This is a genomic window from Bacillus infantis, assembly GCF_008180445.1.
Classification (GTDB): Bacteria; Bacillota; Bacilli; order Bacillales; family Cytobacillaceae; genus Bacillus_AB; species Bacillus_AB infantis_B.
In genome coordinates, this window is sequence record NZ_VTER01000006.1 from 171,277 (window position 1) to 227,955 (window position 56,679).

The 56,679-nt window shown below is 46.2% G+C and carries 62 protein-coding genes and 1 pseudogene (2 of these 63 cut by a window edge); 28 read left to right on the forward strand and 35 right to left on the reverse strand.

Annotated features, from left to right (window positions below):
• The 4 genes from FZD51_RS12145 to FZD51_RS12160 form a co-directional block, all read right to left on the reverse strand.
• Positions 1-600: the 5' portion of an alpha/beta fold hydrolase gene (locus FZD51_RS12145; RefSeq protein ID WP_148975017.1), read on the reverse strand. The gene continues 132 nt to the left of window position 1, outside the view; only the first 600 of its 732 coding nucleotides appear in the window; it begins with the start codon at positions 598-600; the stop codon falls past the left edge of the window.
• On the reverse strand, positions 597-1,043 hold the full coding sequence (locus FZD51_RS12150) for a GNAT family N-acetyltransferase (RefSeq protein WP_148975018.1): 447 nt from the start codon (positions 1,041-1,043) through the stop codon (positions 597-599). Before FZD51_RS12150 ends, FZD51_RS12145 begins: the two co-directional genes overlap by 4 nt.
• Positions 1,040-1,594: a helicase gene (locus FZD51_RS12155; RefSeq protein ID WP_148975019.1), complete on the reverse strand. Its 555-nt coding sequence runs from the start codon at positions 1,592-1,594 to the stop codon at positions 1,040-1,042. The genes FZD51_RS12150 and FZD51_RS12155 overlap by 4 nt, the downstream gene beginning before the upstream one ends.
• Before the next feature lie 118 nt (positions 1,595-1,712).
• Positions 1,713-2,261 carry a TVP38/TMEM64 family protein gene (locus tag FZD51_RS12160; RefSeq protein WP_148975020.1) on the reverse strand — a complete coding sequence of 183 codons (549 nt, stop codon included), beginning with the start codon at positions 2,259-2,261 and terminating at the stop codon, positions 1,713-1,715.
• Between the two features lie 109 nt (positions 2,262-2,370).
• On the opposite strand from FZD51_RS12160, the gene FZD51_RS12165 reads away from it, so the two are divergent.
• A complete protein-coding gene (locus FZD51_RS12165) occupies positions 2,371-2,652 on the forward strand; it encodes a YesK family protein (protein ID WP_187445728.1) in 282 nt (93 codons plus the stop codon).
• A gap of 116 nt (positions 2,653-2,768) precedes the next feature.
• On the opposite strand, the gene FZD51_RS12170 is transcribed toward FZD51_RS12165, so the two are convergent.
• Positions 2,769-3,821: an LLM class flavin-dependent oxidoreductase gene (locus tag FZD51_RS12170; protein WP_148975022.1), complete on the reverse strand. Its 1,053-nt coding sequence runs from the start codon at positions 3,819-3,821 to the stop codon at positions 2,769-2,771.
• A gap of 20 nt (positions 3,822-3,841) precedes the next feature.
• The gene (gene aspA / locus FZD51_RS12175; RefSeq protein ID WP_148975023.1) at positions 3,842-5,272 is read right to left on the reverse strand and encodes an aspartate ammonia-lyase; all 1,431 of its coding nucleotides are present in this window, start codon (positions 5,270-5,272) and stop codon (positions 3,842-3,844) included.
• Positions 5,273-5,773: 501 nt separating this feature from the next.
• Between aspA and FZD51_RS12180 the strand changes: the two genes are divergently transcribed.
• The 3 genes from FZD51_RS12180 (at position 5,774) to FZD51_RS12190 (ending at position 8,226) form a co-directional block, all read left to right on the forward strand.
• On the forward strand, positions 5,774-6,976 hold the full coding sequence (locus FZD51_RS12180; protein WP_148975024.1) for a CynX/NimT family MFS transporter: 1,203 nt from the start codon (positions 5,774-5,776) through the stop codon (positions 6,974-6,976).
• A gap of 106 nt (positions 6,977-7,082) precedes the next feature.
• Entirely contained in the window at positions 7,083-7,637 is a 555-nt protein-coding gene (locus FZD51_RS12185; RefSeq protein ID WP_187445729.1) for an MEDS domain-containing protein, read from the forward strand.
• Between the two features lie 157 nt (positions 7,638-7,794).
• Entirely contained in the window at positions 7,795-8,226 is a 432-nt protein-coding gene (locus tag FZD51_RS12190; protein WP_148975026.1) for an NUDIX hydrolase, read from the forward strand.
• Between the two features lie 59 nt (positions 8,227-8,285).
• Here the strand turns inward: FZD51_RS12190 and FZD51_RS12195 are convergent, their stop codons facing one another.
• A complete protein-coding gene (locus FZD51_RS12195) occupies positions 8,286-8,855 on the reverse strand; it encodes an MEDS domain-containing protein (RefSeq protein WP_148975027.1) in 570 nt (189 codons plus the stop codon).
• A 598-nt stretch (positions 8,856-9,453) separates the two neighbouring features.
• On the opposite strand from FZD51_RS12195, the gene FZD51_RS12200 reads away from it, so the two are divergent.
• Positions 9,454-10,209, forward strand: coding sequence for an SDR family oxidoreductase (locus FZD51_RS12200; protein ID WP_148975028.1), 756 nt, complete (start codon positions 9,454-9,456; stop codon positions 10,207-10,209).
• Positions 10,210-10,267: 58 nt separating this feature from the next.
• Here FZD51_RS12200 and FZD51_RS12205 read toward each other — a convergent pair whose 3' ends face one another.
• The 11 genes from FZD51_RS12205 to FZD51_RS12250 form a co-directional block, all read right to left on the reverse strand.
• Positions 10,268-11,275: a DUF3231 family protein gene (locus FZD51_RS12205; protein WP_262380896.1), complete on the reverse strand. Its 1,008-nt coding sequence runs from the start codon at positions 11,273-11,275 to the stop codon at positions 10,268-10,270.
• 179 nt (positions 11,276-11,454) lie between these two features.
• Positions 11,455-11,619 (reverse strand): hypothetical protein, encoded by a 165-nt coding sequence (locus FZD51_RS26165; protein ID WP_187445730.1) that lies wholly within the window; start codon positions 11,617-11,619, stop codon positions 11,455-11,457.
• Between the two features lie 77 nt (positions 11,620-11,696).
• Positions 11,697-13,109: an MFS transporter gene (locus FZD51_RS12210; RefSeq protein ID WP_187445760.1), complete on the reverse strand. Its 1,413-nt coding sequence runs from the start codon at positions 13,107-13,109 to the stop codon at positions 11,697-11,699.
• Between the two features lie 316 nt (positions 13,110-13,425).
• Entirely contained in the window at positions 13,426-14,142 is a 717-nt protein-coding gene (locus FZD51_RS12215; protein ID WP_148975030.1) for a hypothetical protein, read from the reverse strand.
• Positions 14,143-14,418: 276 nt separating this feature from the next.
• Positions 14,419-15,168: an ABC transporter permease gene (locus FZD51_RS12220; RefSeq protein WP_148975031.1), complete on the reverse strand. Its 750-nt coding sequence runs from the start codon at positions 15,166-15,168 to the stop codon at positions 14,419-14,421.
• Positions 15,158-15,931: an ABC transporter ATP-binding protein gene (locus FZD51_RS12225; protein WP_148975032.1), complete on the reverse strand. Its 774-nt coding sequence runs from the start codon at positions 15,929-15,931 to the stop codon at positions 15,158-15,160. Before FZD51_RS12225 ends, FZD51_RS12220 begins: the two co-directional genes overlap by 11 nt.
• A 156-nt stretch (positions 15,932-16,087) precedes the next feature.
• Positions 16,088-16,429, reverse strand: coding sequence for a DUF1048 domain-containing protein (locus FZD51_RS12230; protein WP_009794560.1), 342 nt, complete (start codon positions 16,427-16,429; stop codon positions 16,088-16,090).
• Entirely contained in the window at positions 16,426-16,770 is a 345-nt protein-coding gene (locus FZD51_RS12235) for a PadR family transcriptional regulator (protein ID WP_148975033.1), read from the reverse strand. The genes FZD51_RS12230 and FZD51_RS12235 overlap by 4 nt, the downstream gene beginning before the upstream one ends.
• Before the next feature lie 229 nt (positions 16,771-16,999).
• Positions 17,000-17,668 carry a Type 1 glutamine amidotransferase-like domain-containing protein gene (locus tag FZD51_RS12240; RefSeq protein WP_148975034.1) on the reverse strand — a complete coding sequence of 223 codons (669 nt, stop codon included), beginning with the start codon at positions 17,666-17,668 and terminating at the stop codon, positions 17,000-17,002.
• Positions 17,669-17,710: 42 nt separating this feature from the next.
• Complete coding sequence (locus FZD51_RS12245) at positions 17,711-18,139, reverse strand: VOC family protein (RefSeq protein WP_148975352.1); 429 nt, start codon at positions 18,137-18,139, stop codon at positions 17,711-17,713.
• A gap of 85 nt (positions 18,140-18,224) precedes the next feature.
• Positions 18,225-18,623 (reverse strand): hypothetical protein, encoded by a 399-nt coding sequence (locus FZD51_RS12250; protein WP_148975035.1) that lies wholly within the window; start codon positions 18,621-18,623, stop codon positions 18,225-18,227.
• A gap of 85 nt (positions 18,624-18,708) precedes the next feature.
• On the opposite strand from FZD51_RS12250, the gene FZD51_RS12255 reads away from it, so the two are divergent.
• Positions 18,709-19,260, forward strand: coding sequence for a hypothetical protein (locus FZD51_RS12255; RefSeq protein WP_148975036.1), 552 nt, complete (start codon positions 18,709-18,711; stop codon positions 19,258-19,260).
• Positions 19,261-19,521: 261 nt separating this feature from the next.
• Here the strand turns inward: FZD51_RS12255 and FZD51_RS12260 are convergent, their stop codons facing one another.
• Both FZD51_RS12260 and FZD51_RS12265 read right to left on the reverse strand, forming a co-directional pair.
• A complete protein-coding gene (locus FZD51_RS12260) occupies positions 19,522-19,704 on the reverse strand; it encodes a hypothetical protein (protein ID WP_148975037.1) in 183 nt (60 codons plus the stop codon).
• Positions 19,705-19,955: 251 nt separating this feature from the next.
• Complete coding sequence (locus FZD51_RS12265) at positions 19,956-21,212, reverse strand: aminoglycoside phosphotransferase family protein (protein ID WP_148975038.1); 1,257 nt, start codon at positions 21,210-21,212, stop codon at positions 19,956-19,958.
• A 208-nt stretch (positions 21,213-21,420) separates the two neighbouring features.
• Here FZD51_RS12265 and FZD51_RS12270 point away from each other — a divergent pair, with 208 nt between their 5' ends.
• Entirely contained in the window at positions 21,421-21,984 is a 564-nt protein-coding gene (locus FZD51_RS12270) for a hypothetical protein (RefSeq protein ID WP_148975039.1), read from the forward strand.
• 72 nt (positions 21,985-22,056) lie between these two features.
• On the opposite strand, the gene FZD51_RS12275 is transcribed toward FZD51_RS12270, so the two are convergent.
• The 6 genes and pseudogenes from FZD51_RS12275 to FZD51_RS12295 all read right to left on the reverse strand — a co-directional run.
• Positions 22,057-22,602 (reverse strand): general stress protein, encoded by a 546-nt coding sequence (locus FZD51_RS12275; RefSeq protein WP_148975040.1) that lies wholly within the window; start codon positions 22,600-22,602, stop codon positions 22,057-22,059.
• A 160-nt stretch (positions 22,603-22,762) separates the two neighbouring features.
• Positions 22,763-23,377: a class D sortase gene (locus FZD51_RS12280; RefSeq protein WP_148975041.1), complete on the reverse strand. Its 615-nt coding sequence runs from the start codon at positions 23,375-23,377 to the stop codon at positions 22,763-22,765.
• Positions 23,377-24,354, reverse strand: a complete 978-nt coding sequence (locus FZD51_RS12285) for a processed acidic surface protein (RefSeq protein WP_148975042.1) — start codon at positions 24,352-24,354, stop codon at positions 23,377-23,379. The genes FZD51_RS12280 and FZD51_RS12285 overlap by 1 nt, the downstream gene beginning before the upstream one ends.
• 400 nt (positions 24,355-24,754) lie before the next feature.
• The gene (locus FZD51_RS26170) at positions 24,755-24,928 is read right to left on the reverse strand and encodes a hypothetical protein (protein WP_187445731.1); all 174 of its coding nucleotides are present in this window, start codon (positions 24,926-24,928) and stop codon (positions 24,755-24,757) included.
• A 388-nt stretch (positions 24,929-25,316) separates the two neighbouring features.
• Positions 25,317-26,594: an IS110 family RNA-guided transposase gene (locus FZD51_RS12290; protein WP_148975043.1), complete on the reverse strand. Its 1,278-nt coding sequence runs from the start codon at positions 26,592-26,594 to the stop codon at positions 25,317-25,319.
• Positions 26,595-26,822: 228 nt separating this feature from the next.
• Positions 26,823-27,200: pseudogene (locus tag FZD51_RS12295) on the reverse strand (NUDIX domain-containing protein); the annotation flags it as partial.
• 434 nt (positions 27,201-27,634) lie between these two features.
• Here FZD51_RS12295 and FZD51_RS12300 point away from each other — a divergent pair.
• Positions 27,635-29,071 carry a DDE-type integrase/transposase/recombinase gene (locus FZD51_RS12300; protein WP_148975045.1) on the forward strand — a complete coding sequence of 479 codons (1,437 nt, stop codon included), beginning with the start codon at positions 27,635-27,637 and terminating at the stop codon, positions 29,069-29,071.
• Between the two features lie 271 nt (positions 29,072-29,342).
• Here the strand turns inward: FZD51_RS12300 and FZD51_RS12305 are convergent, their stop codons facing one another.
• Both FZD51_RS12305 and FZD51_RS12310 read right to left on the reverse strand, forming a co-directional pair.
• Positions 29,343-29,894 carry a hypothetical protein gene (locus tag FZD51_RS12305; RefSeq protein WP_262380898.1) on the reverse strand — a complete coding sequence of 184 codons (552 nt, stop codon included), beginning with the start codon at positions 29,892-29,894 and terminating at the stop codon, positions 29,343-29,345.
• A 15-nt stretch (positions 29,895-29,909) separates the two neighbouring features.
• Positions 29,910-31,346: a PQQ-dependent sugar dehydrogenase gene (locus FZD51_RS12310; protein ID WP_148975047.1), complete on the reverse strand. Its 1,437-nt coding sequence runs from the start codon at positions 31,344-31,346 to the stop codon at positions 29,910-29,912.
• 163 nt (positions 31,347-31,509) lie between these two features.
• Between FZD51_RS12310 and FZD51_RS12315 the strand changes: the two genes are divergently transcribed.
• The gene (locus FZD51_RS12315) at positions 31,510-32,286 is read left to right on the forward strand and encodes a YqcI/YcgG family protein (protein WP_187445732.1); all 777 of its coding nucleotides are present in this window, start codon (positions 31,510-31,512) and stop codon (positions 32,284-32,286) included.
• A gap of 21 nt (positions 32,287-32,307) precedes the next feature.
• On the opposite strand, the gene FZD51_RS12320 is transcribed toward FZD51_RS12315, so the two are convergent.
• Complete coding sequence (locus FZD51_RS12320; RefSeq protein ID WP_148975049.1) at positions 32,308-33,279, reverse strand: DMT family transporter; 972 nt, start codon at positions 33,277-33,279, stop codon at positions 32,308-32,310.
• A 197-nt stretch (positions 33,280-33,476) separates the two neighbouring features.
• Here FZD51_RS12320 and FZD51_RS12325 point away from each other — a divergent pair, with 197 nt between their 5' ends.
• The gene (locus FZD51_RS12325) at positions 33,477-34,118 is read left to right on the forward strand and encodes a DUF6944 family repetitive protein (RefSeq protein WP_262380899.1); all 642 of its coding nucleotides are present in this window, start codon (positions 33,477-33,479) and stop codon (positions 34,116-34,118) included.
• Positions 34,119-34,173: 55 nt separating this feature from the next.
• On the opposite strand, the gene trhA is transcribed toward FZD51_RS12325, so the two are convergent.
• The gene (trhA, locus tag FZD51_RS12330; RefSeq protein ID WP_148975050.1) at positions 34,174-34,821 is read right to left on the reverse strand and encodes a PAQR family membrane homeostasis protein TrhA; all 648 of its coding nucleotides are present in this window, start codon (positions 34,819-34,821) and stop codon (positions 34,174-34,176) included.
• A 143-nt stretch (positions 34,822-34,964) separates the two neighbouring features.
• On the opposite strand from trhA, the gene FZD51_RS12335 reads away from it, so the two are divergent.
• Genes FZD51_RS12335 through FZD51_RS12350 form a run of 4 tightly spaced genes read left to right on the forward strand, consistent with a single transcriptional unit; the run spans position 34,965 to position 37,546 of the window.
• Entirely contained in the window at positions 34,965-35,555 is a 591-nt protein-coding gene (locus FZD51_RS12335; protein WP_187445733.1) for a DUF1836 domain-containing protein, read from the forward strand.
• Positions 35,556-35,601: 46 nt separating this feature from the next.
• Positions 35,602-36,570, forward strand: coding sequence for a bile acid:sodium symporter family protein (locus FZD51_RS12340; protein WP_148975051.1), 969 nt, complete (start codon positions 35,602-35,604; stop codon positions 36,568-36,570).
• A 20-nt stretch (positions 36,571-36,590) separates the two neighbouring features.
• On the forward strand, positions 36,591-36,785 hold the full coding sequence (locus FZD51_RS12345) for a hypothetical protein (protein WP_148975052.1): 195 nt from the start codon (positions 36,591-36,593) through the stop codon (positions 36,783-36,785).
• A 17-nt stretch (positions 36,786-36,802) separates the two neighbouring features.
• A complete protein-coding gene (locus FZD51_RS12350; RefSeq protein ID WP_148975053.1) occupies positions 36,803-37,546 on the forward strand; it encodes a DUF2161 domain-containing phosphodiesterase in 744 nt (247 codons plus the stop codon).
• Between the two features lie 522 nt (positions 37,547-38,068).
• On the opposite strand, the gene FZD51_RS26175 is transcribed toward FZD51_RS12350, so the two are convergent.
• Positions 38,069-38,218 (reverse strand): hypothetical protein, encoded by a 150-nt coding sequence (locus tag FZD51_RS26175; RefSeq protein ID WP_187445734.1) that lies wholly within the window; start codon positions 38,216-38,218, stop codon positions 38,069-38,071.
• 127 nt (positions 38,219-38,345) lie between these two features.
• On the opposite strand from FZD51_RS26175, the gene FZD51_RS12355 reads away from it, so the two are divergent.
• From FZD51_RS12355 to FZD51_RS12400, 11 genes are all read left to right on the forward strand, one after another.
• Positions 38,346-39,725, forward strand: a complete 1,380-nt coding sequence (locus tag FZD51_RS12355) for an amino acid permease (protein ID WP_148975054.1) — start codon at positions 38,346-38,348, stop codon at positions 39,723-39,725.
• Positions 39,726-39,799: 74 nt separating this feature from the next.
• Positions 39,800-40,237, forward strand: a complete 438-nt coding sequence (locus FZD51_RS12360) for a GNAT family N-acetyltransferase (protein WP_148975055.1) — start codon at positions 39,800-39,802, stop codon at positions 40,235-40,237.
• Between the two features lie 351 nt (positions 40,238-40,588).
• On the forward strand, positions 40,589-41,404 hold the full coding sequence (locus FZD51_RS12365) for a lipid II flippase Amj family protein (RefSeq protein ID WP_148975056.1): 816 nt from the start codon (positions 40,589-40,591) through the stop codon (positions 41,402-41,404).
• Between the two features lie 44 nt (positions 41,405-41,448).
• Positions 41,449-41,922, forward strand: coding sequence for an NUDIX hydrolase (locus tag FZD51_RS12370; protein ID WP_148975057.1), 474 nt, complete (start codon positions 41,449-41,451; stop codon positions 41,920-41,922).
• Between the two features lie 105 nt (positions 41,923-42,027).
• The gene (locus FZD51_RS12375) at positions 42,028-43,596 is read left to right on the forward strand and encodes a DEAD/DEAH box helicase (protein WP_426877703.1); all 1,569 of its coding nucleotides are present in this window, start codon (positions 42,028-42,030) and stop codon (positions 43,594-43,596) included.
• 286 nt (positions 43,597-43,882) lie between these two features.
• On the forward strand, positions 43,883-44,407 hold the full coding sequence (locus FZD51_RS12380) for a sigma-70 family RNA polymerase sigma factor (RefSeq protein ID WP_022543903.1): 525 nt from the start codon (positions 43,883-43,885) through the stop codon (positions 44,405-44,407).
• On the forward strand, positions 44,400-44,720 hold the full coding sequence (locus tag FZD51_RS12385; protein WP_148975059.1) for a hypothetical protein: 321 nt from the start codon (positions 44,400-44,402) through the stop codon (positions 44,718-44,720). The genes FZD51_RS12380 and FZD51_RS12385 overlap by 8 nt, the downstream gene beginning before the upstream one ends.
• Positions 44,721-44,757: 37 nt before the next feature.
• Complete coding sequence (locus FZD51_RS12390; RefSeq protein WP_148975060.1) at positions 44,758-45,018, forward strand: hypothetical protein; 261 nt, start codon at positions 44,758-44,760, stop codon at positions 45,016-45,018.
• Positions 45,019-45,057: 39 nt separating this feature from the next.
• A complete protein-coding gene (locus tag FZD51_RS26180; RefSeq protein WP_009793635.1) occupies positions 45,058-45,225 on the forward strand; it encodes a hypothetical protein in 168 nt (55 codons plus the stop codon).
• Between the two features lie 66 nt (positions 45,226-45,291).
• Entirely contained in the window at positions 45,292-45,852 is a 561-nt protein-coding gene (locus FZD51_RS12395) for a nucleotidyltransferase domain-containing protein (RefSeq protein ID WP_148975061.1), read from the forward strand.
• A gap of 59 nt (positions 45,853-45,911) precedes the next feature.
• Complete coding sequence (locus FZD51_RS12400; protein ID WP_148975062.1) at positions 45,912-46,454, forward strand: isochorismatase family protein; 543 nt, start codon at positions 45,912-45,914, stop codon at positions 46,452-46,454.
• 40 nt (positions 46,455-46,494) lie between these two features.
• Here the strand turns inward: FZD51_RS12400 and FZD51_RS12405 are convergent, their stop codons facing one another.
• Together FZD51_RS12405 and FZD51_RS12410 are read right to left on the reverse strand one after the other, a co-directional pair.
• Positions 46,495-47,703 (reverse strand): cytochrome P450 family protein, encoded by a 1,209-nt coding sequence (locus tag FZD51_RS12405; RefSeq protein WP_148975063.1) that lies wholly within the window; start codon positions 47,701-47,703, stop codon positions 46,495-46,497.
• Positions 47,704-47,838: 135 nt separating this feature from the next.
• Entirely contained in the window at positions 47,839-48,762 is a 924-nt protein-coding gene (locus FZD51_RS12410) for a MerR family transcriptional regulator (protein WP_187445735.1), read from the reverse strand.
• 367 nt (positions 48,763-49,129) lie between these two features.
• Between FZD51_RS12410 and FZD51_RS12415 the strand changes: the two genes are divergently transcribed.
• Positions 49,130-49,876, forward strand: a complete 747-nt coding sequence (locus FZD51_RS12415; protein WP_262380900.1) for a C39 family peptidase — start codon at positions 49,130-49,132, stop codon at positions 49,874-49,876.
• 625 nt (positions 49,877-50,501) lie between these two features.
• On the opposite strand, the gene FZD51_RS12420 is transcribed toward FZD51_RS12415, so the two are convergent.
• The gene (locus tag FZD51_RS12420) at positions 50,502-51,590 is read right to left on the reverse strand and encodes an AbrB family transcriptional regulator (RefSeq protein ID WP_148975066.1); all 1,089 of its coding nucleotides are present in this window, start codon (positions 51,588-51,590) and stop codon (positions 50,502-50,504) included.
• Positions 51,591-52,062: 472 nt separating this feature from the next.
• On the opposite strand from FZD51_RS12420, the gene FZD51_RS12425 reads away from it, so the two are divergent.
• Complete coding sequence (locus FZD51_RS12425) at positions 52,063-52,764, forward strand: response regulator transcription factor (RefSeq protein ID WP_148975067.1); 702 nt, start codon at positions 52,063-52,065, stop codon at positions 52,762-52,764.
• Here FZD51_RS12425 and FZD51_RS12430 read toward each other — a convergent pair.
• Positions 52,751-52,894: an anti-repressor SinI family protein gene (locus FZD51_RS12430; protein WP_148975068.1), complete on the reverse strand. Its 144-nt coding sequence runs from the start codon at positions 52,892-52,894 to the stop codon at positions 52,751-52,753. The genes FZD51_RS12425 and FZD51_RS12430 overlap by 14 nt on opposite strands.
• A 105-nt stretch (positions 52,895-52,999) precedes the next feature.
• Between FZD51_RS12430 and FZD51_RS12435 the strand changes: the two genes are divergently transcribed.
• A protein-coding gene (locus tag FZD51_RS12435) for an ATP-binding sensor histidine kinase (RefSeq protein WP_148975069.1) crosses the window boundary here: on the forward strand, positions 53,000-56,679 show its 5' portion. The gene runs 1,489 nt beyond the window's last position; the window shows 3,680 of its 5,169 coding nt (coding positions 1-3,680); its start codon is at positions 53,000-53,002; the stop codon falls past the right edge of the window.

The window sequence follows — 56,679 nt, forward strand, 5'->3', positions numbered from 1 at the left end:
CCGCTGCATATCATTCCACAATGCCTGTGATTCAGCAGAATAGTGAGCCTTCTTTCCGGCTGATAAGACAATGAGCGGCACGTCTAACCGGCGCCTCGTATCTTTCAGCTGCTGAAGGCTCTCCATAAACTCATCATAATTGCCTTCCCGGACGAATTGCTTATGGTAGGCTTCCTGAAAATCCTCCGGCATTGCCGGGAGAAATCTTTCCCTGTAATCTTCAGGTGTCGAGTCGACCAGTACCAGCCCGCGCACCTCATCAGGGTGTGCTGTTGCATACATCCGCATATTCCCGCCGCCAAATGAGTGGCCGACTAATATGTAAGGAGGGGCAATATTAGCTTCGGTAAGAAGCTCCTTTAATTCTTTTACCATCTCGCGGCTGGTTCTCGGGCTGGTGCTCCTTTCGCTTTTTCCAAGCCCTGCCCGGTCGAAGGTGAAGACTCTCGACAATGTTGAAAGTTCTTCAATTACCGGGTCCCAGGCCTTTGAATGGTCGCCATAGCCTGCGTCCATGATGATGGTTGGATTTCCGTTCTTTTCGCCCATGATTTTTGTAAATAGTGTGCAGCTTTTTATAGTTACAAACTTTTCATTCATAAATTTAAGTCCTCTCGTTCCCATTCGTAAAGAATATCCGGCAGATACTCTTCGTTTTCATATCCGCGGCCAATAATGTTGAATCCATGCTTCTCATAAAACCGCTGCGCATTCTTATTGATTTCAAATGTATATAGAGTCAGCCTTCCGCTCGACTGTTCTTTTGCCCTGCTGAGCAGTGCTGTTCCTATTCCCATTCCCTGATAATCAGTATGAATATAAAGCTGGCTGATTTCAATGTCATTATAGGCGATGATTCCGGCTACTTTTCCTTCCACCAGCGCCAGTTCGACCCGGAATTGTTCAGCTAGTATATTATTTAAAAAATACACATGGTCCTCAAAGCTGTGGATTTCTTTCTGCCCAATCGCCTTCTCCTTGCTGTCCCTCCACATCTTCACGGTCTCTGAGGCATAGCGCGGGTGATACGGGATCATTTTCATTTCTTTTCTCCCGAGGATGGTTCTGCAAAAATAAAATGATCATTGGGATCCCAAATATGCAGGTAATCCGCAATGTACCCGCGCAGCCATAAGGCGCCGTCCATGCTTCTTAGATAAAAGCCCTTCGGGAAATCATGGTCATCTGTCAGTACGGCTGATGCAATGGTGATGGAGCCGGAAGGTGCCTGATGCCGCTGAAATTCTGCGGATAACCCTTCAGGCTGATCCAAATACTGCAGCCTCATGTAAGGACCCAGCTCCAGCGGACACAAACCCAGCCCCAGTTCACCCGCTCTTTGAAAAATCCGGTGCAGAGGAGCTCCCTGCTGAAAACCAAGCCCAGACACCGTCAGTTCAACTGTTTCAATCATGTATGTTTCAGCAGAAGCTGTGAACAGGTCATCAGCAAACAATCTTTCTCCATACTCGTTCATCAGGATAGAGGCTTGCTGCAATCTCTGGAGAAGCTGTTGTTTCGTCATGCCGCCCGCTTCTATTGTTCTTTTTACAACAGGGCAATCCGGGTATATTTTCAGGCTGTTAATAGCCATTGTGATCACTCCTATTCCGTGCTTTTATATATTCATATTCAATGCAGAAGGCCTATTTCCTTTTTCCATTCCCCTGACAAAAAAATAGACAAGCACTCAAATGGCGCTTGTCTTGTTTTTACCTGGTACGAAACTTCCTTGAGACATAAATGAGCAGAATGGCGGCTATCACGATTGCAGCTATTCTCCACTCCCATTCCATATTGATTATCTGGTAAACGGAAAAGCCTTCAATCAGGATGGCCGGTATTTTTCCAAGAGTGCTGGCGAGGAAAAATGTAAGGAAACTGGTCTTTCCGATCGATGCAATAAAGGTGACAAGGCCTGACGGCACAAAAGGAAGAATCCTCAGTGCGAGTATCAGGGAGAATGCTTCCTTGCCGTCGGCTTCCAATAGTTTCTGTACTTTGGGGTGGGACAGGCCGCGCATATCCTTTAACCTTTGAAATCCTTTTCTGTAGAGGCTGAAGGCAACGGCTGCCCCAACGGCCTCACCTGCAAAAGATACGGCGATTCCTCCCCATAAACCAAATACCGCCAGATTCGCGGCAGTCAGAAAAACACTGGGTACCACTCCAAGCAGGCTGATGATAATGTTGATTATAAGGCTTAGCACCAGGGCTATATGCATATATGACTCAAATAAATCAATGATCATTTCCTTCATACTATAGGCTTTCCTTCCTTAAAAGGCTGTGAACTTTGTGGCTTTTTTGATGGAAATTACTATAATAGTACAACCGAATGTAAAATATGTTAGTTCCGGAGGAGAAAGTATGGCAGGCTTTAGAGTTTTTATCTTTATTTTATTGATAATCAGCATTTTGTTTGCAGCAGCATCCAAAATTCTAAAAGGTTCTGTACAGAAAGACAAGTACCTCAGAGCAGGCTTTTCAGCTTTAATAATAATCAGTATAGCCATTATCATTATCAGTCTGTTTATCGGCGGCTGGAGCGGTATGGGATATGGATTTATTGGAGTTTGTATTTTGATTGGAACTATTTTAACCGGCATTATAAATTGGCTTATGAATTCTATTCACAATCGAAAAAAATAGCCGTATACGTAAGATAGCTTGTTATTTCCCCACTCTATTGCAATGGCTAAAAAAATCTAATACGTACAACAGCTAATAAGATGAAAAAGAGGGACAAAAAATGCCCCTCTGTCCTTTTATTTCTGTTCTGCTTCCCACTTGGCAATTTCCTCACGCACCATCGGCGCAACTTCCCGGCCGAGCAGTTCAATGCTTTTCATGACATCCTCATGCGGCATGCTGCCGACCGGCACATGGTGCATGAAGCGGGTAATGCCGACGTTCTTTCGAAGGTAGATGATCTTTTTAGCAACCGTTTCCGGATCTCCTACATACAGGGCACCTTCAAAGCTGCTTGCCGCATCAAAGGCTCCGCGGTCATAATGGCCCCAGCCCCGTTCCCTGCCAAGGACGTTCATGGCCTGCTGGGTCGGGGGGAAGAATTTATCCGCGGCCTCTTCATTGCTTTCTGCCACAAATCCGTGAGAATGGGAGGCTACCTGGAGCTTGGAAATGTCATGGCCGGCTTGTGCTGCAGCCCTGTAGTACAGCTGTACGAGCGGGGCAAACTGCACCGGACGGCCTCCAATGATTGCGAGGACAAGCGGCAGTCCCAGAAGTCCGGCGCGGATGACAGAATCACTGCTCCCTCCGCTCCCGATCCAGATCGGCAATGGATCCTGGACCGGGCGCGGATACACACCGAGATTTTCAATTGCCGGACGGTGATTTCCAGCCCAAGTCACTTTTTCAGATTTCTGCAGTGCCAGGAGCAGGCCCAGCTTCTCATCGAAAAGCTCATTATAGTCCTGGAGATCATAACCGAAGAGCGGGAACGATTCAATGAACGACCCGCGACCCGCCATGATCTCAGCCCGGCCGTTCGAAATGCCGTCGAGTGTGGCAAAGTCCTGGAAGACCCGGACTGGATCGGCCGATGACAGGACGGTGACAGCACTCGTCAGGCGGATTTTTTTGGTCTGCGGCGCGGCAGCAGCCAGGACGACTGCGGGCGAAGAAGCAGCATAATCCTTCCTGTGGTGCTCACCGACACCAAAAACGTCCAGCCCAACTTCATCAGCCAGGATAATTTCCTCAACCACCTCGCGCAGCCGCTGTGCATGGCTTGCAATTTCTCCTGTTTTTACGTCAGGGGTCGTTTCCACAAATGTGCTGATTCCGATTTCCATTTTCATCTCTCCCTGATCGTTTAGTCTCTATCTAATAGTGCAGCACCGGCGATGCCTGGATGTGTCATTTCGTACGGATCCAGAATCAGGTCCAGTTCTTCTTCTGTCAGAACATCATACTGCAGGCAGAGTTCCCTGACAGGGGCGCCGTTCAGGATGGCTTCCCTGGCAATCCGGGCAGCCACTTCATAGCCAATATGAGGATTGACGGCTGTGATGATGCCAACGCTTTTTTCTACATATTGCTTCATCCGGTCCTCATTTGCTTCAATTCCTTTGACACAATGCTCGGTAAACGAATTGAAAGCATTCGTCATAATGGTGATCGACTGCAGCAGGTTGAAGATCAGCACTGGCTCCATGACATTCAGCTCCAGCTGTCCGGCTTCAGAGGCCAGTGAAATGGTTTGGTCGTTGCCGATGACCTGAAACGCAGTCTGGTTGATCAGCTCCGGCATGACCGGATTAACCTTGCCCGGCATGATGGAAGAGCCCGGCTGCCTGGCAGGCAGGGAGATTTCCCCGAGTCCTGCCCTGGGACCTGAAGCCATCAGACGCAGGTCGTTTGCGATTTTAGACATATTGATCATGCAGATCTTCAATGCACTGGAGACTTCTGTATAAGAATCTGTATTTTGAGTGGCATCAACCAGATGCTCCGCCCCCTTGAATGGAAGGCCGCTGATATCTGCCAGATATTCAACTACTAATTCAATGTAGCGGGGCTGTGCGTTCAAGCCTGTGCCGACAGCCGTCGCTCCCATATTCAATTCATACAAATGCTGCCTTGATTGCTTGATGCGCTTAATATCGCGTTCAATCACGCGGCTGTAAGCTTCAAACTCCTGTCCAAGCCTGATTGGCACAGCATCCTGAAGATGTGTCCGGCCCATCTTGATCACATGGTTAAACTGATCAGCTTTGTCCATAAATGCCTTATGCATATTCTCCATAGAATCAACCAGCTGCTCGAGAACCTTGAGAATGGATATGTGCATCGCTGTCGGGAAAGAATCGTTCGTAGACTGTGACATATTCACATGAGTGTTCGGGCTGCAGTATGGATAGTCCCCTTTTTCCCTGCCCATGATTTCAAGCGCCCGGTTTGCCAGCACTTCATTCATGTTCATATTAAAAGAAGTCCCTGCTCCCCCCTGGATCGGATCGACTATTACTTGATCATGCCAGTTGCCGGCAAGCATTTCATCTGCCGCCTGGACAACCGCGTCTCCAATGCCTGAGTAAAGAGCCTTGACCTCCACATTCGCCATTGCAGCTGCCTTCTTTACCATCGCCATCGCTTTGATCAGCTCAGGATGGATCCGGTAGCCGGTAATCGGGAAATTTTCTACCGCACGCAGTGTTTGAATCCCGTAGTACGCATGTGCCGGGACCTCTTTTGACCCCAGAAAGTCCTTCTCTATTCGAAAACCGTTTGTCTTGACTGACATCGTTGCCTCATTCCTCTTCTTTTCGCTATTTGGTTTGATGTTATATCTTATTGCTAATCCCACTCTATTGTAAATGACTTCGGTCCAATATTCATCTTTAATATCTGTTTTAGGATGGCCTTTTTTGACGGTGTTCAGCAGGTTATTTCCTTCCAGTGCGGAGGGGTAATGGCGGGTGGAATGGCGCATGCTATGATGGATGGATTAGTTCATTGGTGCGGGGCAGAAAAAATAGCGGATTGCTTCCATGGGCGGGAGAAAGCATAATCATTACATCCATCCCTCCTCCCCTTCACAATACCTGCGTTAAAATTTTTGAATTCCCATTAATATCACAACCCTTACCCTCCCCGCTTTCCCTGTATTTTGAAAATCCGTAAAAAATTTGTTCCACGTGAAACATTGTCAGAAATTTAGAACAATACCCCTTTCCACCCGGTCAATCCCCTTCCTGCTATGCTATACTTGAGAATAATATAGGTATGAGAGAAGGAATGTTTTATGGAAAAGCTGAATCCTAAAGCCAATATGGATCCAGCCAAACAGTATTTATTTATCGCAGGAATCATTTTGGTCGCATTTAACCTAAGACCTGCCATCACTTCTCTAGGGCCTCTTGTTGGAATCATACAGGATGATGTCGGCCTGGCGCACTGGAGTGCAGGTCTTCTGATGAGTCTGCCGCTCCTGGTATTTGCGTTCATGTCTCCCCTGGTGCCAAAAATTGCTTTGCGCCTGACAAACGAGCGGACACTGCTGATCGGCCTGCTTTCCCTATTCACCGGCATTGCTATCCGCTCGATTCCAATGGCCTTTTTTCTTTTTGCCGGGACCTTTCTGGCCGGATTAGGCATCGCTATCGGCAATGTCCTTCTGCCGGCAGTTGTAAAGGAGAAGTTTCCGAATAAATTTGGTCTGATGACAAGCGTGTATTCAACATCCATGGGATTGATCGCTTCGCTTGCTTCAGGAATCAGCGTCCCCCTGGCAGTCGACGCGGATCTTGGCTGGCAGGGTGCCCAGGCGGTATGGGCCATTCCGGTAATTGCTGCGTTCACTGTGTGGCTTTTCCTTTTCAGATATCACCAAAGCAATCCTGGCACCGTCATGCCAAATCCCGGAACAGCTTCCGGGAAAATGTGGAAAACACCTCTAGCCTGGCAGCTTGCGCTTTTCATGGGATTTCAGTCATCCTTGTTTTATATTACGATTTCCTGGCTGCCGGAAATTCTGCAAAGCCACGGAATCAGCATTACAACGGCAGGGTGGCTGCTGTCTTTTACCCAGCTGGTAGGTCTGCCGGCAAGCTTTTTCATCCCTGTCCTTGCAGGCAGATATCAATCACAGGTGTGGATTGCCTTCGCACTCAGCCTTTGTGCGGCAGCGGGCTACTGCGGGCTGCTGATCGGTTCCACCTACCCGCTCCTGATCATCAGCATCATCCTGATTGGAATCGCACTTGGCGGCAGCTTTCCGCTCGCCCTCAGCTACATAGGACTGCGGGCCAGAAATGGCAGGCAGGCTGCTGAGTTGTCTGGCATGGCCCAATCGACCGGCTATATCCTTGCCTCCATCGGACCGCTTTTCATCGGGTACTTGTTTGACCTGACACATTCATGGACAATGCCGCTGATTACATTAATCGGCATCTCCGCTATAGTAATGGTATTTGGGATGCTGTCAGGAAGGAATCGTTTTGTATAATTGGATTTAGTGAAAAAGATATTATATAATCTGTAATATTGTTTAGCTGTGTATGGGGTTGCTCACTTTTACTTATGTTAAAACATCCATAGATGAGGAGATATGCATGGACAGTTTAATTGTGGATTTGTATCACGAGTATAAGAAGAATAATGGCGGACATATCTGCTATCTTTATAACCAGGAAGAAAATTATATCAATAATGCCGTTTCTTTTATCATGGCGGGCATCAAGAATGGCGATTTCATCTTTCTCCTTGAAAACGATCGAAACCTTCTCCTGATTCAGGAAAAGCTCCAAAAAGAATTAAATACAGATCAATTATCCAACCTGCTAGTCATGAACAACTATGATTTCTATTATGCCCAAGGAAATTTCCATCCCCATATTGTGGTCAGTGAATTTTTAAAAACATTGGAACCACATCTGGACAAAAAGACTCCTATTAGTACCTGGGGACTCGTAGAATGGAGAGAAGACAAGGAGATCTATGAAAAATTGACAGAGTATGAACAGCAGGTCGATAAGAGCATCAAAGAAAAAGGATTCATATCTGTATGTGTTTATCCCGCAGGAAAGACCCCTGATTCATTCAGGAAGGCTTTGCACAATTGCCATAATATAGTTATAAATGATGAGGAAGTTATGCACCTTTCTTAATTTTTATTTAACTCGGTTCCAAACATACTGGAACCGGGTTTTTTGCATACTTTATCTGCTTTTTTCTTCTTTAATGTATAGAGTTCTCATCACAATCACCCTATGATACAATTAATTAACTGAATTTTCACAATGATTTTAGAAAAGGGGAGAAGATTTGGCAGCCAGTATACAAAATATTTATTCACCGCCAAAGCATATTGTGTCAGCAGCAGCAATCGTCATCAATGAACAAAAGCAAATCCTTTTGATTAAAGGACCCAGAAGAGGCTGGGAAATGCCTGGAGGGCAAGTCGAAGAAGGCGAATCTTTGAAAGATGCAGCCATCAGGGAGACGAAAGAGGAAACAGGGATCGACGTGGAGGTCCTGAAATTCTGCGGCCTGTTCCAAAACGTCAGCCGCTCCATATGCAATACGCTGTTCCTGGCACGTCCTGTCGGAGGACAATTGACTACTTCACCTGAAAGTCTGGAAGTCGGCTTTTTTCCGCTTGAACAGGCATTGGAAATGGTGACCTTCCTGAACTTCAGGCAGCGGATTGAATATTGTCTTGATGACAAGATTCAGCCGTTTTATATTGAATTTTAAAAAAGGGCTCCACCCGTTTGGTGGAGCCCTGCCTCTCTGCAGAGAAGAAGTGAATTAGTTTATGCTGATTCCGTTTTAGCATAGAGATCCGAAGGAATGATGCTGTCTTCTGTCATCACAAATTCATGGCATTTCATCAGCGCAGTATGAAGGGTATCCGGGACCCTCTCCGCGTCATAGGCACAGACCAGCAACAGTGAATTTTCATTCACAAGCCTGTCAGCTTCATTTTCAAACTCCTCAAGGATCTCCAGGATTCCTTCCTGCTCCCGCCATTCGACATGGGCCCAGGTCCTGAAGGAAATGTTGTGCTCATTATAAGGCTTTAGTATGTTATCAAGATAGTCAAATATATACGGCGGATTAAAGCTGCCGCTTGAAAAATAGTAGTCAAAATTATTGATATGAAGGATTTGGCCCAATTGTTCTTTATGTAAAAGCGGCTTCAGCTTCTCTTCCAGCAGAGAAAAAATCCGATCATTTTCTATCAGGATAATATGATCTCCCTCTTCAATGCCGGCGACTATATAATCCGCTGCAGCGCTCAGGTAATGATCTAATTGATGGGAAGAATAAAATATATGAGCATCTTTTCTGGCCAGCGTCAGTTCAGTAATTTTCTCTTTCATCTCTTACACCTCTCTTCCTGTCGTATTCCTAGTAAAAGGATAACACCCAGAATTTTTCTACGCAAAAATATTCAATTATTTTAATGAGGTGAACGCTATAAAAAGAGACAGCCTTAAAGCAGTCACACAAATATCTTATATAATCGCCTGGGCAGTATTGATTGGGTTTCCACTATCAATCTATGTCTCTGACTCCACCTTCACAGCCCTAAAATCATTCATTCCATGGCTCCTTTGCATCCCATTCCTTCTTTCTGTATTCGCTATACCCATAAGCATCCTTTCCCTGTTCAGCAAAGAATCATTATGGAAGCGTATTTTTTCTATAACGGTTAATGCTTTGCCAGCCGGAATATTCATTTATTCTTTCATAGTGGAATTTTTGGATGAGTTTTTGAGGGAGGCTCCTTAATCAATTCCTTTTTCGTGGGGAGTATGTCCGTTTATTCTTATGATCATCATTTCAGGGAGCTTGGTGTGGGGTCATGAAATTCCCATCAGCCAGGCAGACACCGTCAAAGGGGTCTGCTTTTATTTTCGGGGAAAAAGCATTTCTATGCCCGCAGCCAAACGTCCCTAATAATTGGGGGTAAAAACTATGAATCATTCTCAAAGAAAAATTGCTCTGGTTACAGGAGCGAGCAGCGAAAAGGAAATTGGTGCAGCGATTTGCCGCAAGCTCGCTTCACAGGATATAGATATATTTTTTACACACTGGCGTTCAGACGCTGAGTGGATTGGACAATTTCGCCATGATATTGCCGATAATGGTGTACGCTGCGAGGCGTTGAAGATTGACTTATCGGATGAGAATGCGGCATTTGCCATCTATGAAGAAGCTGCAGGCCGACTGGGTTCTCCGTCCATCTTGGTTAATAATGCCGCTCATTCTGTTACTAATGATTATAAAACTTTAGATGCGAGCACACTTGACCTTCATTACGCGGTCAATATGAGGTCAACCTTCCTGCTGTGTGCTGAATTTGCCCGCCGATTTAACGGTTCGCACTCAGCAGCAGGCAGGATCATCAACATGACATCCGGGCAGGATTTAGGCCCGATGCCCGGTGAGCTGGCTTATGCAGCGACCAAAGGCGCCATTTCTGCCTTTACGAGGTCATTAGCACAAGAGCTTGCCCCTCTTGGTATCACCGTCAATGCTGTAAATCCAGGTCCAACCGATTCGACGTGGATGACAGATGATATCAGAAACCATCTCCTGCCTAAATTTCCAATGGGCCGGATTGGCACACCAGACGACACCGCACGGCTTATTGCCTTCCTGGCAAGCGATGAAGCCGGATGGATAACCGGGCAGGTTATCCATTCGGAAGGCGGGTTTATGCGGGGATGATCCTGAAGCTCAAAAAAGGTGCCTGCCCCCTGTTCCGGGCAATGGCACCTCTTTTTTATCAATCCTTCGACAAGTCACTGCGATTTGCTGCCAATGGCGGCTGCTCCATCCATTCGTTTTCAATCATTAGATTAACTCCATCCTCAGACAGCTTGAGGACCTCTCCAGTAAACCGCTCATAATCAATGACCAGATCGCTTCTATTGCTCTCTGAAATGGCTATTCCATAGTTGCCGATTCCCGCATAAATCATCAGGCCAAAGTGGAACATCATTAACTTGTCTGAAAATGGCGACTCGGTTGATTCGGTTACTTCCTGGTCAAAGCCCATGGGGACAGGCAATGAACACATCTCCAAGTAGCGGCTCAGAACCTTTATATGTTTCCGGGAAACTTCTTTTCCTCTTAATATATATTTCCGGACCTTATCCGATTTGGCCACCTGGCTGAAGGCTGAAGCCATACTGGTTCCTAAATGATTCGTCTGGATATTTGCATGAAGATTCGTCACCTCTGACCCGGTGAGGGATTCTCTCCTCCCCAGCCCTTCCAGAATAAAGGACTGCTTATGAACAAACTCTGTTTTTTCCGGATATGGAATGCTTGGCGGGCGCACACTCAGTCCCTTTTCCAATAACAGCTCATTGGCCTCGGTCTTTAATTCGATTGTTGAGGTTAGGCACTTGGAATAAAATGAATGAATATCAGACCGCCATGTATTCTGCAGCACCCGGCCATAGGTGGCAAGACCGCCCTTCGCCATATTGTGTATGTAGCGCAAATAAAAAATGTCGGAAAACAATCGCTTCGCCTCTAAATTCACATCTTCCTCCGTAAATCCCTGCGGAATCCGGATGCCTTCTTCTGTAAAAACCCCTCTTATGATCTCCATGTGCTGCTGTGACAAATCCAAAGCATGGGAAGCAAGCTTCTGGATATCTTCATCTTCAATATGACGAAGAAAATACTTTAATATACAAACCGCCATACTGTCTGCTATGTAAGAAGCCCATAAATAACTCAATTCCGCGGCGGTCAGCTTCATATGATTGTGATGAGTCTCCATGTCTTTCCTCCTATTTAAGTCCATAAGGGTTATTATTTCCTGAATAAGGAGAAATATGTTTGACTTAAACCTTAGGACTAATGGGGAACGATATTAGGTGCTGAAGAACGAAGCGAAAACTTAATGAGGTGCCTTCCCCCCACTTTCTCAGGTATCTTGTGACAGCGGGACAGGTTGCCTCACTCTTTTCTTTTATACACAGCTAAAACAAGGATAATCACTGCGCCGGCCGCAAAGCCTGCCAGGACTCCCAGTGGAAATTCCCCGTTTATAAGATATACAATGAGTCCTCCAGCTAAAGCCCCCACTATGATAAATATCAATCGCAAAGCCTTGGTTTTCACCTTGCACCCTCCTTATTAAAAAATGCCTGACTCCATAAGCGCAGCTTGTATGCGTTTGGAGTCAGGCACCTTTTTTTCTAATGCTTATTCAACAATCCAGCCAATAGCCCTTTACCTAAAGCGCCTTTCCTGGCTCTTCCTTCATTCTTCCACCAGTAGGCCCTCTCCGGATTCTTAAGGACTTCCTTCACTTCGCTCTGATGCTCAACAACCGGTGCAGAACCGCGAAGCGATCTTCCTGCCGTCTCCCTGACAAACAGGGTGACAACAATGATGCCGAACAGGCACATGCCCATCAAGTAATAAGCCGGCACCATATTATTGCCGGTTACGCTCACCAGCCATGCGACCAGCAGCGGTGTTGTGCCTCCGAACAGGGACGTTGCTGTATTATACGTGATTGCCAGTGCCCCGTAGCGCACTTTCGTATAAAATAAAGACGGGAGTGTTGCCGGCAGTGAGCCCTGCATAGTCGTCAGCAGCAGTCCAAGGATCAGCAATCCAAAGAAAGAGCCAATGGTGCTGCCAGAGCGGACGAGCATGAAAGCGGGGATGCTAAGGACAACCGCGCCGGCCAGGCCGGCTTTCAGGATGCGGTTCCGTCCGAATTTGTCGCTCAAATGCCCCATTGCCAATACCATCGGAATCATGACGATCATCACCAGAACAAGCATCAGGAGTCCTTTCCCTTCACTGTAACCGAGCTCTTCTGACATATAAGACGGCATATAAGTCAGAACGGTATAACTCATAACATTGTAGAAAATAACGATCGCCGTACAAGTCAATAATGCTCTCCAATGTCCGGCAAAAATCTCTTTCAGCGTTACACTTTCATTCTTTTTCTCTTCAATCGATTCATTCATCGCCTCAAATGCCGGCGTTTCACCTAAATGATTACGGAAGTAAAAGCCGATGATTCCAAGCGGAGCGGCAATGAAGAACGGAATCCTCCAGCCCCATGCCGTCATCGCTTCACTGCCAAGCATAAAGGTCAGCAGCGTAACAAGGCCGGCGCCGGCAATAAAGCCGACCAGTGTCCCAACCTCAAGGCCGCTGGCCATGAAGCTGCGTTTTTTATCAGGAGTTGTTTCGGTTATGTAGGTCATAGCCCCGGCATATTCCCCGCCGGTTGAAAAACCTTGCACAAGCCTTGCTGATAATAGTAAAATTTGAGCTGTGATTCCAATCGCCGCAAAGCCCGGGATCAAGCCGATGCTGAGCGTGGAAGCCGCCATCAGGATCATCGTGATGGCCAGCACGTTCTTCCTGCCTATCCGGTCACCGAGCATCCCGAAGAACATACCGCCGAGCGGACGAGCGATAAATGCCACCGCAAACGTGGCAAACGCGTATATTAATTGAAAAGATGGGTCAATCTCCGGAAAAAACACCCTTCCCATCGTTACTGCCAAAAATGAATAGATACCAAAATCAAACCACTCCATCGCATTCCCGATGGATGTCCCCATCATGGACTTCTTCGCCATCGAACTGTCCACAACAGTAATATCTTTAGCTTCTAGAGTCTCTTGCTGTTCCTTCACATTTCCCCCTCCTACATACTATCTAACTGACTAGCTTAGTAGGTTTTTCCCGTTATTTGGGGGTTAAAACATAGGAATACTAGAAAAATAGGCGGGGATGGCAGGAAAAATTTAAGAAAAATGAAAAAAGCCGCCTCGACGGCAGCCGCAAAAACAACATGATAGATGCCTCTTAAAGCTTCACCACTACCTCAGTACCATCGTGGAGCAGTTTATGCTCGTTACTATGTCTATATGTAAAAGCTTCTTCCTTCTTATTTTACGAATTATTCACCCATTCCTTATATTCATCCTTGTCTATTTCAGAAACCTTCTCCACCTTTCCGCCAATTAACCTGCCCTTTGATTCGATTTCAGTCTGATAAAGTCCATACATATTTTCATTCTCAAGTGAATCAGCAGTATAATAGATGGATTTCCCTGCAACATCCCATTTGACACCGTATATATCATTAAAAATGAGTGAACCTGCAGGAGCCTGAAGTTCCTCATCCATATCAAAGTGATAAATATTTATTCGGGCTGAATCATTATATCCACCGATAAAGGCGATTATATTCTGGTCAGGCGCCCAGGCAATTCCACAGGATGAATGGTAGCCATTGTAGTCATACTTATAACCGATCGTTTCGGACAAATTGACCTTTTCACCCGTTTCTAAGTCAACGACAAAAATTTTAACAGCGTTACCCTCGACAGCATCATAAGCTAAATACCGATTATCATATGAAAAATGAAAACTTTGAATACTGCTGTGATGTTCAGGTAAAGAAACCTCGAACTTTTTCTTTTTGCTTTCTATAATTAATTTATCATCCGCTACGGACAGCTGATAGTCACCTTTTTGAACACGATTATTATCTTGAAGCACAGCAACATCCGGATTTGAATAATATTGTATTTCCTTTTGAGAGCATCCGTATAATTGAATGGTCATGATTGCCATCAATATAGATAGCCTGGCTGTATTCTTCACCGGTCCCCCTCCTTTTCTTTTCCCTTATACGGAACAATAGAACACTATTGTTTCATGGTACCATCTATTTTTACTTTGTTGGGCGGTTATAAAGAAAAAGCCGCCGGATCGGCAGCTGAATATAGTGTCAGACTGGCTGGAAGCCAAGAAGCCGCTGTGTAAATAGTTTGCAGATGAGCTCCAGTCAACCGTTGAGGACAATTGGCAGAGTTGGCAGATTATTGGGCTAAATAATCAAATTCCGCTCAGACACCACGAAAGAGCCTCCTCCTTTTCTTACCGCAATTGCCGTCTAAAGACTTTACCGGCAATCAAATAAGCAATGATCATAACGCCAAGGCACCAGGCAAGTGCAGTCCAGATCCCGCTCCCGGCAGCGCCACCATATAAGAGGGCACGGACCGAGTTGACAATCGAAGTCACTGGCTGGTTCTCAGCAAAAATGCGAATTGCTTTGGGCATGGTTTCGGTAGGGACAAAAGCAGAACTGATAAAGGGCAGAAAAATTAAAGGATATGAATAAGCTGTGGCCCCTTCCATAGATCCCGCCGTCAATCCCGGAATGACCGCCAGCCATGTCAGGGCCAAGGTAAACAGCAGGAGTATACCGGCTACGGCGAACCAATCAAGGATATCAGCATGCGGGCGGAAGCCCATTAAGAATGCAGTAAGGATGACAACTGCAACAGCGAGTGCATTAGAGACCAGCGAAGTCAGCACATGTGCCCACAATACAGATGATCGCTTGATGGGCATAGTGACAAAACGGGCCATCAGCCCGCTCTTCACATCATTAAAGAGACGTAAGGATGTATAAGCGACGCCCGATGCGATCGTGATCAGCAAAATACCTGGCAGTAAATAATTCACGTATTTTTCCGTTCCCGTTTCTATAGCTCCGCCAAAAACATAAACAAACAGCAGCATCATCATGATCGGCGTAATGGCCACCGTGACAATTGTGTCAGGGCTGCGCATAATATTGCGCATTAAACGTCCCAGCAGGACTCCTGTGTTACTTTTCAATTCCATCTCCTCCTTTTTTGCTGATGATCGCCAGGAATATTTCTTCCAATGCCGGCTGCTTCTCAATGTATTCCACTTCTGCCGGCGGGAACATCTCCTTAAGTTCAGCAAGTGTCCCAGTGGTAATGATTTTTCCATCATGCAGAATGGCGATGCGGTCGGCCAGCAGTTCGGCTTCCTCCAGATACTGGGTCGTCAGCAGAATCGTTGTCCCGCTCCCGGCAAGCTCCTTGACGGTATTCCACACTTCTATCCGTGCTTCAGGATCAAGCCCTGTGGTCGGTTCATCGAGAAAAATAACTTCAGGATTTCCAATCAGGCTCATAGCGAGGTCAAGCCGGCGCTTCATCCCGCCGGAATATTTTTCTGCACGGCGGCTCGCCGCATCGGTCAGGCTGAATTTGGAAAGCAGTTCGTCGGCAACTTGTGCTGGGTGAGATACTCCCCTTAACCCAGCAATCATCATTAAGTTTTCCCGCCCTGTCAGCATGCCGTCTATGGCTGCGAACTGCCCGGTCAGGCTGATGCTCTTTCGGACTAGATCTGCCTGATGCCTAACATCAAAGCCGCAAATTTTCGCTCCGCCGGCATCTGCTTTCATCAGCGTTGAGAGGATGTTTACAGTGGTTGTTTTGCCTGCCCCATTGGAGCCTAATAAAGCGAAAATTTCCCCGCGCTGCACCTCAAAATCCACCCCCTTTAAAACGTCTTTATCTTTAAAGGATTTTGTTAACCCTTTAACAGAGATAGCTGAATGGTTCATATAGATTCCTCCCTTTTAAATTCGCATAACCGTACTTAGCATCACTTGTAATAAGTATTACTTACTACCAACCTAAAAATAATACTGAATAGCAGGCATACATTCACACCTGACCATTCAGTAGGTATTATTTTTTCAATCGTTCAATTTTCACCTTTATCCGCGCCCTATAGTATCATTCAGCTTCTTACGGTATTTGTCATTCCAGGTTTTCTCATCCTTCACCAGCTCATCGCAGAAAGCAGCCACGTCCTCACCAGTCAGGTCAGTGACTTTCTTGCCTTCGGCTGCCCCTTCCTCAAAAAGGTCGAGAATGCCGGTGAAGATGCGATTCGTGCCTTTCCAATCAGTCGGACCGCCTCCGGCCGTCCACATATATTTCTGGATCGCTTTATACGCGGCAGAGTACTCGCTTGGAAGTGCCTTCGCACGCGCCTCCATCGCCTTCCATTCCCGCTTGTCATCCAGGCTGCCGATGATTTTTTCAAAAATACTCATTTCACATTCTCCTTTTTGATTTGTTTAGTTTTCAGTTCGTCAATTTTGCCCGAGACAAAGGCCCATTTTTCCCAAAAGGCTTTGAGTTTTTCCTGGCCAGCTGAGTTTAGGGTGTAGAACTTTCTCGGCGGTCCCACAGTGGAGGGCTTTTTCTCAATATCGACCAGATTGTTTTTCTCCAGCCGCATTGTAATGGTGTAAACAGTCCCTTCAACCACATCAGTGAAGCCGAGCTGCCGGAGCTGCTGCGTGATTTCATAACCATATGTTTCGCCGCGGCTGATGATCTCAAGCACACAGCCCTCAAGCACTCCTTTCAGCATTTCCGTGATATTTTCCAATTCTTTTACCCCCGTCTATATCTCACTTGTATATTTAGTACTCTGTACAACCGGTATTCAGTAATACTTATTACTAACTATATAGTAATACCGAGTAGCGTTGTCTGTCAAGTACGTTAAAACTGTTTGCTGCCCATTTTTGCAAAAAGGAAAAAAGCCGCCTTGCTGGCTGCTGATCGAGAATACTTTATTCATTTAAGGATGCAAATCTTTGTTGCGGAGATCTACATCAATTAGAAAACAGCATCCACTGCCCTTCGGAAACAACTTCCACTGCTCCGTCAACCACTTTGTTGGCCGTTTGATCATCCATTGCATAAGCTGGCCCCGGCATCCCGGCGGCCCATTTCTCTGCGGCAGCCATGGTATTTCCCGGAAGCATTTCGTGGTCCAGGTGCGGAAACATTGCAAACTCGACCAATCCAAGCGCAGCATCACTAGCGTTTGGCGGAGTCCAGCCAACAAAGTATTCCCCGATATTAGGTGCCATCACCATGCTCCCCGCACTCATTCCCACATAAACCGCCTCCAGGGACGGCAAGAGTTCTTCCAGCCCGGTCTGCTGCATCCAGTGGCTAAGGTAGAGGGCGTCCCCTCCTGACACCAGCAGGACGTCCGTTTCCCTGACAAGCGGCACCCAGCGGTCTTCATCGATGCTTGGGAGCGCTGTGAGTTCCAGCACACCGACCGACTTCCAGCCCAGATCGACCATGGAATTACCGGGACTTCCGCTGATGAACTCCCAGGCTTTGACGCCGGGGCCGACCCAGGGGTGTCCATACATAGCGGTTGGAATGCATAAGGCCGTTGAGTCAGCGACCGGTTTGCCCAGCATATCAACAAGTGCATCGTTTATGCTCTTATTATTAACGCCGCCAGATGTAAGCAAAAACTTCATAATATCGCTCCTTGCCGTTTATTTTCAGGAAACCTGCCCCCATTAATTGTCCTTAGCCGCAGCAGAAACCTGCCACATCACACCAAATTTATCACTAACCTGCCCATATAAAGGGCTCCAAAAAGTCTCCTGGAGCGGCATGTCCACTTTCCCGCCATCCTGAAGCTTAGCGAATATCCCCTTCGTCTGCTCTAATTCATCTACGATAAGAGCAATCGTCACCTGTGAACCAATTTGGTAAGGCTGGCCGGGAAATGTGTCAGAAAGCATTAAATCCATATTCCCTGCCTTCAGGTGAGCGTTCAGCACCCGGTCCTTTACTTCAGGCGGGGAAGGGATTTCCGGGTTGCCAGGCATATCGCCAAACATCTGGACGGAAACCACTTCTGCATTTAAAGCAGCTTTGTAGAAACTCACCGCCTCTTGACCATTCCCGTTCATTACTAAGTACGGATACATCGACTTAATCATCATCACACCTCTTTACCTAAATTTAATTGGCAGAAGCACCATTCTTATATTTCAATAGGCTGTTGAAAATACCTTCCTAAAAATTTTAAGAAAGGTATTTCTCCCAAAGCAAATGCTCTATATCTTCCACTCCGCTCACTTCTTTCCTAAACCACTCCATATTTCCTGCAAACTTCGAAGAACAAGGGAATTCAATTCGTGCTGCGCGATTTCCCTGGATACATCTGATTGTCCCTCTGTAACCGGGCGGCTCCTTCAGACTTTCCTTGTATGTTCCGACACAGCTTACCATTTCATATTGATAGCCGATGGCAAGTGAATCAAAATACTTCTTAGATACAACCTCTTTTATTTGCCTGTATGTAAACTCATCCAGCCCCCATCGGATTACACTGTCACCATCAGGAAGCTCTACTTTCAATTTAAGGTATCTTCCAATGTGGTCCTTTGACACATCAAGAATCTGAAAGTTATTTAAGTTCATAAGCAGGGCCGTACCTCCTTCTGCATAGTGATTGTTTAATTGGGAAAAATAAGCGGATTCTAATACAAGTTTGAGGGTGATTCAGATGATCAAAATGACTTCTTTCCTTCTTTTATCAGTTATTTCTCTGTATGGCACGGCGAGCGGAGGAGCAGTTGCCCGTCCCCATGACGCTCCCCCGCCGCTGGAGGAATCCTACACAGAAATCGGCTATAAAACCGTTGAAGAAGCGGTCAGGGAGTTTGAAATTTACTGTAAAAAAGATCTTAAGCTTCCCTATAGGCTGCCGCCCGTTCCTTTTACCCACCAATTTGGCCGGTTCCATGCAGATAGGGAGTATGGAATAAATGATTCATTAGAAATCAAATATATTCATGAGAAAACAGGGATCAATCACTTTAGGATAACTGTCCGCCCTGTAAAAACTAAATTTGATTTTGGGAATAAAGGCACCCAGACAATTTACGCACTCAAGGATGGAAAAAAAGCCGCTTATATAGCACATGGATACCACCGGATGCTTGTGTTTGAAAAAGACGGCTGGCAGTATGTACTGGGCATCGACAGGCGGATCGAGGATAAAGTGACTCCGGAAATGCTGGTTAGCATTGCGGATTCAATAGGATTTAAATCGTAATAAAGGTGAGAAAGAGTTGCTGTCTAGAGGCGGCACGCGCTAAGTTATCTTTAGCAGAGACCCTTTAGCTAACGTTCACTTTTTTTGCTGTTTTATATAAAAGTAAGCCAGTGGCAAAGATTAGGACTATTAAGATCATATGACTAAGAATGGGATTAAGTCCATAACGTTGTTGAAAACCATCCAATATCCCAGAGTACATGCCTGCCATTATGGCTATTATCATGATTCTCGCGATTCCCATTAAGACCCCCCTTTCTCTCAGCTGGTACAGCCTCTTACTAAAATAATAAGCCCGGCGATTATCAGGATAGAGATCACATTAACCAGGCATCCCTTACCGGGTGCACCTGTCATAGCTTGAGCCCAGGAGTTATTTAAAGCAGCTCCCGGGTTTTTCTGCTGTTCTTTTGCCTTTAGCCGTTCTCTTTCTTTTTCAGACATTGTCGCTCTCCCTTATGCTTTCTATGTATTTTTGAATGTCAGCCCAGCCATTGCTGATTGTATGCCACGATGCCCAGTATCGCCCCAACACCGGCACCCAATGCTAAACCGATCCCTGCCCATTTAACTTCTGTCTTATTTTTACTAGGATCCAAAGTAAAAACCTCCCATTTTCCTATCTTTAATTGCACTACGTAAAAACCAGAATACGTTTTAAACAGAAACTTCTTGTCCTGCAGAAGAGATATACCTTACCCATCAAGCCATAACTGAATATATTCCTGGATGATCCGACTCTTATCCCAATTCTTTTGGAAAAAAGGAAAGATTTCATTTTGATAGACAGCCAAGCCAAATAATGGCGCAATCCTTTGAACGTTCAGGTACTCTTTGCGCAGGTCTTCCTCTGAACCCCACTCTGCCCAGCAGCTTAAGTACGCTTCCAGCAATTCATCCGCGAACTCTTCAGAAAAAATTCCGGCTGCCTCATTTAAAAACACAGTGACGCTTAAGAAAGGATGTGACAACGAGCTGTCTGACCAGTCATAGATAATGGGCAGCCCTTCCTCCAGTATGATATTCCCTCCAAAAAAGTCTCCGTGATCCAGCGACAATGGCACCAGCGGGGTTTGCAGCGTGCTGCAAATCAAGTTTGCTTCAGAGGTACTTTCCGCCAGCCTTGAAAATTGGCCATCTGAAATGGTGCCGTCTTTTAAAAGTGATTCAACAGCCGTCCTCAGCCCGCTATTCACAACAGAGGCAAGCGGACGACCAGGGACACCCTCTTCCCTAAGCCGCCCTGCCTCTTTGACAGACAGCTTTTGAACCCTGGCCAGGGCAAGGAGCGCCTCCCTCCAATCCTGCTCTTTTCCAACTCTGCCTAGGAGCTCTCCCTGTATCTCCTTTATAAGCAGCCAGCCTTCGCTGTCATCTGCAGCAATTACGGCCGGAATATATTTTATGCCGGATTCCCAAAGAAATGAGCTGACGTTTACTTCATGCCTGAAGATCTTTGGCACCGCTTTAAAATAATAATTTTCCTCACCGGTGATTATTTTAAAAAGAACTGAACGTTCCCAGCTTCTGATCTGCTGGAAGTCTATTCTCTCAGTCCGCAGCTTGTTTCTGACCCACCGCTCCATTCCCTCCCGCCAGTCCGGAGAAAACCACGGTACAGAGCGGTCTGCCTGGAGGCTCTTCCATTCGTTTAAAAAATGAGCGTCCTTTGCAGAAAGCAGACTGGCTGCTTCGTGATAAGAAGCCCAGTAAATATCATTTTCCAAGCCTGACTCAAGGATGGACACTGAGTAGACCCTCATACCCCCTTCATCATGGACACACTGCAGGACATTGGCCTTAACCCCAAACTTCTCCTGTAAAAAAGCAGCAATCTCCCCCGTCTCTGCCAGATGTGTCCGGTTAGGACTGAAGCAGGGCAAGGCGAGCCCATGTTTAAAGGTTTCGAGCAATAACCGATCCTGCCAGAAGGCAATTATTTTGAATTGCATATGTTCACTCCCTGCATTTGCGTCTCTAGTGAAAAACCTTATTAAATAATTTCTGTAGATACCCGAATAATCCTGCCAGTAGAAATACAGCCCTTAGTTTAGTGATTTTCTCGGCGTGTATGAGTAATTTTTCCTTTATAGAATTGCAGCCGCAATTTATATGTTAAAATCAGGAAAAAGGTGCACAGCAGCAGAGAGGTGAATAGGAATGGATATCGCATTTATGGTTGCCATTACGGCACTTTTCTTTTACCAGATTTTCATTAAAGCAAATAAAGACGAGTGGAGCGGCTATCATCCCGACTCCTTTTTGATATTAGCCCGTTACCTGTATTTCGGAACGATGATTTCTTTATATGCCTATTTCACATTCAGGATAGCGTGGCTGCCGTGGATTGCCCTTTATCCACTATTAGGGGTCTTCATCGGTTTTAAACCGGAGGATGCAGCAGCAAAATCCGGAAAAAGAACGTTTATACTGATTGCATTGCTATTGCTCATTATCAATATGATCAGGATCCCGACCCAGCCTGATTCGTTTCAGGACTATATCAGCAGCAAAGAGGCGTATCAGTGCATCCATAGTTTTGAATGTGTGAAAATGACTTCTGTAACGAATTCTGATGGTTCACTGGAAACAAAGGTTGAAGTTTTATCTGTCGAAGGATTCACTTATCATTCGTATGTTTTATTCGCGAAAGCTTCTATGAAACTGGAAGGCGAGGAAGAGCGGAAGGGATACAATATTGCTGGATTCTGGTTTGAATATTGAATAAAACAGCGCAGTCGATTAATGACTGCGCTGTCTCAGGTATGGGGTCCGTGAATAAGGATGGGTGCTCAATCATGTTGTGATTACATACATGTCAGTGTTCATAGAGCGGTAATGTGTAAAGGTTTGTTCTACCTGTTCTCTTTGTTCCTCGTCGACTTCCACCAGCAGAAGGATATTGCCTTCCTTTAAATATCTGTTATATTCTTTTGCTTTATCTTCTGGTATGCCGGCGCCCGTTAAAGCCCCAACGATGCCGCCGCCAGTGGCACCAATGGCTGCGCCGCTTAAAGTAGTCGCGAGCGGCCCGGCAGCTGCCAAAGCACCGATTCCAGGGATGGTCAGAAGCCCTACCTCAGCAATCAGGCCGACGACTCCGCCTAACACTCCGCCTGTTCCTGCCCCGATGCCGGCACCTTTCCCGGCATTTTCTCCTCTGTCTGAACCATGATCAACCTCTTCTACATCTGTCTCATTCTCAATATTTTCTAAGGTATCGTCATCTTTTGCAAGGACAGAGATATGGTCTTTATCAAAACCGCTGTCTTTTAAACTTTCAATCACTCTTACTGCTTCATCCGAGTTTTGAAATACTCCGCCAACAATCATTTTTTCCATATTGAAACTCCTCCTTATATTAATTTATTTCCCAGTAAACTGCTGCATTTAATAGCAGGTATATTTAACCCTTACCCTGCACAAAACCCAGTAAACACAGGTATTTATTCTCTTCTCATATAGATAACAAAATTATAGAAAATGTTATTTCCCAAATATCTTATCTGACATCAGAGTCAATCAGGCTGCCGAACAGAACAAATCTTTCAGGTGCATTTCCAATATAGCCAAAAGGGTAGCAGGTTGTAACAGTCAGTGACGCTTCAGGCTTCGGGACGATGACTGTCCTGTCATCGGCATCGACAATCCTGATCTTTTCTACCCTGTAGGTAAAGCTGCCTGCAGTTGTTTTAACCACCATCAGATCACCTTTTTTCACTTCACCAAGCCGGCGAAACACTGTGTCCCTGTGTCCGGATAATACACTGTTGTTATTCTCCCCGGGAAGAACACTTTCTGAAAAATGCCCCACTCCCTTTGCCAGCTGGTCCTCATCTGCTCCTTCAAAGACAGGAATGGCAATCCCCAGCTTGGGAAAGGCTATTTCACCGAACTTCTCCCCGGCAGCAGGTTCCTCTGCATAAAGAGGTTCTGCTTTGCTTTTCTTTACTTCGTCCGCTTCTTTAGCGGGAACATCCTGATGAACTGCCTTTACCTCTTCAACCGCGGAATATCCTTTTACCCAGGTCACAGTATTGAATAGTGCCAGGGACAATCCTGAAATGATCAGGATACAGCCAAGGAGCGGAACAATAAACTTGTTCCTTCTGCCCATCAGCGGTCACCGAATTTTCTCCTGGCAGCCAGCATCATTCCGCCCAGCATGGCCGCTCCCACACCAAGTAAAGTGTAAGAAAGGGAATCTGATGCCGTTTCAGGCATTTCTGCCCCTTTTTCGGTTTCGGCATTGCCTGGCGATTCACTTGTATAGTATCTCAGTGCGTCGCCCAATTCATAAAGGAACTGGTAGTCCTCAGGAGTTTCCCCATACTCTTCCAGGAGCGATTTATATTCTTCTTCTGTCAGTCCGTATTCTTGAATCAATTCCATTTCATTTTCATCAGTCAGCACAGGACCCACTTTCGCTACCAGGTCTTCCAGCTGATCAAAATCGTCCAGGGTCATATCGTAATTATCATTTAAATAGGTATTGAATTCTTCCTCAGACCAGCCCAGAGGCTCCAAGTAGGTTTCCTCTACCCTTGACATGAAGACATCATCGTTCTCATCTGAGTCCGGCTTATTATTAACGGTTCCTTCAATTGTTTCATCAGTCTTTTCCGGCTCAGTACTTTCGTCTGATTCGTCCGATTCATCAGATCCATCTGTTTCTTCATCCGTTATATTGATAGGCTCATACCCTTCATCCAGCAGGGCATTTTCAAGGTCACCGGCAAAATAGATATTATCCCGGTTCTCGTACTGATCGAGCATAGCGACAAGCCCTGCACTATCAAGATCGTATTTTTCCAAAATATCAAGTATGTTCTGGTCCCCTCTGTCACCATTGGCAATGGAGTCCAGATCAATTGGTTCACCAAGGTCACCCTCAAGGTCTCCGACGGTGTCATAATCAGCTAAGGAAGTTCCATAGTTTTCTTCCAAATAGTTATTCCAGTCCTCTTCTGTCCATCCAGTCAATGCAGGATATTGATCCTTCACCTCATCATATTCCACTGCACCTGCAAAATGGGGAGCAGTTCCCAAGGCCAGAGTTGAAGCAACTGCTGCTGTCATTATCTGTTTTTTCACACTTGACTCCTCCTTTTTTAATACTTTTGGCACCTTTGCTGGAAGCACATTTTTCACTGCCAAAATAAATAAAAGCCAATCTATGTTGTTTGGCCTATACTTCACAGTTACCCGTAAGAATTACGATAAAACGGGAAATTGGCATTTGGAGCCAGGGGGTCAGGTCCAGTGGCCCAGAATGCCACGGGGTGAGAGCCACGGGGTCAGGGTGAGCCAGGGGGTCTGGCCCTGTGGCCCAAAGAGCCGCGCGGTCAGGGTGTGCCAGGGGGTCTGACCCCCTGGCCCAACCCCCTGGCCCAAAACCAATTATGTGCAAACAAAAAGGTGCCCTGCCCCTGCTTTCAGTATCGCTCTAACACAGCAGGGGACGGGCACCTATTGGATTTTTTCATAAATACCTTTACTCTTCTGAAATCGATTTATCAATCCTATTCTGTATTTTTTTCAGTGTGTTATTGATATTATTCAGGCTCAATAATATAAAACCCAGCATAATAAAAGTCACAATTTCCCCTGTGAAAAAAGATGCAATTGCTAAGATCACAAAATATAAGCTATACCACCAATTGCTCATCACAAAGCCTCCCTCTATAAATATTGATTTATCAACGGTTTGAGCCGTTAATGGGGTGTCAAAAAAATAATTTTCGACACGAACTCTAACAGTTTTTTTCTTTTATGTGAAACTATTCCAACATGTGGGTACGCTACGCGGTCACCACTGTTTAAATATGGTAAGTGGTGGTTAGGAAATATACGATGCACAATGGATCTCTGCGTAGCTTATGATGACGTACCCTCCCATGTCTCTGGGCATCAGTGTGCCTACATTCCTTCGTTCGGTCTAGTCATAAGGCAGAGGCTAGCGAAGCTCCTTTAGGGACTCTGGGTCGAATGGATAAAATAGTGCCAGCTTCTCCGTGTCATCCAGTTGTCTAGGTCTCATTAAGGGATGCAGGGTCTTATGCAGCCTCTTCGAGACTTGGAATATCCCTCATCATTCGCTGTGTATCAAATGCTCTGTGCTTCGTGCTTATACCATGCAAAACTTTTAATAGCTTCCCGCATAGAACCACGATGGATTGCTTCTTACGCAATGGATTAACCTTACGGTTTGTATAGTACTCATGAAGCTTTCTAAAGGCTTCGTTGTGGCGAATCATTGGCATCATGACTCGGAATAGGAGGGCTCGCAACTTTCTCCTTCCCCGTTTAGAGATGCGTTTTTTCCCTTTATGCTCTCCGGATGAGTTCTCACGCAGCGTCAATCCCGCAAGTTTAATGATTTGGCGTGGATCTTCGTAGTGTGAAAAGCTTCCGATTTCAGCTAGTAGGTCAACGATGGTGGCATCTCCAAGCCCAGGTACCGTTGATAGCCATTCATATTCTACAGATGTTTTTACAAGTGTATCTAAATGGCGGGTAATGCTTTCAATATCCTGTTCAAGTTGATGATAACGGCGGACAAGCGTGGCAATTTCAATACGGGCCATCTGGTGTCCTTCTGTTACTCCAATTGAACTGGCAGCGACTTCAATAAGACGCACTGCTTTTGGTTTTTGGGGGGATTTGAGCCCCTCGGCGTTTCGATAAAGGGATAAAACTTCATCGGGTTGTTTCTGGTGTAGATCACTCGGAAAAGGCGTGCATTGAAGTGCAGCCAATGCCATTTTTCCGAATGACGGAAATACTTGGACAAACTCAGGGAAATAACGATCCAGCCAGCGAATCATCCTATTTTTGACAGCGCCCAATTCCTCTGTCAGTTTACCTTTGAACGATGACCCAACGCGGAGTTCAGCCTCCATGCCTTTCAGGATGCGCGGATAGCTAAAGCGCCCATCTTTTACTAGACGAGCAATGACCAATGCATCCTTACGGTCGTTTTTAGTTGGCAAATTATCATCCAACTCTTTTGATCGCTTAACATGCATAGGATTAACCATGGCTAGGGGGATTCCCCGTTCCTCTAGAAAATAGGCTAGGTTGAGCCAGTAGTGTCCCGTAGGTTCAATCCCTACAATCACTTCTGTTTTGGCGTTCTCTTTCATGGAGGCCAAAATACGTTGATAGAAAAGCTCAAAACCATTTTCTAACTGGGAAACTGAGAAGGATTTCTGAAGCACTCTTCCTCGGTCATCTACAAAGCAAGCATAGTGAGTCCGCTTGGCAATGTCGATTCCAATCACAAGTGTATTTTCGGTGACTTGATTAATTTTCTGATTTTGTTTAAAATCCATTAAGGAGTCCTCCTTGGTTAACTAAGTTAGGGGTCATATCGGCGCACGATTTGACACCCCGTATCATACCAAGAGGGCTCTTTTTTGTTCAAGGCCCCGAAAATCCTTCTAACAGGAATGCTCCTTTTTGAGAGCAGGGGAGCCGAGGGGACAGGTCCCTTGGCCCAACCGGCGAGAACGGCAGAAGAGGCCTGACCCCTATCTCCTTATCTGAATGATTTATCTAAATTAAAGCCGCTGCTCCTCAATCAAATCAATATTCCTCTTATGTATGGCATAATTCTGAATTTGCTTTCCTATGTTTGCATAGAGCTGAATATCTCCCAGCCGCGATAATGCTATCCACTTTACGCCCGTCTGATTAGGGTCTGGCTGTTCTGGCATCCTTGCAGCCGAGCCGCTTAGTTTAGTACATTCAAACATCATCACCAGGGTATGGACCGGCCCATATTTTTCGCCATTTAGTTGCGGTGCATATTCATAGACAAAGGCCAATGGGCCGACCTCCACTTCTATGCACGCTTCTTCTTTAGCTTCTCTTTTCACAGCATCTGTTATAGTCTCGCCAGGCTCCACACCTCCTGCAGGCAAATCATACAAGATACCCCTGTTTGGATCGTCGTATTGTCAAAACTTTTATAAGAAATAGGCTATAAAATCCTATCAGAGAGGGCTTTTTAAGCAAAAAAATTGCCACCCCCTGAATTCTGAAGATAATTGAGGTTACCACACACCCAATTCCCAGAAAGGAAGTGACAAGTTGTACCCTCAAATTATAACCTATTTATTAACTTTTATTAAGTACCAAGATCAAATTCTGCGAACTCTTCTCACCCTGCTTATCGGCAAAAATATGTTTGATAAGCCCAAGGAACAGCCGGTGAACCAGCCTTACCGANTCGTATTGTCAAAACTTTTATAAGAAATAGGCTATAAAATCCTATCAGAGAGGGCTTTTTAAGCAAAAAAATTGCCACCCCCTGAATTCTGAAGATAATTGAGGTTACCACACACCCAATTCCCAGAAAGGAAGTGACAAGTTGTACCCTCAAATTATAACCTATTTATTAACTTTTATTAAGTACCAAGATCAAATTCTGCGAACTCTTCTCACCCTGCTTATCGGCAAAAATATGTTTGATAAGCCCAAGGAACAGCCGGTGAACCAGCCTTACCGAAAGCTTCAGGTAGATGACCTTCCGGTCATTGAAACCTTGCAAAAGTTGGATTACAAAGTGCTTCTGTCGRAGTATTCCGAGCAGAAAGGAAAGCCAATGAAGCCGGTAAGGCGCCATGCCAACACTAAAACGTCCGTACCGTCCAATGTAATCTGCCCAAAGTGTGGTGCTCCGGSAGATTACCTTTATGCCAATAATGGAGGCAAGGGGCAGTATCAGTGCAAGGTGTGTGCATGTGTGTTCAATCAAAAAAACCAGTTTTCCAAGGAAGTCATCCTGAAATGCCCTCATTGCTTGAAAACTCTTGAAAAAGTAAAAGAACGAAAAGATTTTGATGTCTACAAGTGTAAGAATAATGCGTGCACCTTCTACAAACGGAACCTGAATGGACTTACGTCCAAAGAGAAAAAACGGTTTAAGGAAAACCCTCAGGCTTTCAAGATGCGTTATGTTTTTCGCCAGTTCCACATTGATTACAAGCCACTTTCCAAGCAGTCATCTAAGAAGCCAAAGGTTGATTTATCAAGGCTTTATGTGTCGCCTCACACGCTGGGCCTTATCCTGACTTACCATGTGAATTATGGACTGTCAGCGCGCCGAACAGCCGCCATAATGAAGGATGTTCATGGCCTGGATATATCCCACCAAAGCATCCTGAATTATGAGAACAGCGTAGCGTTACTTCTCAARCCGTATGTGGATCATTATCCTTACGAGCTCTCTGACCAATTCTGCGGCGACGAAACTTATATCCGGGTCGGTGGCCGCTGGCACTATCTGTTCTTCTTCTTCGATGCGGTGAAGAAGATTATCCTGGCCTATCCGGTCTCCCGTAACCGGGATACACAAACAGCGATCCTGGCCATTGATGAAGTCTTGATGAAGTTAAAAAAGATTCCAGAAGACTTGACCTTCGTCGTTGATGGCAACCCCATTTACTTATTAGCCCAGCAATTCTTTGCCCAGCATAAGATTTCGTTTGATATCAAGCAGGTAATTGGGTTGACGAACGAAGATCCCGTATCGACCGAATACCGGCCATTAAAGCAGATCATCGAACGGCTGAACCGGACCTTCAAAGGATCCTACCGTCAAACGCACGGCTTTGGATCCGAACACGGTTCCGTTTCCTACGTGACATTGTTTGTGGCGTATTTTAACTTCTTACGTCCGCACTCAGCGCTGGAAGGAAAAGTGCCGGTCCTTCAGCCAGAACTTCTTCAGCTGCCGAATATGCCTGCCAGATGGGCAAAGCTGATTGGTTTAGCCCAGGGTTGGATCGAGGAGCAGGCGGCCTAGCTTTTGTTTAGCAGAGCCCTTAACCAGCATTCGGCGAAGCGAACTCTTGACAAACCGAACTTGCCAATGGTTTAAAATGGTAAAACCAAGGGCTTATTTGGCATGCCTTCTTTTGTCCCCTTCGCCCTTGACGAACACTTCCCAAACCATTGGCGTGTTTGTCAAGAGCGATTGCGGCAGCGATTATGCCAGTTAAGTGAAAGAATCTTAACTTAGAATTGATTTTTCATAGAACTTTGACATTACCTAGGCAATGCGCTTCTGTGCGGGATTATACCTGTTTCTTATATAAAATTGAGATAGGAGCCATCTCCAGCATATATTCCTGCAGCAGCAGCTGGTGCATCGTTTTATCATGGACGATCAGAAAGCATGCGTCGGCAACTTCTCTGCTTCCGACAGAAAGGCCGAGCTGTTCACCAACAGCAAAAGCGCCCATTGCCTGCTGGTTTAACAGGAGAAGGTGATGCAGTGATTGCCAGGATCCTTTTGCACCTGCGAGGAAGTCCTGAAAAGATAATAAAGCTTCTTCCGCTTTGCCGATCACCGTGCCGAGAATCCGGTCTTTACGGTCATCTGCTGTTCGGCCGATAAAGCGAAAAAGATTTTCCGCACTTTCCGCGTGATGCTCCTGCGATTCCTGGATTTTTTCAATAGCTTCCCTGATATGGGGCTCCCGGATTGCGGTCACAGCTTTTGCCAGCATAAACTCAAGAGCGGTTTGGGCTGTGAGGATATGTTCGAACCATTTTTCCATTTCATTTATCTGCATTTCAATATAATCTTCTCCCAGCTCAATAAGAATGGCCTTTTGTTCCTGCATATTCATAACCTCCAATCATTCCTTTGTTATTTTCCATAATACTCCTGTATGGCCATATGCCTGAATGTAACCTTTTGTCACAGGGGAGCAGCCGAAATCAAGTACATACAAGCTTTTTCCGTCCGGATGAAATTTGCAGTCAACAGGTCTTTCTATTCCGCCTGAGCCTGAATAGGAAGCGGCTCCAGGGGCCCGGTTGCGGAGGAATACCTCAGAAGTTCCTGTTTTAACATCAACCATCGCCACCCTGAATCCATTATTAAGATCTTTCTCGTGCGGGGTGTTGAGGGGTGCGTAGGTACCCCATTCTGTTACAAAAAGTTTCCCGCGGTGACCAAAGAAATCGGATGTGCAAAACTCCATTTTCGTCATGGCTGAATGAGGCTTCTCCAGGTAAACCGGAGGGCCTGCCCATTCAGGAGGATTCTCAATCAGCTGCTCGGCAGCCTTGCCTTTTGCCGGCTTGCAGCGTTCATCCCATACAGGCACGCCATCTGCCCGGTAATCGGGAAAACCGTACCAGTCAGGCGTTTTCACTGTTCCATGCTTTGTTTTGGCATTGCGGATATGCCAGATTCTATCAGGGTCGCCGGCGATCGATCGTTCGCCTTTTTCCTCCAGGCAGTTGTCTGATGCATATAATTCGCCATCTTCACTGAAAGCCAGTCCATATGGGTTTCTGAGCCCCCAGGCCAATAATTCAGGTTCACTTCCATCCGGTTTGGATCTCCAGAGGCCCGTTGAGCACCATAGTTCCCCTTTGACTTTTTCCCCTTTCTGCGCTGGTGTCCCGAAAGGCTTGAAAGCGCCTGTCTCTGTTAAGAAAGGGAAGGGCATGAGAGGGTTTCGGGATGTTACATTATGCCCTGTCAAGGTAATATCCGCTCCGGGGACATCGTGTGCTTCAGGATGTTTAGCTAGGTCGACCGTAAAGCCTGCAGGGAGGCAGACGCCGTTTTGGGAAACCGATCCATTGGCAAAATACAATAATCCGTCATGCGGCCCAAAAACGGGTCCTCCGGGTTCATGCCAGCCGCCGCTCGGTATTTTTTCATGAAGGACGGTGCGCTCCTTCGTTTTTCTGTCATATGCCACAATGCGTGCAAGATAGCCACCTTTGCAGGATACATAGAGTTTCCCGTCCCTGCAGACGACTCCGCGCGGTCCGCCAAGTGTCTCCACCGCAAAAACATCGAGCATTCCACCAGGATTCAGGCTTAAAATCCTTGGCGGGAGGGCAGGCCTTGTCGGCCATGTGCTTCCGCCTTCTAATATGTAAAGTGTGCCGTCCTCCGCAAATCCCATCCCGGTCGGAAAGGACAGGCCGGCAGCGGCCACCTCCACTTTATACCCTTCTGGGACCCAGACATCATCAGGATTCACCAATGGCCGTGCACTTGTAGGAAGCTTCAAAACTTTTTCGGCAGATTGAGTGTAAGCAATATGTTCCATTATGATCTCCTTGGTTTAAGTTAGTAAAAAACCTTATCATTATTGTCCAACTGTGAAACGGGTATTCAATTTTCCCCTGTATAAGCCCGGTTTTCCGCTGTACAAACCCATTTAAGGCCTATCCTGAATAAGATGAAAAAGCAAACAGGAGGCAGGGATCAGCATGCAATTAATCAGCGATATATCCGGCTTGAAAAAAACAGATTGCTGGGAAGCAGATGCATTGAGGGCGTTCCAGGCAAAGCTGGGCAATAAAAAAGACCGATTCCCCTGTATCCCGGCTACCCAGGGTCATGCCCTTCAGCAGCTGCGCTATGGATTTGCCGGAGATCCGCGGGATATTTCTTCAGCAGGCGAATTGGCAGAAATGATGAGGGAGTTTACAGTACATTCAAGGAGCTTTGGCAGTTATACTTCGCTCATTGTCTTTTTTGAAACAAATGAACAGCTGGCGGAGCAGGGGACGGTGGAGGAGTTTGAAAACCATTTTTGGCAGCAGATGAACCTTTTAGCAGAGAGGGACAGGGAAAAATGGCCGGCCCATATTCCAGAGGACCCGCACGATCCGCTTTGGGAGTTCTGCAGCCATGGTGAACAGTATTTCATGTATTGCGCCACACCTGCTCACGTAAACAGGCAAAGCAGATATTTCCCCTATTTCATGCTGGCAATCACACCCCGCTGGGTGCTGGATGAGTTCAATTCGGCCCCGGAGCGTGCTGCAAAAGTAAAAAGCAAAATACGCGACCGGCTGGCAGCTTACGACAGTATCGGAGCCCATCCTCATTTAAACAGTTATGGAACTGAAAATAATTATGAGTGGCAGCAATATTTCTTAAGGGATGATGATAGTGCACTCAGCAAATGCCCATTCCACCGGATGCTTGCAGGGGACAAAAGCAAAGATTTTTCAATAACAGAAAAAGGACGAGACAATTGAAATGTCTTGTCCTTTGGGTTTTCAAGCCTGTTTTTTAACAGGTGAAGCCGGAATTGCCAGAGAGGGCTTAGCTTTAGATTGCGAGAACCGGCTGTGCAGCACCATTCCGATTACAATAACCAGCAGTCCTGCTGAAGAAAGGGTGTCAGGAGCCTGTGCAGAAAACAGGAGAACTTCACCTGCCATCACAAACAGCACTTGTGTCGACTGTGTCGCTTCCACTGCTGCAAGCCTTGATTGATCATGGCGCGCGCGGTCGGTTGCAATGAAAAATAAGGTTGTCGCAATAACGCCTGATGAAATGGCGACAATGAAGGTCTGCAAGAGCTGGCTTGTGGAAGGAAGGCCGGCATTTGCGTAGCCGGCACCTGCGATGATGAGCCAGAAAGGGAGGCTCGCCATTGTCATGCCCAGCACCCTTTGAAAGGTATCAAGCCTTCCTCCGCAAAGCTCCATCATTTTCCGGTTTCCGAGCGGATAGGCAAAGGCTGCCACTACGACCGGCAGGATTCCTGCGGCCATTTCAGCGGGAGATAAAGTGTCTGCTTTCTGAAGCTGGATCAGGATGACTCCAGCCAGTATGATAAGCGAAAAGCAAAGGGCCCTAAAGGGAATTTTATTTCTTTTTCCTTCAAGGCTGCCTGAAGTGAATAAGGGGGCAAGCAGTGTCCCAGCGACAATCGTCAGCTGCCAGGAACCGGCTACAAGCCAGCCGGGCCCATAGCTTGCTGCATAGGTGATGGGGGCATAAAAAAGGACGAACCCAAAAAAGCTCCACAACAGCCACCAGAAAGGATGTCTCTTCATTTCTGTTAATAGCTGTTTTCCATTTCCGCGTAAAGCTACAATGATGACAAGAAAAGGAACCATGAACAAAAATCTTAAAGAAGAGCTCCAAAGCCAGCTGCCGCCTGCAAGCTCCATCGTTCTGTTCAGAATGAATGTAACCGCAAAAAACACGGAAGCAAGAATGCCGATCATTATTTCTCTCATAGCCAGCTCCTTTCCGGTCTAATTATCCCAATATACTGAATTTTATTCCCTATTATACTCTCCCCCAAAAAATATGGCTATAAGAAATAATAGCTGAAACAGAAAGCTGACCAGCTGAGCAGCTCTTGAATATACTGGGGAAAGGGCGGACATCGGCTGTCCTGGTAAGCGAGCAGCAGAACAGGCGGGAATCTGTAATGAAAAATCAAAAAAAGGAGATTGCCGGCGCCTGGACTCAGGCTGCCGGGACGATTATAGCCGCAATTGGGACGTCTGAATGGCTAGTACTGGATGACAGCGCCGCCGAGGCACTGATCATTATAGGCAATGAATTGCAGGCGGCAGGAAGCGCTTTGGAGGCGGACGGACAAGACCGGCCTTCCCTGGAGAAAATAGGGAATGAACTGCAGGCGGCCGGCAATCTATCCGTAATTGCAGGACTAGTCTTAGATCCTGGAGAAGAAAACGAATTAAAGCTTATCATTGCAGGAAATCTGATACAGGCACTGGGATCAATCACTGTTCTTGGTGATGAGCTGATTGATCCAACTGCAGAAGGCCGAACCTTTCAGATCATCGGCAGTTTTCTGCAGGCCACCGGCAATTCCCTTCAGGCATTCGGCACATTTCTTATCCTCGATGCCTTTCAGACACGTTCGGATGCAGAAGAGAGCTCTAAAGGCAAATCGCTCGATATTTCAGGTAGCTGGATCCAGGCTGCCGGTTCAGTTCTTTCAGCATTGGGGCAGACGCAGGAAGAGCTGTCAGAAATCTCCTCAAAAAGCGAACAGGGATATAAGGGTTTTGCATTACTAAATAAACAGCATAAGTATATCTGAGGGCATGGTGTAAAAGGCAATAAAAAAAGCCGACGGATAATCCGTTCAGCTTCGCTTACAGAACATAAAGGTAAACACTGAGAAAGTGGGCCATGCTGCCCATCATAATGAATACATGGAAAATTTCGTGGAAGCCCATATGCTTGAATTCCAGGAACTTTGGCTTGACTGCATAGATGATGCCTCCGACCGTGTAGAAAATCCCACCAAGCAATAGAAGGAACACGCCATGAAAGGACATGGCTTCTGACAGCGGCGAGAAAGCCAATACAATGATCCAGCCCATTGCGATATACAGGACAGTTGAAAGCCATCTTGGGCAATTGAACCACACCATTTTGAAAATGACGCCGCAGACGGCTACAAGGGTGACAATGGAAAAAATGACCCAGCCTGTTGTGCCGTTCAGGCTCACAAGGCAGAATGGAGTATAAGACCCGGCAATCAGAACAAAGATCATTGAGTGGTCAAGCCTGCGCAGGAAAGCAATCACCTTATCCTTTGCAATCACCATATGATAGGTTGCTGAAGCAGAATACAAAAGAATCATGCTGACGCCAAAAGCGATAGAGGATGCGATTGCAACTGGAGATGAAGTTTCCATCGAGGCTTTGATGACCATTGCCAGCAGGCCGATGAACGACAGGATGGCGCCAGCAAGATGTGTGAGCCCGTTGATTGGCTCGCGGATATAAGAATTCAAGACGATTCCTCCTTACATAACGATACGTAGTATTGATAACTACTTATCATGATATAACGATTTTACCTTCCCGTCAACAAATAGTTCTCACTTATGGTAAAATAAAGGAAGCGCACTACATAGAAAGCTAGAGGTTAAACAATATGGATAAAAACAATATAACAGAGCTGATCGAATCCCTTGGCTTTGAAAAGCAGCTTTTGCCTGAAGAGCTTCCAGGCATTGATCTTTATATGGATCAGGTGATCCAGCTATTTGAGAACACATTTGGCTCTGCCACCCGCAATGAGGAGGAAAAGGTCCTCACCAAAACGATGATCAACAACTATGCCAAAGGAAAGCTTTTCACCCCGGTCAAAAATAAAAAATATTCCCGTGAACAGCTCATGATGATCAGCCTCATCTATCAGCTTAAAGGGTCCCTGTCCATTCAGGATATCAAACAGACCCTGGATGGGGCCAACAATAAGGCATTAAAAGGGAATCTGCGGATCGAGGACTTTTACAGCAGCTATCTCCAGCTGGCAGAACAGAATCTGTCAGGTTTTAAAGAAGATGTCCCGCTCCGCGGCCGCCTGGCACGTGAACAGGCAGAACAGCTGGAAGCCGGCAGCAGTGAGCTTGAACAGATCCTCCTGATTCTCTCACTCGTGCATATGGGCAATATGTACAGAAGGACAGCTGAAAGGCTGATCGATGAATTAGGCGGAAATCCTCCAGCCCCAAAAGGGTAATACCCGTTCACCTTCTTTTTAAACCACAAAGGCCGGAGGAGAAATTATGCTGGATAAGCTAAACAGATTTTTACAAAAATTCATGCCGTTCATGACGCCTCTGGCCGTCCTTCTCGGCATTACATTTGCAGATCAGCTTCATCATCTTGTCTTTATCGTGCCATGGCTATTTGCTTTCATGACATTTTCCGGAAGCCTCGGCTCAAGCTTCAGCGATTTGAAGAAGGTCATTTTGCACCCGCTTCCGATCATCATCTGCCTGGTGCTCCTTCACCTGGTGATGCCGGCAGCAGCATTTGGCGCTGGAGCCCTGTTTTTTCCGGATGATGCCTACACTAAGACAGGTTTGATCCTTTCCTTTGTCATTCCAACCGGCATCACCAGCCTCGTCTGGGTGACTCTTTATAAAGGCAAGACCTTCTTGACTTTATGCATCATTCTTGTCGACACTATGATCGCCCCGTTTGCAGTGCCATTCATTCTGCATCTCTTTGCTGGTGCATCGGTAGAAATGAATGCAGCCGATATGATGGGAGGGCTGATTTGGATGATTGTGCTCCCGTCAGTTGCGGGAATGGCAGCAAATCAGCTGTCTAAAGGCACAGCCCCGAAAAAATTAAATCCATTCCTATCACCTTTTTCCAAAATAGGCATCGGGGTGGTAGTCGCCATTAACAGTTCAGCGATTGCCCCGTATCTTGAGACACTTTCCAGCAAACTTGGGGGAATAGCAGCTGCTGTCCTTATGCTTTCTATTACTGCTTACCTTCTCGGTTTTCTCGCAGGGAAGGTCATGAAAGAAGAAACAGCAGGAATTATCTCTCTTACCTATAACAGCGGCATGAGAAACATCAGTGCAGGTGCCGTACTGGCCATTGCCTATTTTCCGGCCCCGGTGGCAGTCCCGGTTATCATGGGCATGCTGTTTCAGCAGATTCTGGCTGCTTCGGCCGGCAGCCTCCTTAACCGCATGAATCATCAGCAGAGGGAGATGCCGGCTACTAAAGCCGTTTAGTATAAAGGAGGCAAATATTAATGATCAATCGCCTTTCAAAGACAGGCAAGACACTATATTTCCTGGGCATGGCCCTTTTTGCAGCTGGTTTTGCCGTCAATCCGCTGCTTGATATCGGGGATGTGCCGGAAGCTGCAAGCAATCTGTCCGTACCTGTCATTATAGGAGGAATCCTCCTTATAGCGGCCTCAAACTTCTTTAAAAGAAACAATTAGACAGAAAGGCAGCAGCAATGAAAAACACAAAAGTAAAAAGATATGAAGCAGATTTATACAGACCCATACAAAAGCATTTTTCTGCACTCGGCTACGAGGTTTATGGAGAGGTTCATGATTGTGATGTTGTGGCTGTGAAAGAAGAGGAGCTCATCATTGTTGAGCTGAAGCTCAATCTGACAGTCGAGCTGCTTGTGCAGGCGGCCAAAAGGCAAAAGCTCTCCGACCAGGTATATATTGCGATCCCAAAGCCTAAATACAGGCTCCGCTCGAAAAAGTGGAATGATATCAGCCATCTCATCCGGCGGCTTGAGCTCGGCCTTATTATAGTTTCTTTCCAGGCGGGTTCCGCCAAAATGGAAATCCTGATGGAACCGGGAGCATTCGACCGCAAAAAAAGCATCCGCCTGAATAAAAAAAGGAAAGAAAAAATGCTGTCCGAAATCAGCGGGCGGAATGGAGACTATAATGTGGGCGGAGTCACCCAGACAAAGATTATGACTGCCTACAAGGAGAATTGCATCCACATCGCATGCTGCCTGAAGCGCTTTGGCCCCTTGTCGCCAAAGAAGCTCCGCGAAATGGGCACCGGCGATAAAACCCAATCAATCCTCCATAAAAACTACTACAGCTGGTTTGAAAGGATCAGCCGCGGAACCTATTCCCTTACAGAAAAAGGGAGGAAAGAGCTTGAAAGTCATCCTGATGTAGCAGGGTATTATTCCGGGGGATTGAGTTTTTTAAGTGAAAATAGCGATTAGCCATGGCCATGACGGCTGCGGCTTTTTTTGTATGGACTGATAGTATTATTGGCTATGGCGGTTCTTTGAGAGAAGGGAGGGGAAATCAGGGCTGGTACATGACTCCCCATTCTAACGGGTTGTACTGTATTACATTGGGCTTATCAGGTACATGAGCCGGCAGTGCAAGGGGAGTCATGTACTCCGTCAGGCTCCTGGGGTACATGATCCGGCCGTGCAAAGGGAAGWCATGTACTTCATCAGGCTCCTGGGATACATGACCCGGCCGTGCAAAGGGAAGWCATGTACTTCATCAGGCTCCTGGGATACATGACCCGGCCGTGCAAAGGGAAGTCATGTACTTCATCAGGCTCCTGGGATACATGACCCGGCCGTGTAATGGGAAGTCATGTACCCCAACAGGCTCCTGAGATACACGATCCGGCTGCCAAAAGGGGAATCATGACTCCACTCAGCCTGATTCCAGACTCCCCTCATATTTGTCACTCCTCCTCCAGCCACATTAAAAAGAAAAACAAGCCTTTAATTCACCTTTTGTCTGTTCTGAACCCTTTTGATTAATTCCTCGATCCGCAGATGATGATAAATCGTCATTCCAATGATGATCAGGCTGAAAAAGCTTGAGAGAATGACTCCTGCACTAATCATTTTCCTGTTTTTATCCCCGAACACAAATAACACCTCCCTGATTCCATTTATTTCACCGGATTTTCTGGCCGCCGATTAGAAACGATAATCTTGTATAGTGTTTGTCGGATAAATGAGAGTGATTCATTTTTCTCTAAGAGGGAGGCAGAAAATGAGCAGTGCTAGTTGTGATCCAAGCAGTTCAGGTAAAGGAAGCAAGGGAGGGAAGGAAGGAAATCTGAAATGGTGGCAGCTGTCCTTGACAGGGGTAGGCTGTACAATCGGGACCGGGTATTTCCTGGCCTCTGCCATCGGCATCAAGATTACTGGCCCATCCATCGTCTTTTCATTCATTCTGGCTGCAATTGGAACTTATATAGTTTTTAACCTGCTTGCAAAGATGACTGCAAAGGACCCGCAGGAAGGATCTTTCTGCTATTATGCAAAAAAGGCTTATGGAAAATGGGCGGGCTTCAGCTGCGGCTGGAATTATTGGACCTCTAATATTCTGATCATGGGCAGCCAGCTGACTGCCTTATCCATTTTGTCGAGATTCTGGTTCCCGGATGTGCCATTATGGGTGTTTGCAGCCGGCTATGCCATTTTGTCCATCCTTGTTGTACTGACTGGTACAAAAGGCTTCGATAAGATAGAGGATATCCTGGCAGTCGTAAAGACGGCAGCCATCATCATGTTCATCATTCTGGCGGCAGCCGCCATGTTCGGCTGGCTGCACAGCGATGCGGACCGGCCAGGGATCCCGGACTCTGCAGGTGCTTTTTTTGAAGACGGTTTTAAAGGCTTCTGGTCTTCCCTTATTTATGCTTTCTATGCCTATGGGGGGATTGAAGTCATCGGGCTGATGGCCATGCATCTGAAAAAGAAGGAAGATGCACCAAAGGCGGGGAGTGTGATGCTGATCCTCCTGGCATCTATTTATGTGATCTCCCTGGGGCTTGCTGTCGCGATGGTGCCGATTGATGCTTTCCATGAGAAAGAAAGCCCGTTCATTACGGCTTTGTCGAAAAATCATCTGCCATTCTTTCCGCATGTTTTTAACGGGGCAATCATCATTGCCGGGTTTTCAACCATGACTGCTTCACTCTTCGGAGTGACCAATCTTCTTGTGACACTGGCTAAGGATGGGGATGCACCGGCTTTTTTCGGAAAAAAAATCAAAAAATTGAAGGATTTGCCCCTGCCATCCCTGGGGCTGGCTTCTGTCGGGCTGCTGTTATCGATTATCACCGCCCTGCTACTGCCGGGTAAGATTTATGAGTATATTACAACAGCGGCAGGGATACTGCTTCTATATAATTGGTTTTTTATCGTCATTTCTTCATTTAAGCTTCTCAAAGCGAAGATTTGGAGCAAGTTGATGGGTTCGGCGGCACTGCTTCTGATCCTGGCAGCCGTCAGCGGCACTCTGCTTGAAAAAAATATCCGTCCCGGATTTTTCGTTAGCCTGGGCATCATTGCTTTGATCGCCATTGCAGTGTTAATTATGAAGAAAAAGGTCTGGGATTCCAATCCAACTGAGAATACCGGCTGAAACAGGATGAGCGGCACCATGGGCATTTGTCCGGCATATATTATGCTGAAAGCAAATGAACGGGGTGCTGCCTTTTGTTTATACGAAAAGCGAATCGGGCTGAAACAGAACAGCTGCTTTATACAACCGTGCATGTGATGGAGGAAAGCTCAATGGGGCATCTCCAGAATGATCCCCAAAAAGGATTGGGTGCATTTATTCCGGCGCTGCAGAATGGGGCGTTCTTTTATGTGGCAGTCCACGATTACAATATCCTCGGCTGGCTGATGGCAGGAAGGGATTCAAATCCTGTAAATGGAAACAATGCGGCATTTTTGTATTCCCTTTATGTGTTCCCGCCATACAGAAAGCTTGGAGTTGGGCGGAAGCTGATGTCCCATGCGGTGGAAGTGTTCAGGCGGGAGGGATATGAAAAGGTGCAGCTGAATGTTTTTCAGGGAAATCCGGCCAAGAGGATGTACGAGGAAATCGGCTTCCATGATATATCTACAGTGATGGAAATTAAGTTTTAGGCTCTGTAAAAGTCTGTTGCTGATAAGATTAAATGGATCTTTATTTGATTGACCAGCAAGCCTTAAAATAAGCGGGAGTTTCTCCGCTTATTTTTGTGCCTGTCACAGCTTCCCTCATTCCGCGAAGGTCCGCTCCTTTTATAGGTGTGCGCGGATTGTTTTTACATAGACTTTACCGATCTGGTCCGTCAGTTTAGCAAGCAAATATGTAAAATGGGACTTCCGCAGATGATGAAGTTTCATATTTTATCAGTAATTTCCAACATAGAACTTTAACAGAGCTAAGTTTTAAAGATACTATTTCCCATCATCTTCCTTTTGGTTTAAAATAAAACAAAAAGGAGGGGGAGTATGGCGGCCTTCATTACAGGGAAATTGCTTTTAATAGCCTTGCTTCTGCTGGTCATCACGGCTGTAGAAACACTGGCTTATTCGGCAAGGCTGTCAGGGGCAAGGGTCGGCCTTATTGCCACTGCATTATCCCTTTTCAGCTCCATTGTCCTCATATCCAGGTTTTCCACTCTTTTTCAGCAGCCGATGACAGCAAAATTGGCCGATTTAGCTCCTGAAGGGGACAAGCTTGGTTTTCTGGAGGACCAATACCGATTCCTTTTATTTGTATCATCTGCCGGGGTCGTGCTGGGCATATTGCTGTTCCCGACCTTCATCGGCATTTTTTCGCGGACCATTGTCCAGCTGTCGGAAGAAAAAGGATCTTATATCAAAGTGCTGAAAAAAGGGTTTACCATAGCAAGCCTCAAAAAAGCAGCCACCTGCTTTCGTTTTCCGAGGCTCTCTTATCTGGACGGCATCACTTTTCAGACGGTTCCTAAACGCTTATTTGCCGTTAATGTCCTGATTTCGGGGATTTATACAGTGGGCATCCTTGCAGCATTGTATGCTTCAGCGCTCGCTCCTGAATACCAGGGGGCAGCCATGATGTCATCAGGCATCATCAATGGCTTCGCCACCATTCTGCTGACCCTTTTTGTTGATCCGAAAGCCTCTATACTCGCTGACAGGGTCGCCAATAAAAAGGCCGGCTATGTATATTTGAAGAGCTATTCACTGACCATGATGACAAGCAAATTCGCCGGGACGCTGTTTGCACAGGCATTATTCCTGCCCGCTGCCTATTATGTTGCCTGGTTTTCGAAATGGATCTAAGCCGGATGTTCATAGCTTGCCAAACTAATACAGGGGGGAAAATCATGGGATATATAATGGATTTAAGAAAGGTGGTAGGGACGCGGCCGCTTATTGCTGCGGGAAGCAGTGTCCTGCTGTTGGATGGAATGGACAGGCTGCTGCTGCAGCTGCGAAAAGACAATGGCTGCTGGGGCCTTCCAGGCGGATCGCTTGAGCCGGGAGAGTCACTCGAAAGCACAGCACTCAGGGAGCTGAAGGAAGAGACAGGCTTTCATGCCGATGATCTTTCATTTTTCAAAGTATATTCCGGTGAGGAGTTATATTATAAGTATCCTCATGGCGACGAGGTTTATAATGTCATTGCCGCTTATATTTGCACGGAATATCATGGAACTGCTGCACCTGATGCTGAGGAGGCTGAAAAGGTGGAGTTTTTCCCGCTGGACCAGCTGCCTGAAAATATCAGCCCTCCAGATAAGATGGTCATAAATGATTTATTGGAAACAAAGCGTGCTATTCATTCTTCTGTCCTATAGAGGCCTCCCGGGTCTCTTTTTTTGTTCACAGTCCGATAAAGGTTGCTATTTAATGAAGCTATCGCAGATAATAGGAGTATTGTCCAAAAGAAAGCAGGGATTAGATTGAATTTTAAACAACTCGGGATCTCAGATCCTCTTATACATAAACTGGCGGCCCAGGGAATTGATGAACCGACCGCTGTTCAGGAAAAAGCGATTCCAATCGTATTGGAAGGCAGGGATATCATCGCCCAGGCACAGACAGGCACAGGAAAAACGCTGGCGTTCATTCTTCCTATCCTGGAAAAAATAGATCCGTCTAATGGAAGCACGCAGGCACTGATTGTCACGCCGACTAGAGAGCTCGCACTGCAAATCACTTCTGAAGTGAAAAAGCTGATCGAAGGGATGCCGGACTTGAATGTGCTTGCCGTTTATGGGGGCCAGGATGTCGAAAAGCAGCTGCATAAACTGCAAAAACAGACACAAATTGTAGTGGCTACCCCTGGCCGTCTTCTTGATCATCTCAGGAGGGGGACTGTCCAGCTCGAGGAGGTATCGTTCCTTGTCCTTGATGAAGCAGATCAGATGCTGCATATTGGTTTTCTGAATGAGATGGAACTGATTATCAGCCAGACGCCTGCTTCAAGGCAGACGATGCTGTTTTCAGCCACCATGCCTGACGATATCAGGAAATTGTCCAAAAAACATCTGAAGGAGCCGGAGAGCATACGCATTGAAAAAACATATGTTCCCGAAAAAGCGATCGAACAGCTGGCTATTTTTACGACAGACCGAGCCAAGCAGAATGCCCTTATCAGCAGGATCAGGGAAGACCGGCCATTCATGGCGATCATTTTCTGCCGGACGATCCGCAGGGCCACAAAATTATACGATGCCTTGAAATCACAGCGGTTCTCATGCGAAGAACTTCATGGGGATCTTACCCAGGCGAAACGTGAAAAAGTCATGAAAAAGTTTCGTGATGCTGAAATCCAGTTTCTGATTGCAACCGATGTAGCGGCCAGGGGCCTTGATGTGGAGGGCGTGACACATGTATATAATTATGACATCCCACAGGACAGCGAAAGCTATGTTCACCGCATCGGCCGCACCGGGCGCGCAGGCAAAGACGGCCTTGCTGTTACTTTCTACGCAGAAAAAGATGAGGCGGCTTTAAAAGCGATCGAGCAGGAGCTGAACATAAGACTGCCTAAAGAAGAAAGCGCTGCGACAGCCAATTCAACAGCTGATGGGGAGAAAAGCAGCAGTGGAGATAAACCTAAAAATCGTTCTGACAGGGACCGCAGGGCTGGCGGCGCTGAATCACGGAGAAGGACTGGAGGCCGGAGTGAAGGACGGGGGAGCCGGGAAGTCCGCAGCACCCGTTCAGGGGAGAGGCGCACCCGTTCGAATGAAGCACGCAGAGCCGATGGCGAAAGCCGCAGCTATTCACATGATGAGCGGAGAGAGAATGGTCGCCGATCAGGGGACAGGCGCTCTCTTAGTGATGGCCGGAAATCGTCAGGGGGAAGATCTGCTGAAAGAAACCCAAGGCCTGATGGCACACATTCAAGCGGGGGTCGGAGCCGTGACAGCCAGCGCTCCAGAAGATCAGATGGAACAGGCAGCCGCAGAGAACAGGGTCCTGCTTCGAATGGAAGCCGGGGCCCTGGCCGCGGCAGGAGGTAATGAGAGAAGGCCGAAATTTGGCCTTCTTTTTTGTGAACATTTTTTTGATCCATTCTCACCTTTCATTTAATATATTGCTCAAAATACCTCCAGCGAAAATCTTTTCTCCTAAACAGCTGAAGCGCAGGCCTGCCTTGGCTTGGAACTGTTTAGAAATCGGGAATACCAATTGCCCAAAAAGCTCCTTTTTTCTCCATTATCCATAAGTAATTAAGCCCAATTTAGATAAAAAATGGAACCTTTGCAATCGAAAAAATGTCTAATGTGCAAAGGGAGGAAGATAAATGTGTTTTCAGAAAAAGACATTATTCTTGCCAAAAAAGGAAATGAGGAATCTTTTGTCAGACTGATCGAATCTTGCGAACTCTCGCTTTACCGGGTGGCGCGCGGCCTGTTGTCCAATGATAATGATTGTGCAGATGCCATTCAGGAAACGATCCTGAAGAGCTTCCGCAGCATCCGCAAACTGAAGCAGCCCAAATATTTTAAAACCTGGATCACGCGCATCCTCATCAATGAGTGCCATAACATCCTGAGAAAAAAACAAACAGTCGTGCCGGTGGAGGATATTGAATATTATCTATCAGACCGGTTTCTCGGCGATCCGGCCCAAAGCATTAGCGAAGCGATCGGTGAGCTGGATGAAAAACACCGTGCCCCAGTCATCCTTTACTATTATGAGGATTTCTCCGTCAAGGAAATTGCAGAACTGCTGGAAATCAGCACAGGAACAGTAAAATCAAGGCTGAACCGGGCGAGGGCCAAATTGTCTGTCTATCTTTCTGAGGAAAGGGGGATCGGCAATGCATGAGAAATGCAAGGATGAACAGCTGAAAAGGATCCTGCAAAATGAGCCGCCATATCTGCCGCACTCTATCAAACAGCAAATACACTTCACTTTATACCGCCTTCCCAAACAAAACAGGACCCTATCCATTGTGATGCATTATTTAATGTATGGAGCAATTTTTGTCCTGGCCGCACTTATATTTCTATTCTTTTTCCTTTGGAACGCTGAAAAAACTAAACAAACAGCCTATGAAGAGAGCTATAACAGAATTTTGGATGCAGATACCTATTTCTCTTGCCAAAAAGGAGGGAATAGCATGCCCCAGCCCGAATAGTGAGACAAACTGCTTAAAAAAAAGAGGAGTGCTGTAAATGAAAGCTTTCCTGCTGATCATCATGACTATTTTAGGCATAGCATTGTCCTGTAAAGGCATAGAGCTTATGCACCTAGGGACAGATGTTGATGGAGACGGAATCGGCATACAATTCCTGGGCTTTGAAACGGCTGACAGCCTTTCCGGACAAAATATTCCAAAAGCTGCTGCAGCCTTTCTTGCAGCTGGAATCCTGCTGGTGCTGTATGGCGTTATTTCAGCATTATGTTTAAAAAGGCCGTCTGAGCGGAAAAGATGACAACAAAGAGTTACTGAATAACGAAAGGCAGGTAATTCTATGACAAAGGAAGGTCTGATGGATCTCAGCCTGATCATTTTTTTCAGTGCCCTGGCCATATGTTTGATTTTTCAAGGTTCCTGGCTTGCCGGCACTGCGTTTTTCTTCATGCTGGTTTCCAGCATAACCACTTTGGGAAGCTTCTTTCTCAAAGAAAAAAGCCGCTAGTCCAGTGATCTGCCGGATGCAATCCATCCGGTTTTTTTCATTGAAAGAAAGAGGAGGAATGGGGCTATGTTCCCGGAGTGTAAAAAGGCAGCTGGATGGATGGACGGATTTGAGAAGCCCTGGTTTGTTGCGGGCGGCTGGGCGATTGATCTTTTTATAGGGAAACAGACCAGGCCGCATGCAGATCTGGAAATCGGCATATTCCGGGAAGACCAGAAAGCTTTGAAGGGCCAACTCGCAGATTGGGAGTTTCGCAAGGCAGTCAATGGGTCTCTCATCACCTGGAATGGAGAATATCTCAAGCTTCCGGTACATGAAATTCACGCAACAGATCGTGTACATAATCAGCAGGCGGAAATTCTCCTGAGCGAGCGTGAAGAAGGCAGGTGGATCTTCCGCCGCAACTCTGATATTTCCTGTCCGGCTGCCGAAGCCATACTGTTCACAGAAGATGATATCCCCTACCTGAATCCGCAAATTGTCCTTCTTTTCAAGCTGAGAGCCCGTCCCAAAGATCAAGCAGATTTTCATGTTGCGAGGGATTTTCTCAGCAAGGATCAAAGGTATTGGCTGAAGCGATCCATCCAGCAAATGGACATTCACCACTCCTGGATTTCCTATTTATAGAAGGAGATTACGAATCTAATGAAGAATTGGTAGAGGACTGCCAATTAGGAGGAGAGAAAATGGAAGCATTGCTGGTGATAGATGTGCAGAATGGTATTGTCAGGACAGGGGATTTTTCAGATGAACTGCAAAAAATGGAAAAAGTCATAATGGATTTTAAAGACAGGGGCAGACCGGTAATATTTCTTAAGCATATGGATGGCGTTGAAGAAAGCCCGCTGTATGAAAAAGGTGAAGGAGCTGAAATCATCGCGGAATTTGCCGATTATCCAGATTATGTGATTGACAAAAGGACCCCGAGTGCCTTTTTTGGGACGGATCTGGCAGAGCTGCTGCAGAAAATGGATGTCGAAAAGCTGGTGATCACCGGCTTCAATACAGAATTCTGCTGTCTTTTTACAAGCATCAGCGCCTTTGACAGGGGATATAAAGTAACTTTCATTGAACATGCTACAGGCACTGTAAATAAAGATGAGACATATGAAATGCCCGGCCTTGATATCAAGGATTTCATCGGGACGGTCCTTCATTGGTCTGACGTTATCGAGGTGCTGGATTTTGAGGAATATGAAGAGATTTATCTGAAAGTGACAGAATCTTAAAGTGAAGCAGCACCCCTGACAGGGGAGCTGCTTTTGATTTTTATCTGACCCTCAAAGGAAGCTCTTTAACACCTCTGACAATCATGCCAGGGCGCCACTCCAGCTCATCCGGTGAAGCATTCAGCCCGATTTCCGGGAACCTTTCCAGCAGGGCAAGAATGGCTATCTCACCTTCTAAACGAGCCAGTGGTGCACCGAGGCACAGGTGGATGCCCTTGCCAAAAGCAAGATGGGGGCTTTTCTCCCGGGTAATATCCAGGACGTCCGGATCTGCAAATTTCTCATCATCGCGATTGGCAGAATTCAGTGCAGCAATGACCAGCTCGCCTTTTCTGATCGTTTGCCCCTGGAATTCGACATCCTCTATTGCCCAGCGCGATGTGCTGTATTCTACAGGCCCATTGTAGCGCAGAAGCTCTTCTACGGCATTATGGATGAGTTCCGGCTTCTCCCTCAGAAGCTTTAGCTGGTCAGGATTTTCAAGCAGGGAGAGGATCCCGTTTCCAATCAGGTTGACGGTCGTTTCATGGCCAGCAATAATCAGCAGGGAGACGACGCCATACAATTCCTTTTCTATCAGCTTATCCCCGCCTTCTTCAGCATTGATAAGCTGGCTGATCAAGTCATCACGCGGATTTTCGCGCAAAAATGCAAACCATTCGCCCAGATACTGGACAAATTCATTCATATGCTGCTGGATTTCATTCCAATTCTCGCCATTTGACCCTTCTATCAAAGAGTTGGACCAGATCCTGAATTTGTCCTGGTCTTCTGCTGGGACACCAAGGATTTCCGAAATGACGATGATCGGAAGGGGGAAAGCATAATCATCGATCAGGCTGATTTCTTCCTTGTTTTCCATCCTGTCGAGAAGCTCGTCCGCTATTTCCTTGATCCTGCCGCGCATGTTTTCTATCATCCTGGGAGTGAATGCTTTCTGGACCAGGCCGCGCAGCCGTTTGTGGTCAGGAGGATCAGAGAATAGCATATTCTCTGTGAAAATGCTCTCATGGTCCATCTGGCCGCCGTAAAGTTTTGAAAAGTCCTTGATGAAGCGCTTGTCCTTCAATGCTGCAACTGCGTCTTCATATTTCGTAACGACCCAGCCTGTCTGTCCGTCAGGCATGACGGTTTTATAAACCGGCTGCTCTTCTCTGAGCTTCCGGTAGCCGGGATAAGGGTTTTGGATAAACTCTTTTGAAAAGATCCTGTATGCTTCCGGGTTGTCTTGATGGTTTCCGTTAAACACGCTAATCGCTCCTTTGCTAGTACATCTAATGCATAAAATAAGCGTAGCATAAAGAGGATGTTAAAATATAACAAAAACCATCAGACTGCTGAAATTTCGTGCCAATGTCTCAGATAATCAATCAGGAATATAGGCTTATTTCCAGAATTTCCAGCCTTTTTTTGCCTTTTCCTCTGCAGCAGCTGCCTGGCGGAAGCCGACGACAAAATCCTGGAAGATATCTTCCCGCTGTTTGATATCCACCCGATATTGCTCTCTCTCCTCATTCATGGCATGAAGATAGGCATCACGGTCCTTATTCAGTGTATCAATGAGGCTGGTAATCTCGTGATTCGTTATTTCCGCAGATTTTGAAATATAGTGGATCATCGTTTTGAATTCTTCAGAAGCCGCTTCCGAGGAATCCGACACACGGGACGTTAATTGGCGGATCTGCTCAGAAGTGCCTTCCGAAGCCCTCGCAACCTCTTCTGAAAAGGCTCCGAATGTTTCGGAGGTATCTTCTGAAACCTGTTCGATTTTGTGAGACAGGCTTTTAAGCTGGGATTTCGTGCCTTCAGCTGTTTTATAAATAGAATCGGATATTGTTTTGACTGTATGCACAGATCCCCTGGTAATCTCTTTTTTTACTTCTTCAAGCACTTCCTTTCGGATGCCATTCCTGATTTCTGAACGGATATCAGCAAGAAAGCTTTCTTTGTAGCTATCAAGGGCTTCCATAAAGAGTTCCATATCATTGACAGGATTGGCCTCCAGGCTTCTTGTAACGGCAGGAGGGGATGCGGGCAATGTGCCGGCATCTTCTTCGCCGCGCCCGTCCAGGTGGATCTGCATAAGATGGCGGATCATTTCCTTGCTGAGGTTCTTCTCGCGCATCTCTTTAATTTTTCCCAATAGTTCAATTTCTGTGTCAGTAAAAAAGCGCACACCCTGCTTGGACCGGGGAATAACAAGAAGGCCATTCAAATCTTTTTCCCATTGCCTGAGCGTCCCGGAAGGAACTCCTATTTTCTTCGATACCTCTTTAATCGTGTAAGCTTTCATAAATTGAGTTTCCATAATGAACACCCTTTCAATTATATTGAATATAAAACATGATTTTGCCTAACGTATGAGAGCCGGTTTTATCATTGCCTGTTATATTCCGCAGTGCTGTCTTTATTCCTGCCGGCTGACAAAAGCTCACAAAACTAGACGGAATCTATCATAGAATGAGAAATAGCACGAAACTGGCCGAAAAGAGGGAGGAGGATGGCAAGACAAGCCGGGGCGCCCTAAACGATCTTGACTGTAAAAGAAGGGAGGGATTGTGTCAGAAAGATTAAGTTCACTTTAAAATTTAGGCAAATATCTTGAAAGTCCCCTCTTCAGACATAATAATAAAAATAATATTGCTAGAATGTATGCAACTAAGGAGAATTTGCAGATGAACAAAGCTTGGGGAATCGCTTTTGCCGCCACAGCGGGTCTTTCTATTACTCTGGGAGGCTACCATTGGATGGATGCAGAAAACGAGCAGCCGGGAAAGGCCCTGGCAGCAGAATTACATAGTAAAGCAAAGAATGCGCCGTTAACGAAGAATGAAATTATAAAGGAGGAAGTGATGCTGGATGTCCCGTTGTTCAACCAAATGGCCGCCCCGCGGCTTTATAACGGCTGTGAGGTGACTAGCCTTGCCATGCTTATGAATTATAAAGGCTATAAGGTTACGAAAAATGAATTGGCAAATAAGATAGATATCGTACCGCTCCGCTATGATAACGGCAGCTATGGCAGCCCGAACACAGGGTTTGTGGGGGATATGGCCAACGGACCTGGCCTTGGCGTCTACAGCGGGCCCATTTTCAAGCTGGCCCAGTCTTATGCCGGTGATAAGGCGGAAAACCTGACAGGCCGGGACTTTGAAGAAATCCTTAAAAAGGTTAGTGAGGGCTCGCCCGTATGGATTATAACAACGGCAAGTTTGACGCCGGCTGCTTCCTTTGAAAAATGGGACACGCCCGAGGGAGCGGTAGAGGTCACATTCAACATGCACAGCGTAGTGATTACTGGCTTTGATGAAGATCATATCTATGTTAATGATCCTTATGGAACGAAAGACAGAAAAGCTGAAAAAGAAGCTTTCGTCGAAGCATGGAAGATGATGGGCAGCCACGCTGTAACTGTAAATTAAAGCAGAATAATAATATAGTTCCTGATCAGAGCTTTCTTGTAGAAATATTGTAAATGGCATATGAGTCAGCATACATTTCACTTCATAAAACATAGGGTGTTATTTAACTTTTTTAATATGTGAATGAGATCTGCTCATACAGCTACGATCAATCTTAACAGATACAACAGCCGGGAAATTAAAAAGTGAGTAACAAGTGATAGGCAATAAGGGGAGATTTTACAGTTAATTGCAGATCAGAAATGGTTTTTGGGTAAAATAAAAGGAGTTTTTCCCTCTATGGGGATAAAAGCAATCTATTTTCCGCGTTTCCGATTACATAAGAGGAATTTCTCCCTCTATATTAGGTGTTTTCAGGACAATTAGCAAAATAAGGGGAGTTTTTCCCTCTATAATACTCTGTTGCAGAATTGCCGTTAAACTTTTTGATTTTTAAACAATGAAGTCAGGATCACAGTTCAACCATTCAGCGATTGAGAGCGTTTAATGAATAAAGTCAAGAAAGTAAAAAGCCTGGGGACATCCCAGGCTTCTTTGGTGTGTTAATTACCCTGCTATTTACATAACGAAAACGCATGTTTATTGGGCTGTGATTTTTACATTATCTGAACTGCTATGGTCATAGTCAGGCCCTCTTTACCGTTCTCCTGCGTGTCCGAAGGCGGAAATACCAGCGCAGTGCAGGGGGGACGGCGAAAAAGATAAAAAAGATCCTGAAAAGCTGATAGCCGGTGACTGTGGCCAGGTCAGCATGAACTTCATGTGCCAGGATCCCCATTTGGTCCATTCCGCCTGGAGCAAGGCTGAGAAAGCTGGTGGCGGATGAAAGATCATACTCGAATGCCAGCAGTATACTCAATAAAAGGGATATTCCGATAAGCAGAGCGCCGCTTAAAAGGGCAAGCGAGATGGTTTTGGTTTTGTGATGGAGCTTTTCCGGCCTCATAAGGAGGCCGATATGGCCGCCGATGAAAAACTGGGACAGATCAAGCAGGGAAGGAGGAAGCGCAGGTCCTCTCGTAAAATATATCCCGATCAAAGCGGTTGCGACAATGGGGCCGAGCAGATACGGTGTCGGCAGCCTTAATTTTTTTCCCAGATAAGTACCTGCCAGGGAAGCAATGATAAAGGGGATAACAGCCGGAAACAAGGTACTCCAGCCTGGTATTTCTTCCTGCACACTGACAGCTGTCCCTGCTTCTCCTGATAAAAGCGGACCTAATACTAAAAAAGGGACAAAGAAGACAATCATCAGCAGCCTTGCAACCTGCAGAAAGGTAACGGTCGTCAAGTCAATGCCTTCTGATTCTTCTGCAAAAACAAGCATTTGCGAAAGCCCGCCAGGAATGCTGCCTGTAAGGACCGTCGGGAAATCAATACCGGAAATGCGTGAGACGATGACGGCAAGGAGGACCGAAAATGCAATGGTAAGCAAGGTCATGGCCAGCATGCTTGGCAGTTTGCCAGACATCTGGCTGACTGCATCCTTTGTGAATGACAAACCGATGCTGTATCCGACCATCAGAATACCGGCATCCCTCAGCTTTCTTGGCCATTCCAGCTTGTAGGGAACGAACCGGCTGGCAGCAAGAATGGCTGTCAGGCTGCCAAGCAGCCAGGGAATCGGCAGGTGAAGGACGGTAAAAATGATACCGCCGGCAAGAGCGATGAAAAAAGCAGCCAGGAACCCCTTATTATTGGAAATGATTTGCATGTTGCAACCTTCTTTGTTTGTTTAGTTTTCCTATATATATCTTACCATTTTTTTGCTGACACCCCAAGAAGTGCGCTTTACTGCTGTAATCTCTCCATAGAAAAAGCGCAAGCCATATGGCCTGCGCTTTCAGCTGCATAAGCAGCTAAGTTTCCCCTAAAGGGGCACGGAAGGTTCAGCTTTGCGGCCGAATCGGTTCTAAGTCCACCGATTAAGCACCAGGGTTCCTTGTGAACGGAAAACAAAAGAACCTTCCATTAAGATGCCAAAACCAGAAGTCGCTGCTAATCGATACATCGTTTATCAGTCCCTTCGATAGATTGGCTTTCCTTTTTTCTCTACCCCAGGACAAACTCATAAAACATATAAATCTTGCAATCAGAAGATTTATACAATTAAACCTCTCATGAGTGCTATAATATATCAGTAGTGTTAATTTTTTCCTTGTGTTTAAAAAGGGGGGAAGCGTGCTATGACTGGTGAATTAATTCTGCTGGTTGATGATGATCCTGATATTCAGGATATTCAAAAGGCTTATTTATCCAAGGAAGGCTTTAGGCTTGCCTTTGCAGCAACAGGTGCAGAGGCGGTGCGGCTGACAGGAAGCCTGGAGCCGGACTTGATCATCCTGGATGTGGCGCTGCCGGATGTGGATGGATTTGAGGTTTGCCGCATCATCAGAACGAAGACAAAGGTTCCAATCCTTTTCCTTAGCGGAAGGGAAGATGATATAGATCAGATAATCGGACACAGGATAGGCGGCGATGACTATATAACGAAACCGTTCAGCCCGCCAGTGCTCGTTGCAAAGGTAAAGAGCCATATTAGAAGATACAAAGAGCTGTCAGGAAGCCCAACGGCTAGTAATGGACAGGCAATATTATTTGGAAAGCTGGCAATTGACAGGGACTGCTGTGAAGTGACGAGGGAAGGAAGGCCCATCTCTCTGGCTGCAAAGGAATTTCAGCTGCTCTGCTGCCTCGCTGAAAACGCCGGCCGTGTCTTCAGTGCAGACCATTTATTCGATTCCATTTGGGGAAAAGACAGCTTTGGGGATAACAGGACTGTCATGGTCCATATCAGCAATCTCCGCAAGAAAATCGAACAGGACCCGTCCCGGCCGGAATATATTATCACAGTCAGGGGCATGGGCTATAAATTTAATGGAGGTTGAGGTTTTTGGCGGCTTGGAAGAATTCCCTGACTTCCTCAGCCGTCATGCCGAGCTTTCTTGCTTCTTCCATTAAACATATCCATTCATACAAATCCTGTTCATAAGAGAGCGTTTTCTCATCCTTCTTCATGCTATACCTCCAGACCATTCTTCTCGTTGGCTATATTATAAAATGGAAAGTTAAAGTTTTATTAAAGCCGTATTAAAGTTTCGCTTAAATAAGAGGGTGACCACTATGATTGAGAACATTAATATACCTGGATACCGGCTGATTGCCGCAGAAACTGAAAATGAAGAATTTATTTTCCTGAAAGGCTACTCGGTCAAAGGCAGGGAGCAGGTGCTGATTAAGACATACAAAAACGATGTGCTGTCAGATATGGAGATCGCTGCTCTTATTCACGAATACCAGCTTACAAAGGAAATGGAAGAAGACAGCATCCTAAAAGCAGAAGAGTTAATCATACATTTAAAAAAGCCCTATCTGGTCTGCAAATACTTTCCTTGTATAACTCTAAGGGAACTCTTTAGCACAAGGAATGCCGACCTTACAGAGATGCTGGACATTTCAGCAAAACTGGCAGGGGCAATCATGCAGGTACACCAGCAGCATATTATCCATAAATCGGTCAATCCGGGGAATATCCTTTTTAACCCCGTTGTTGGCAATATAAAAATTACGGGTTTCGGCCAGTCGACGCTATTAAAGGAAGAACATCCTGCCTTGAACGCTGCCAGACTGGCCAATTTGGCTCATTTGCCTTACATATCCCCTGAACAGACTGGAAGATTGAACAGGCTAGTTGATTATCGTTCAGATTTCTACTCAGCAGGAATCGTATTTTACGAATTATTTACCGGTGAATTGCCTTTCAAGGCCAAGGAACCGCTTGAGCTTGTGTACGAGCATCTGGCAAAAAGTATAAAGAATCCCTGTGACTCAAATCCTGATCTTCCACCCGTAATTGCGTCTATCATCATGAAACTGCTTGAAAAAATGCCTGAAAATCGGTACGGCAGCGCTTTCGGGATACGCGCCGATCTTCTCCGCGCCCTCGAAAATCAGAAGTCCGGGAAGCAGCAAGAAGTTTATCCGCTTGGGAAATACGATGACAGTATGCTGTTTGAACCCGGAAGGAAGCTGTATGGACGTGACACTGAAAAAGCACAAATCCTTCATGTTTTTGAGGAGGTCAGCCGGGGAAGTACAGGCGCCGTGTTCCTGCCGGGTTCACCGGGGATGGGAAAGACGGCTCTTGTACACGAGATCCAAAAGCCGCTCATCCGGGAAAAAGGCTATTTTGTTTCCGGAAAATATGACATGCTGCAAAGGCAGATGCCTTATGCCCCGATCATTGCAGCATTCCGTTCTCTCGTTCTCCAGGTCATGCTTGAGAGTGAAAGCCGCAGAGAGAAGTGGGCATCTAAATTGAAGGAAGGCTTTTTCGGAAATTATGCAGTCCTTTTCCCGGTCCTGCCAGAGCTGGGCTTGCTCATGGGAGAGCAGGTTGAAGAAGAGCCAAATGGAACAGACGCCCATCAGCAATTTTTGTTTCATATCCACCAGTTTATATGCCTGTTTGCAGATGAACAGCATCCGCTTGTTCTCTTTCTTGATGATCTGCAGTGGGCGGATATTGCTTCGCTGGAGCTGATTGAATATCTTCTGCTGAAGGGCATGATTCCCCATTTTATGCTCATTTGTGCATACAGGGACAACGAAACAGGGCCCAGCCATCCAGTAAGAAGGACACTTGCCAGGCTGAAAGAAGGAGAAGCAGCGATTCATCATATCCCGGTCCGCACGCTCAGTCAAAAGGAGATTTATGCATGGATAGGAAATGCCCTTAGAGATGATGGGGAAACAGTTTTGGAACTCGGAGGGCTTTTATACAGGATAACCGGCGGAAACCCGCTGTTCATCAGCCAGCTTTTATTTTCCTATTTTGAGGATGGCTTCATTGCCAGGGATCCTGCAGAAAGAAAATGGAAAGCTGATATTGGAAAGATAATGGAAAGGCCAGTGGATGACGGAATATCCGGTTTTATGCTGGACCGTTTCCAGAAGCTGCCTGAAAAAGCAAAAGAGGTTTTAAAGGCTGCCTCCTGCTTTGGTAACAGATTTGATTTCAAAACTCTTTCCCTCCTGTTCAAAGACCGGGCAGGCTGGCTTGCTGAATCCCTTTGGCTGGCCCTTGAATCTGGCTTTATTCTCCCTAAAGATCCTTTATATAAATATATTCATTCAAGCGGCTATGTGAATGCTATGCCAACAGAGTACAGTTTCCTTCACGATACCGTCCAGCAGGCAGTCTATCAGTCTATGAACCTGGAAGAACAGAATGCCTCCCATTTGAAGATCGGCAGGCTGCTTGTCGGCATGAAGGAGCATACACCGTCCCGCCGTTTCCAGATTGTCCACCATTTGAATATCTGCAGTGAACAGCTTGAAATGAAAGAAAGGGCTCAGCTGGCAGAATGGAATGCCGCTGCAGGAGAACTGGCCAAGGATGCTGCAGCCTTCCGGGAAGCACTCTCTTATTTCCGGGCTGCACTTGAGCTCGCCGGGGAAGATTGGAACGGGAAATATGAACTGACTTTCCGCATATTCAAAGGTCTTGGTCAATGCTTTTATTTGACAGGAAAATTGGATGAAGCTGAAAAAACCTTTGCTATAGTGCTTGAAAATGCAAAAACTGATTATGAGAAGTTATCAATCTATAATCTGCAGATCACTTTATTCACTCATATGCACAGGGTGAAAGAGGCGGTCAGCTCAGGAATAGAAGGCCTTAAGCTTTACGGGATCACTTTTGCACCAAGCATCGGCAAACATGCTATTGTGCTGGAGCTCCTCCGTGCAAAATTTGCTTTGCGCGGCAAATCACAAGAAGATATTTTGTCCCTTCCGGAGATGCTGGACCGGGACAAAAGGCAGATCCTGCAGACGCTCATCAACCTGAACGCTCCATCCTACCATGCAGACCAGAATCTTGCCACCATGCTGATGCTGAAGGCATTGAACTACACGCTCAGTAACGGATTGACCGACTTAAGTGCCCTTGTATTCAATAATTACAGCCTGATATTAAGCGCGGGATTCAGCGATTTCAAAGGCAGTTATGACTACGGCAGGCTGGCAATCAAACTGTCTCAGCATTTTGGGGTCACAGGCATTAAAGGCCGTGTGCAGTTTGTCTTTGGAAGCTTTGTCAGCCACTGGAGAAACCCGATTTCAGAAAATCTCCACCACCTTACGGATTCACAGAGATACTGTCTGGATGCAGGAAATATCCATCTTGCCGGTGCCAATAGTTCATTCATCGTCATCACATTGTTTATGAAAGGATCGCCGCTTGAAGAGGCGCTGGATGGGATCCGGAATCAGATCAGGTTCGTCAATAGGATTCAGTATCCTATTTCAATCGGTTTTTTGACTGAGATGGAGGAATGGGTCCTCTATTTGAAGAAGGAAAAAGAGAATCATGACTGGACCTTTACTCCTGTGCTTGATGATGACTCCGCAAAAATCATCCATTATACGATCCGGCTGCAGATCAGCTATCTATTTCAGAAAACTGAATATGCCGATGAACTGATTCAGAAACTGGAACCGCTTATCAGCAAAAGGCTGACACTTGTCATTGTACCTGAATACCATTTCTATCATGGTTTATGGCTTGGCCGTTTTTATGAACATGAAAAACAGAAAAAGAAAAAAGATCTCCATTTGGCTAAACTGAAGGATGCTATATCAAAAATGAAACGGTGGGCAGCTCTTTCCCCATCGAATTTCCTTCATAAATACTTGCTCTTAAAAGCAGAATACCGAAGGATTGCCAAGAGAGATTCCAGTCTTTTTAATATTTATGATGAAAGCATTCAGGAGGCCGAAAAGAACGGCTTCCTGCAGGA

Bases quoted from the DNA above. Each gene is read 5' to 3' on its own strand.
- aspA (WP_148975023.1), bottom strand. From the start codon at position 5,272: ATGTCAGTCAAGACAAACGGTTTTCGAATAGAGAAGGACTTTCTGGGG.
- FZD51_RS12310 (WP_148975047.1), bottom strand. From the start codon at position 31,346: ATGGAACATATTGCTTACACTCAATCTGCCGAAAAAGTTTTGAAGCTT.
- FZD51_RS12370 (WP_148975057.1), top strand. From the start codon at position 41,449: ATGGGATATATAATGGATTTAAGAAAGGTGGTAGGGACGCGGCCGCTT.
- FZD51_RS12165 (WP_187445728.1), top strand. From the start codon at position 2,371: ATGGCAGGCTTTAGAGTTTTTATCTTTATTTTATTGATAATCAGCATT.
- FZD51_RS12280 (WP_148975041.1), bottom strand. From the start codon at position 23,377: ATGGGCAGAAGGAACAAGTTTATTGTTCCGCTCCTTGGCTGTATCCTG.
- FZD51_RS12260 (WP_148975037.1), bottom strand. From the start codon at position 19,704: ATGTCTGAAAAAGAAAGAGAACGGCTAAAGGCAAAAGAACAGCAGAAA.
- FZD51_RS12160 (WP_148975020.1), bottom strand. From the start codon at position 2,261: ATGAAGGAAATGATCATTGATTTATTTGAGTCATATATGCATATAGCC.
- FZD51_RS12240 (WP_148975034.1), bottom strand. From the start codon at position 17,668: ATGAAGTTTTTGCTTACATCTGGCGGCGTTAATAATAAGAGCATAAAC.
- FZD51_RS12320 (WP_148975049.1), bottom strand. From the start codon at position 33,279: ATGAGAGAAATAATGATCGGCATTCTTGCTTCCGTGTTTTTTGCGGTT.
- FZD51_RS12150 (WP_148975018.1), bottom strand. From the start codon at position 1,043: ATGAAAATGATCCCGTATCACCCGCGCTATGCCTCAGAGACCGTGAAG.
- FZD51_RS12425 (WP_148975067.1), top strand. From the start codon at position 52,063: ATGACTGGTGAATTAATTCTGCTGGTTGATGATGATCCTGATATTCAG.
- FZD51_RS12275 (WP_148975040.1), bottom strand. From the start codon at position 22,602: ATGGAAAAAATGATTGTTGGCGGAGTATTTCAAAACTCGGATGAAGCA.
- FZD51_RS12200 (WP_148975028.1), top strand. From the start codon at position 9,454: ATGAATCATTCTCAAAGAAAAATTGCTCTGGTTACAGGAGCGAGCAGC.
- FZD51_RS12180 (WP_148975024.1), top strand. From the start codon at position 5,774: ATGGAAAAGCTGAATCCTAAAGCCAATATGGATCCAGCCAAACAGTAT.
- FZD51_RS12395 (WP_148975061.1), top strand. From the start codon at position 45,292: ATGTTCCCGGAGTGTAAAAAGGCAGCTGGATGGATGGACGGATTTGAG.
- FZD51_RS12365 (WP_148975056.1), top strand. From the start codon at position 40,589: ATGGCGGCCTTCATTACAGGGAAATTGCTTTTAATAGCCTTGCTTCTG.
- FZD51_RS12340 (WP_148975051.1), top strand. From the start codon at position 35,602: ATGCTGGATAAGCTAAACAGATTTTTACAAAAATTCATGCCGTTCATG.
- FZD51_RS12385 (WP_148975059.1), top strand. From the start codon at position 44,400: ATGCATGAGAAATGCAAGGATGAACAGCTGAAAAGGATCCTGCAAAAT.
- FZD51_RS12245 (WP_148975352.1), bottom strand. From the start codon at position 18,139: ATGATTAAGTCGATGTATCCGTACTTAGTAATGAACGGGAATGGTCAA.
- FZD51_RS12390 (WP_148975060.1), top strand. From the start codon at position 44,758: ATGAAAGCTTTCCTGCTGATCATCATGACTATTTTAGGCATAGCATTG.
- FZD51_RS12250 (WP_148975035.1), bottom strand. From the start codon at position 18,623: ATGAACTTAAATAACTTTCAGATTCTTGATGTGTCAAAGGACCACATT.
- FZD51_RS12265 (WP_148975038.1), bottom strand. From the start codon at position 21,212: ATGCAATTCAAAATAATTGCCTTCTGGCAGGATCGGTTATTGCTCGAA.
- FZD51_RS12335 (WP_187445733.1), top strand. From the start codon at position 34,965: ATGGATAAAAACAATATAACAGAGCTGATCGAATCCCTTGGCTTTGAA.
- FZD51_RS12430 (WP_148975068.1), bottom strand. From the start codon at position 52,894: ATGAAGAAGGATGAGAAAACGCTCTCTTATGAACAGGATTTGTATGAA.
- FZD51_RS12225 (WP_148975032.1), bottom strand. From the start codon at position 15,931: ATGAACCATTCAGCTATCTCTGTTAAAGGGTTAACAAAATCCTTTAAA.
- FZD51_RS26170 (WP_187445731.1), bottom strand. From the start codon at position 24,928: ATGAGCAATTGGTGGTATAGCTTATATTTTGTGATCTTAGCAATTGCA.
- FZD51_RS12185 (WP_187445729.1), top strand. From the start codon at position 7,083: ATGGACAGTTTAATTGTGGATTTGTATCACGAGTATAAGAAGAATAAT.
- FZD51_RS12345 (WP_148975052.1), top strand. From the start codon at position 36,591: ATGATCAATCGCCTTTCAAAGACAGGCAAGACACTATATTTCCTGGGC.
- FZD51_RS12415 (WP_262380900.1), top strand. From the start codon at position 49,130: ATGAACAAAGCTTGGGGAATCGCTTTTGCCGCCACAGCGGGTCTTTCT.
- FZD51_RS12410 (WP_187445735.1), bottom strand. From the start codon at position 48,762: ATGGAAACTCAATTTATGAAAGCTTACACGATTAAAGAGGTATCGAAG.
- FZD51_RS12290 (WP_148975043.1), bottom strand. From the start codon at position 26,594: ATGGATTTTAAACAAAATCAGAAAATTAATCAAGTCACCGAAAATACA.
- FZD51_RS12170 (WP_148975022.1), bottom strand. From the start codon at position 3,821: ATGGAAATCGGAATCAGCACATTTGTGGAAACGACCCCTGACGTAAAA.
- FZD51_RS12210 (WP_187445760.1), bottom strand. From the start codon at position 13,109: ATGGCGAAGAAGTCCATGATGGGGACATCCATCGGGAATGCGATGGAG.
- FZD51_RS12255 (WP_148975036.1), top strand. From the start codon at position 18,709: ATGATCAAAATGACTTCTTTCCTTCTTTTATCAGTTATTTCTCTGTAT.
- FZD51_RS12270 (WP_148975039.1), top strand. From the start codon at position 21,421: ATGGATATCGCATTTATGGTTGCCATTACGGCACTTTTCTTTTACCAG.
- FZD51_RS12400 (WP_148975062.1), top strand. From the start codon at position 45,912: ATGGAAGCATTGCTGGTGATAGATGTGCAGAATGGTATTGTCAGGACA.
- FZD51_RS12325 (WP_262380899.1), top strand. From the start codon at position 33,477: ATGAAAAATCAAAAAAAGGAGATTGCCGGCGCCTGGACTCAGGCTGCC.
- FZD51_RS12350 (WP_148975053.1), top strand. From the start codon at position 36,803: ATGAAAAACACAAAAGTAAAAAGATATGAAGCAGATTTATACAGACCC.
- FZD51_RS12230 (WP_009794560.1), bottom strand. From the start codon at position 16,429: ATGAGTATTTTTGAAAAAATCATCGGCAGCCTGGATGACAAGCGGGAA.
- FZD51_RS12155 (WP_148975019.1), bottom strand. From the start codon at position 1,594: ATGGCTATTAACAGCCTGAAAATATACCCGGATTGCCCTGTTGTAAAA.
- FZD51_RS12315 (WP_187445732.1), top strand. From the start codon at position 31,510: ATGCAATTAATCAGCGATATATCCGGCTTGAAAAAAACAGATTGCTGG.
- FZD51_RS12355 (WP_148975054.1), top strand. From the start codon at position 38,346: ATGAGCAGTGCTAGTTGTGATCCAAGCAGTTCAGGTAAAGGAAGCAAG.
- FZD51_RS26180 (WP_009793635.1), top strand. From the start codon at position 45,058: ATGACAAAGGAAGGTCTGATGGATCTCAGCCTGATCATTTTTTTCAGT.
- FZD51_RS12420 (WP_148975066.1), bottom strand. From the start codon at position 51,590: ATGCAAATCATTTCCAATAATAAGGGGTTCCTGGCTGCTTTTTTCATC.
- FZD51_RS12195 (WP_148975027.1), bottom strand. From the start codon at position 8,855: ATGAAAGAGAAAATTACTGAACTGACGCTGGCCAGAAAAGATGCTCAT.
- FZD51_RS12205 (WP_262380896.1), bottom strand. From the start codon at position 11,275: ATGGAGACTCATCACAATCATATGAAGCTGACCGCCGCGGAATTGAGT.
- FZD51_RS12305 (WP_262380898.1), bottom strand. From the start codon at position 29,894: ATGCAGGAACAAAAGGCCATTCTTATTGAGCTGGGAGAAGATTATATT.